61 protein-coding genes, 1 pseudogene and 1 riboswitch (1 of these 63 cut by a window edge) are annotated in these 56,868 nt (G+C 54.0%); of the genes and pseudogenes, 25 read left to right on the top strand and 37 right to left on the bottom strand.

What is annotated here, in order from left to right; genetic code table 11:
- Positions 1-15 precede the first annotated feature (15 nt).
- Complete coding sequence (locus tag KNP83_RS00680) at positions 16-198, bottom strand: hypothetical protein (protein ID WP_021065984.1); 183 nt, start codon at positions 196-198, stop codon at positions 16-18.
- An 88-nt stretch (positions 199-286) separates the two neighbouring features.
- Here KNP83_RS00680 and KNP83_RS00675 point away from each other — a divergent pair, with 88 nt between their 5' ends.
- The 3 genes from KNP83_RS00675 to KNP83_RS00665 all read left to right on the top strand — a co-directional run bounded on the left by KNP83_RS00675 (position 287) and on the right by KNP83_RS00665 (position 2,455).
- Positions 287-622, top strand: a complete 336-nt coding sequence (locus KNP83_RS00675; protein ID WP_214761701.1) for a hypothetical protein — start codon at positions 287-289, stop codon at positions 620-622.
- A gap of 90 nt (positions 623-712) precedes the next feature.
- Complete coding sequence (locus KNP83_RS00670; protein ID WP_214759210.1) at positions 713-1,783, top strand: GGDEF domain-containing protein; 1,071 nt, start codon at positions 713-715, stop codon at positions 1,781-1,783.
- Positions 1,784-1,930: 147 nt separating this feature from the next.
- A complete protein-coding gene (locus KNP83_RS00665; protein ID WP_021065981.1) occupies positions 1,931-2,455 on the top strand; it encodes a hypothetical protein in 525 nt (174 codons plus the stop codon).
- 245 nt (positions 2,456-2,700) lie between these two features.
- On the opposite strand, the gene cydC is transcribed toward KNP83_RS00665, so the two are convergent.
- The 8 genes and pseudogenes from cydC to arcA all read right to left on the bottom strand — a co-directional run bounded on the left by cydC (position 2,701) and on the right by arcA (position 14,368).
- Positions 2,701-4,416, bottom strand: a complete 1,716-nt coding sequence (gene cydC / locus KNP83_RS00660; RefSeq protein ID WP_214759203.1) for a thiol reductant ABC exporter subunit CydC — start codon at positions 4,414-4,416, stop codon at positions 2,701-2,703.
- Positions 4,413-6,137: a thiol reductant ABC exporter subunit CydD gene (gene cydD, locus KNP83_RS00655; protein WP_214759194.1), complete on the bottom strand. Its 1,725-nt coding sequence runs from the start codon at positions 6,135-6,137 to the stop codon at positions 4,413-4,415. The genes cydC and cydD overlap by 4 nt, the downstream gene beginning before the upstream one ends.
- Before the next feature lie 127 nt (positions 6,138-6,264).
- Positions 6,265-6,948 (bottom strand): Crp/Fnr family transcriptional regulator, encoded by a 684-nt coding sequence (locus KNP83_RS00650; RefSeq protein WP_214759179.1) that lies wholly within the window; start codon positions 6,946-6,948, stop codon positions 6,265-6,267.
- 117 nt (positions 6,949-7,065) lie between these two features.
- Entirely contained in the window at positions 7,066-9,408 is a 2,343-nt protein-coding gene (locus KNP83_RS00645; protein WP_214759171.1) for a glycoside hydrolase family 31 protein, read from the bottom strand.
- 178 nt (positions 9,409-9,586) lie between these two features.
- The gene (arcC, locus tag KNP83_RS00640; protein WP_214759164.1) at positions 9,587-10,549 is read right to left on the bottom strand and encodes a carbamate kinase; all 963 of its coding nucleotides are present in this window, start codon (positions 10,547-10,549) and stop codon (positions 9,587-9,589) included.
- Between the two features lie 15 nt (positions 10,550-10,564).
- Positions 10,565-11,933 (bottom strand): annotated as a pseudogene (arcD, locus tag KNP83_RS00635) (arginine-ornithine antiporter).
- A gap of 160 nt (positions 11,934-12,093) precedes the next feature.
- Positions 12,094-13,122 (bottom strand): ornithine carbamoyltransferase, encoded by a 1,029-nt coding sequence (gene argF / locus KNP83_RS00630; protein WP_214759155.1) that lies wholly within the window; start codon positions 13,120-13,122, stop codon positions 12,094-12,096.
- Between the two features lie 16 nt (positions 13,123-13,138).
- The gene (arcA, locus tag KNP83_RS00625; protein WP_214761584.1) at positions 13,139-14,368 is read right to left on the bottom strand and encodes an arginine deiminase; all 1,230 of its coding nucleotides are present in this window, start codon (positions 14,366-14,368) and stop codon (positions 13,139-13,141) included.
- A 341-nt stretch (positions 14,369-14,709) separates the two neighbouring features.
- Here arcA and mgtE point away from each other — a divergent pair, with 341 nt between their 5' ends.
- From mgtE to KNP83_RS00595, 6 genes are all read left to right on the top strand, one after another.
- On the top strand, positions 14,710-16,068 hold the full coding sequence (gene mgtE / locus KNP83_RS00620; protein WP_214759153.1) for a magnesium transporter: 1,359 nt from the start codon (positions 14,710-14,712) through the stop codon (positions 16,066-16,068).
- A gap of 144 nt (positions 16,069-16,212) precedes the next feature.
- A complete protein-coding gene (locus tag KNP83_RS00615; RefSeq protein ID WP_214759151.1) occupies positions 16,213-17,994 on the top strand; it encodes a solute:sodium symporter family transporter in 1,782 nt (593 codons plus the stop codon).
- Between the two features lie 108 nt (positions 17,995-18,102).
- On the top strand, positions 18,103-19,131 hold the full coding sequence (locus KNP83_RS00610) for a serine hydrolase domain-containing protein (protein ID WP_214759150.1): 1,029 nt from the start codon (positions 18,103-18,105) through the stop codon (positions 19,129-19,131).
- Positions 19,128-19,517: a GNAT family N-acetyltransferase gene (locus KNP83_RS00605; RefSeq protein ID WP_214759143.1), complete on the top strand. Its 390-nt coding sequence runs from the start codon at positions 19,128-19,130 to the stop codon at positions 19,515-19,517. Before KNP83_RS00610 ends, KNP83_RS00605 begins: the two co-directional genes overlap by 4 nt.
- A gap of 11 nt (positions 19,518-19,528) precedes the next feature.
- Positions 19,529-20,233, top strand: a complete 705-nt coding sequence (locus KNP83_RS00600; protein ID WP_214759141.1) for an SDR family NAD(P)-dependent oxidoreductase — start codon at positions 19,529-19,531, stop codon at positions 20,231-20,233.
- Between the two features lie 88 nt (positions 20,234-20,321).
- Positions 20,322-20,528 (top strand): hypothetical protein, encoded by a 207-nt coding sequence (locus KNP83_RS00595; RefSeq protein WP_214759133.1) that lies wholly within the window; start codon positions 20,322-20,324, stop codon positions 20,526-20,528.
- 19 nt (positions 20,529-20,547) lie between these two features.
- On the opposite strand, the gene KNP83_RS00590 is transcribed toward KNP83_RS00595, so the two are convergent.
- On the bottom strand, positions 20,548-20,979 hold the full coding sequence (locus KNP83_RS00590; RefSeq protein ID WP_214759131.1) for a hypothetical protein: 432 nt from the start codon (positions 20,977-20,979) through the stop codon (positions 20,548-20,550).
- A gap of 146 nt (positions 20,980-21,125) precedes the next feature.
- Between KNP83_RS00590 and KNP83_RS00585 the strand changes: the two genes are divergently transcribed.
- Complete coding sequence (locus tag KNP83_RS00585) at positions 21,126-22,121, top strand: MDR family oxidoreductase (protein ID WP_214759129.1); 996 nt, start codon at positions 21,126-21,128, stop codon at positions 22,119-22,121.
- Positions 22,122-22,181: 60 nt separating this feature from the next.
- Here the strand turns inward: KNP83_RS00585 and KNP83_RS00580 are convergent, their stop codons facing one another.
- The 4 genes from KNP83_RS00580 to KNP83_RS00565 all read right to left on the bottom strand — a co-directional run bounded on the left by KNP83_RS00580 (position 22,182) and on the right by KNP83_RS00565 (position 24,669).
- Entirely contained in the window at positions 22,182-22,526 is a 345-nt protein-coding gene (locus KNP83_RS00580) for a YflT domain-containing protein (RefSeq protein ID WP_021065964.1), read from the bottom strand.
- A gap of 96 nt (positions 22,527-22,622) precedes the next feature.
- Positions 22,623-24,083 carry a UDP-N-acetylmuramoyl-L-alanyl-D-glutamate--2,6-diaminopimelate ligase gene (locus tag KNP83_RS00575; protein WP_214759127.1) on the bottom strand — a complete coding sequence of 487 codons (1,461 nt, stop codon included), beginning with the start codon at positions 24,081-24,083 and terminating at the stop codon, positions 22,623-22,625.
- Positions 24,084-24,238: 155 nt separating this feature from the next.
- The gene (locus KNP83_RS00570) at positions 24,239-24,439 is read right to left on the bottom strand and encodes a helix-hairpin-helix domain-containing protein (protein ID WP_214759120.1); all 201 of its coding nucleotides are present in this window, start codon (positions 24,437-24,439) and stop codon (positions 24,239-24,241) included.
- Positions 24,436-24,669: a WYL domain-containing protein gene (locus KNP83_RS00565; protein WP_214759118.1), complete on the bottom strand. Its 234-nt coding sequence runs from the start codon at positions 24,667-24,669 to the stop codon at positions 24,436-24,438. Before KNP83_RS00565 ends, KNP83_RS00570 begins: the two co-directional genes overlap by 4 nt.
- Before the next feature lie 129 nt (positions 24,670-24,798).
- On the opposite strand from KNP83_RS00565, the gene KNP83_RS00560 reads away from it, so the two are divergent.
- Positions 24,799-25,014 carry a hypothetical protein gene (locus KNP83_RS00560; RefSeq protein ID WP_214754404.1) on the top strand — a complete coding sequence of 72 codons (216 nt, stop codon included), beginning with the start codon at positions 24,799-24,801 and terminating at the stop codon, positions 25,012-25,014.
- A 166-nt stretch (positions 25,015-25,180) separates the two neighbouring features.
- Positions 25,181-25,453 carry a sigma factor gene (locus KNP83_RS00555; protein WP_214759116.1) on the top strand — a complete coding sequence of 91 codons (273 nt, stop codon included), beginning with the start codon at positions 25,181-25,183 and terminating at the stop codon, positions 25,451-25,453.
- Between the two features lies 1 nt (position 25,454).
- Here KNP83_RS00555 and KNP83_RS00550 read toward each other — a convergent pair whose 3' ends face one another.
- Positions 25,455-26,246, bottom strand: coding sequence for an HAD-IIB family hydrolase (locus KNP83_RS00550; RefSeq protein ID WP_214759110.1), 792 nt, complete (start codon positions 26,244-26,246; stop codon positions 25,455-25,457).
- 64 nt (positions 26,247-26,310) lie between these two features.
- Here KNP83_RS00550 and KNP83_RS00545 point away from each other — a divergent pair, with 64 nt between their 5' ends.
- The 5 genes from KNP83_RS00545 to KNP83_RS00525 all read left to right on the top strand — a co-directional run bounded on the left by KNP83_RS00545 (position 26,311) and on the right by KNP83_RS00525 (position 29,142).
- The gene (locus KNP83_RS00545) at positions 26,311-26,568 is read left to right on the top strand and encodes a hypothetical protein (protein ID WP_214759104.1); all 258 of its coding nucleotides are present in this window, start codon (positions 26,311-26,313) and stop codon (positions 26,566-26,568) included.
- 107 nt (positions 26,569-26,675) lie between these two features.
- The gene (locus KNP83_RS00540) at positions 26,676-27,236 is read left to right on the top strand and encodes an RNA polymerase sigma factor (protein WP_214759102.1); all 561 of its coding nucleotides are present in this window, start codon (positions 26,676-26,678) and stop codon (positions 27,234-27,236) included.
- Entirely contained in the window at positions 27,233-27,946 is a 714-nt protein-coding gene (locus KNP83_RS00535) for an anti-sigma factor (RefSeq protein WP_214759100.1), read from the top strand. The genes KNP83_RS00540 and KNP83_RS00535 overlap by 4 nt, the downstream gene beginning before the upstream one ends.
- 84 nt (positions 27,947-28,030) lie before the next feature.
- Entirely contained in the window at positions 28,031-28,942 is a 912-nt protein-coding gene (locus KNP83_RS00530) for a Gfo/Idh/MocA family protein (protein ID WP_214759098.1), read from the top strand.
- Between the two features lie 14 nt (positions 28,943-28,956).
- Positions 28,957-29,142: a hypothetical protein gene (locus KNP83_RS00525; protein WP_214759096.1), complete on the top strand. Its 186-nt coding sequence runs from the start codon at positions 28,957-28,959 to the stop codon at positions 29,140-29,142.
- Positions 29,143-29,179: 37 nt separating this feature from the next.
- Here the strand turns inward: KNP83_RS00525 and KNP83_RS00520 are convergent, their stop codons facing one another.
- Positions 29,180-30,097 (bottom strand): DMT family transporter, encoded by a 918-nt coding sequence (locus KNP83_RS00520; protein WP_214759094.1) that lies wholly within the window; start codon positions 30,095-30,097, stop codon positions 29,180-29,182.
- Positions 30,098-30,423: 326 nt separating this feature from the next.
- Between KNP83_RS00520 and abc-f the strand changes: the two genes are divergently transcribed.
- The gene (gene abc-f, locus KNP83_RS00515) at positions 30,424-32,271 is read left to right on the top strand and encodes a ribosomal protection-like ABC-F family protein (RefSeq protein ID WP_214759092.1); all 1,848 of its coding nucleotides are present in this window, start codon (positions 30,424-30,426) and stop codon (positions 32,269-32,271) included.
- A 17-nt stretch (positions 32,272-32,288) separates the two neighbouring features.
- Here the strand turns inward: abc-f and KNP83_RS00510 are convergent, their stop codons facing one another.
- The gene (locus tag KNP83_RS00510) at positions 32,289-32,450 is read right to left on the bottom strand and encodes a hypothetical protein (protein WP_214719069.1); all 162 of its coding nucleotides are present in this window, start codon (positions 32,448-32,450) and stop codon (positions 32,289-32,291) included.
- Between the two features lie 707 nt (positions 32,451-33,157).
- A complete protein-coding gene (locus KNP83_RS00505) occupies positions 33,158-34,012 on the bottom strand; it encodes an HAD family hydrolase (protein ID WP_214759090.1) in 855 nt (284 codons plus the stop codon).
- Positions 34,013-34,204: 192 nt separating this feature from the next.
- On the opposite strand from KNP83_RS00505, the gene kynU reads away from it, so the two are divergent.
- The 3 genes from kynU to kynB are packed head-to-tail and all read left to right on the top strand — an operon-like array spanning position 34,205 to position 36,971.
- Complete coding sequence (gene kynU / locus KNP83_RS00500) at positions 34,205-35,482, top strand: kynureninase (protein WP_214759088.1); 1,278 nt, start codon at positions 34,205-34,207, stop codon at positions 35,480-35,482.
- An 11-nt stretch (positions 35,483-35,493) separates the two neighbouring features.
- Positions 35,494-36,333, top strand: a complete 840-nt coding sequence (gene kynA / locus KNP83_RS00495; protein WP_214759086.1) for a tryptophan 2,3-dioxygenase — start codon at positions 35,494-35,496, stop codon at positions 36,331-36,333.
- A 14-nt stretch (positions 36,334-36,347) separates the two neighbouring features.
- Positions 36,348-36,971 (top strand): arylformamidase, encoded by a 624-nt coding sequence (gene kynB, locus KNP83_RS00490; protein WP_214759061.1) that lies wholly within the window; start codon positions 36,348-36,350, stop codon positions 36,969-36,971.
- Between the two features lie 31 nt (positions 36,972-37,002).
- Here the strand turns inward: kynB and KNP83_RS00485 are convergent, their stop codons facing one another.
- Entirely contained in the window at positions 37,003-37,872 is an 870-nt protein-coding gene (locus KNP83_RS00485) for a MurR/RpiR family transcriptional regulator (protein WP_214759052.1), read from the bottom strand.
- A gap of 204 nt (positions 37,873-38,076) precedes the next feature.
- On the opposite strand from KNP83_RS00485, the gene KNP83_RS00480 reads away from it, so the two are divergent.
- Positions 38,077-39,474, top strand: a complete 1,398-nt coding sequence (locus KNP83_RS00480) for a 6-phospho-beta-glucosidase (protein ID WP_214759050.1) — start codon at positions 38,077-38,079, stop codon at positions 39,472-39,474.
- Between the two features lie 41 nt (positions 39,475-39,515).
- On the opposite strand, the gene KNP83_RS00475 is transcribed toward KNP83_RS00480, so the two are convergent.
- Positions 39,516-40,064 carry a GNAT family N-acetyltransferase gene (locus KNP83_RS00475; protein WP_214759048.1) on the bottom strand — a complete coding sequence of 183 codons (549 nt, stop codon included), beginning with the start codon at positions 40,062-40,064 and terminating at the stop codon, positions 39,516-39,518.
- A gap of 67 nt (positions 40,065-40,131) precedes the next feature.
- Between KNP83_RS00475 and KNP83_RS00470 the strand changes: the two genes are divergently transcribed.
- Positions 40,132-40,578 (top strand): DUF4385 domain-containing protein, encoded by a 447-nt coding sequence (locus KNP83_RS00470; protein ID WP_214759046.1) that lies wholly within the window; start codon positions 40,132-40,134, stop codon positions 40,576-40,578.
- Here the strand turns inward: KNP83_RS00470 and KNP83_RS00465 are convergent, their stop codons facing one another.
- From KNP83_RS00465 to KNP83_RS00400, 14 genes are all read right to left on the bottom strand, one after another.
- Positions 40,579-41,019: a GNAT family N-acetyltransferase gene (locus KNP83_RS00465; RefSeq protein WP_214759044.1), complete on the bottom strand. Its 441-nt coding sequence runs from the start codon at positions 41,017-41,019 to the stop codon at positions 40,579-40,581.
- A gap of 90 nt (positions 41,020-41,109) precedes the next feature.
- On the bottom strand, positions 41,110-41,559 hold the full coding sequence (locus KNP83_RS00460; protein WP_214759042.1) for an OsmC family protein: 450 nt from the start codon (positions 41,557-41,559) through the stop codon (positions 41,110-41,112).
- A complete protein-coding gene (locus KNP83_RS00455) occupies positions 41,552-42,610 on the bottom strand; it encodes a PAS domain-containing protein (RefSeq protein WP_251139140.1) in 1,059 nt (352 codons plus the stop codon). The genes KNP83_RS00460 and KNP83_RS00455 overlap by 8 nt, the downstream gene beginning before the upstream one ends.
- A 134-nt stretch (positions 42,611-42,744) precedes the next feature.
- Positions 42,745-43,380, bottom strand: a complete 636-nt coding sequence (locus KNP83_RS00450) for an SDR family oxidoreductase (protein ID WP_214759040.1) — start codon at positions 43,378-43,380, stop codon at positions 42,745-42,747.
- 23 nt (positions 43,381-43,403) lie between these two features.
- Positions 43,404-44,042 carry a thiamine phosphate synthase gene (gene thiE / locus KNP83_RS00445; protein WP_214759038.1) on the bottom strand — a complete coding sequence of 213 codons (639 nt, stop codon included), beginning with the start codon at positions 44,040-44,042 and terminating at the stop codon, positions 43,404-43,406.
- The gene (gene thiD, locus KNP83_RS00440) at positions 44,014-44,853 is read right to left on the bottom strand and encodes a bifunctional hydroxymethylpyrimidine kinase/phosphomethylpyrimidine kinase (protein WP_214759036.1); all 840 of its coding nucleotides are present in this window, start codon (positions 44,851-44,853) and stop codon (positions 44,014-44,016) included. The genes thiE and thiD overlap by 29 nt, the downstream gene beginning before the upstream one ends.
- Complete coding sequence (gene thiM, locus KNP83_RS00435; protein WP_214761582.1) at positions 44,850-45,638, bottom strand: hydroxyethylthiazole kinase; 789 nt, start codon at positions 45,636-45,638, stop codon at positions 44,850-44,852. Before thiM ends, thiD begins: the two co-directional genes overlap by 4 nt.
- A complete protein-coding gene (gene tenA, locus KNP83_RS00430) occupies positions 45,635-46,309 on the bottom strand; it encodes a thiaminase II (RefSeq protein ID WP_214759034.1) in 675 nt (224 codons plus the stop codon). Before tenA ends, thiM begins: the two co-directional genes overlap by 4 nt.
- Before the next feature lie 81 nt (positions 46,310-46,390).
- Positions 46,391-46,495, bottom strand: a riboswitch (TPP riboswitch).
- Positions 46,496-46,557: 62 nt separating this feature from the next.
- Positions 46,558-48,006, bottom strand: a complete 1,449-nt coding sequence (gene pelG / locus KNP83_RS00425; RefSeq protein ID WP_214759026.1) for an exopolysaccharide Pel transporter PelG — start codon at positions 48,004-48,006, stop codon at positions 46,558-46,560.
- Positions 47,987-49,405, bottom strand: coding sequence for a GT4 family glycosyltransferase PelF (pelF, locus tag KNP83_RS00420; protein WP_214759024.1), 1,419 nt, complete (start codon positions 49,403-49,405; stop codon positions 47,987-47,989). Before pelF ends, pelG begins: the two co-directional genes overlap by 20 nt.
- Positions 49,402-51,249, bottom strand: a complete 1,848-nt coding sequence (locus KNP83_RS00415) for a DUF2194 domain-containing protein (protein WP_214759022.1) — start codon at positions 51,247-51,249, stop codon at positions 49,402-49,404. The genes pelF and KNP83_RS00415 overlap by 4 nt, the downstream gene beginning before the upstream one ends.
- Positions 51,231-52,169, bottom strand: a complete 939-nt coding sequence (locus KNP83_RS00410) for a tetratricopeptide repeat protein (RefSeq protein WP_214759020.1) — start codon at positions 52,167-52,169, stop codon at positions 51,231-51,233. The genes KNP83_RS00415 and KNP83_RS00410 overlap by 19 nt, the downstream gene beginning before the upstream one ends.
- Positions 52,170-52,173: 4 nt before the next feature.
- Positions 52,174-53,343: a GAF domain-containing protein gene (locus KNP83_RS00405; protein WP_214759018.1), complete on the bottom strand. Its 1,170-nt coding sequence runs from the start codon at positions 53,341-53,343 to the stop codon at positions 52,174-52,176.
- A gap of 161 nt (positions 53,344-53,504) precedes the next feature.
- A complete protein-coding gene (locus KNP83_RS00400) occupies positions 53,505-54,332 on the bottom strand; it encodes a glycoside hydrolase family 191 protein (RefSeq protein WP_353048498.1) in 828 nt (275 codons plus the stop codon).
- 104 nt (positions 54,333-54,436) lie between these two features.
- Here KNP83_RS00400 and KNP83_RS00395 point away from each other — a divergent pair, with 104 nt between their 5' ends.
- Entirely contained in the window at positions 54,437-54,838 is a 402-nt protein-coding gene (locus tag KNP83_RS00395; protein ID WP_251139139.1) for an ion channel, read from the top strand.
- A 13-nt stretch (positions 54,839-54,851) separates the two neighbouring features.
- Here the strand turns inward: KNP83_RS00395 and KNP83_RS00390 are convergent, their stop codons facing one another.
- The 3 genes from KNP83_RS00390 to KNP83_RS00380 are packed head-to-tail and all read right to left on the bottom strand — an operon-like array spanning position 54,852 to position 56,491.
- A complete protein-coding gene (locus tag KNP83_RS00390; protein ID WP_214754335.1) occupies positions 54,852-55,004 on the bottom strand; it encodes a hypothetical protein in 153 nt (50 codons plus the stop codon).
- Between the two features lie 48 nt (positions 55,005-55,052).
- Positions 55,053-55,892 carry an aminoglycoside 6-adenylyltransferase gene (locus KNP83_RS00385; RefSeq protein WP_214759014.1) on the bottom strand — a complete coding sequence of 280 codons (840 nt, stop codon included), beginning with the start codon at positions 55,890-55,892 and terminating at the stop codon, positions 55,053-55,055.
- On the bottom strand, positions 55,889-56,491 hold the full coding sequence (locus tag KNP83_RS00380) for a pentapeptide repeat-containing protein (protein WP_214759012.1): 603 nt from the start codon (positions 56,489-56,491) through the stop codon (positions 55,889-55,891). Before KNP83_RS00380 ends, KNP83_RS00385 begins: the two co-directional genes overlap by 4 nt.
- A 53-nt stretch (positions 56,492-56,544) precedes the next feature.
- Between KNP83_RS00380 and KNP83_RS00375 the strand changes: the two genes are divergently transcribed.
- Positions 56,545-56,868 carry the 5' portion of an NUDIX hydrolase gene (locus tag KNP83_RS00375; RefSeq protein WP_214759003.1) on the top strand. 123 nt of this gene lie beyond the right edge of the window, so only the first 324 of its 447 coding nucleotides appear in the window; the start codon lies at positions 56,545-56,547; its stop codon lies off the right edge, out of view.

Genomic DNA, 56,868 nt, shown 5'->3' with positions numbered 1-56,868 from the left:
CCGAACGTGTTCTCGTTAATCTTCTTCGACCCGATTCATGTGGCGCATCACTAAAAATAAGATGACGCCGACGATGGCCGCCCCGAGAACAGTCAACGCCAGGTTGCCTCGAGCCGATAATGTATAAAAGATGGCTAACCCGATCAAGATGAGCGCGATCGGAATGAAGGCTCGTTTGAAATGATCCCAATACCGCACGGACAGTCCCCCTTTTTCTCTATCATACCAAACTTATTTGCTAAGATAGAGTGGAAGATAATGTTCCATTTTGAAGGAGGTAGCTAGTATGGAAGTTGAACGATTATGGGCCAATCGCCCGACACTGGTGTGGGAAGACCGGATGAACGAGGGCGATGACGTCTATACCGTCGAGCTGATCTTTGCCGTCGATGCCGCACTCCGACGGTACGTGACAGACCTGACACGGGCAGACGGGACGGAAGCAACCGTGTTAGCGGCCGTCCGCGACGTCGTGTTGCGCCTGAACGAGATTGACGAAGAGCACGACCATTTCATCGAGACGGTCGAGCGTGAAGAATTGTACGACTTCATTCAAGCCGGCGCCGTTTTAGCCGGTTATGAGACGACCGAAGACGTGACCGAAGAATGGCGCGAATGGTGAACACATTCCCCTTATTCATCCGGCGTCAATCTGGTTTGAATGTGCTAAACTAAAACTAATTATTTCCATTTCATGTTAGGGGATACGTTCATGCTCACCATTATCAATGCGTTCTTTTTGAATCTATGTATTCTGTTCACATTATTCACCATCTCGTTCCTCCCTTTCCGAAACCGTCCACGGCTCACTCCGAAATCGCCGTTGAAAGGCCGAATCCTACTCGGCGTACAGACTGGGATTGTCGCCTTGATTTTACTGGTGAACGCATTGCCGCTTGAAGGGATTCTCATCGATTTGCGCTCCATTCCCATCTCACTTGCCGTTTTGTTCGGTGGATGGGTCAGCGGAACGGTCGCAGCCGTCATCTTTTTGACCGCCCGATTTTTGATGGTCACCGATGGCGCATATATCGGCTTTTATTTGGCCGTCTTGACGATGATTGGCCTTGCCCTTCCAATCAGCCTGTTGCGGCTCAAGCTCGATAACACGCGCAATACGTTGCTCGTCTTCACGACAATCAGTGTCGCTGTTTTCGGTGCCGCCATCTATTACGCGTTGCCGCTTCAGTTGTTCTATCCCGTCATTCTCGTCTACGTTGTGATGGCTTACGGTGGTGCCTGTGCGGCTTACCGATTGCTTCAAGAGTTGCGTCGTCACTTTGAGAACGTCCAGCATCAGCAACAACTTGCCCGGACGGACGCATTGACCGGCATCGCCAACCGGCGCTTGTTGAACGAGGCGATGGCCAACTTGAACGTCGAGGCGAAAGAATACGCCTTGATTCTCGTCGATATCGATCACTTCAAACGCGTCAACGACACGTACGGCCATGACGTCGGCGACGACGTGTTACGTGAGCTCGGCATGTTGCTCGTCAACGAGAGCGAAGAGCGTCATCTCGTCGGACGCTTCGGTGGCGAAGAATTTTTAATCATCATGCCGAACGCCAAGAAAGAAGAAGTGAGCCACTTGGCCGAATCTATACGAGAAAAGGTCTCGACGTTCCCGTTCGAGACGAGCGCCGGGACGTTACATATCACCGTCTCGCTCGGTGCCTGCCATTCGAACGACATCGAAGTCGACAGCGTGTTGAAACATGCTGATGAAGCGTTATACCACGCTAAGGAATCTGGTCGCAATCGGTTCATCTTGGCTTCGTAATCGGCGTAACGTTCGCAAAAGGTTGTGGTTTTCCGCAGTTTTCCCGCTTTACTTTCAACTAGTGAATCGGTACACTAGGCTAGACTTTGATTCGATGATTCTTACAGTTGATCATAGATTTGGACAGAAAAAGGGGAAACACATTTCATGACAGTATTGTTATCACTATTCGGTTTGATGTTTGTGGGATCGTTCATCCTCGACTATCAACGTGGCAAGACGTTCCGCCAGTCGCTCTTCGGGGGAGTCGACACGATGAAACGGAACTTGTTTATCTTTTTACGCACGTCACTCTCGATGATGATTTTCATCGGCCCGCTCTTGCTCATCTCCATGTTCGCATTCTCAGAGCTCGTCTCGTTCGAGACGGTCGCCGCGTTCATGATTTCCGTACTGAGCATTGGGTTCGCGGAACGCATCATAGGGATGATTGTCGCACCGCTCGTCCGGACGTTCTGGCATCAGCGCGGCAAATTGATGCCGCTTTATCTCGACGCCGGCCTCTACATCTTCTTGCTGTCGATTCTCATCCTCGAGTTCTTGATGAACATTCCAGGTGTTGAACTCGGCGCATCCGCCATCGCTGTATTTTATGCGTTCGCGCTGTTCTATATCCGCTATTTGTTCAGCCTGATTCGCTTCACGTTCCGTAAAGGCGTGACGTCAAGCTGACACCGACCGCAACCTGAATTGGTTGCGGTTTTTTGTATCATTTTCTAATTGACAATGAGAATCGTTATCACTTATACTCTAGATGTAGCTCCCAAAAGCTTGACGTAACCGTTCCCCAAACCATTACGTCACGTGGATTCCCCTCCACGACACTCTTTTTGAAAGCAATGCGACAACCCCCATTTGTTGCACCCAAATTTGCCAATAAGAAAACGAGCGGCTCTCCGACGGAGCCGCTCGTTTTTTCATGCGAAAATATCTTGCTCGATTTGTTTCAATCCATAGAAGACGCCACGGGACCGCATCAATTCATCATACGTTCCGGTCTCCACGACGCGGCCGCCTTCCATGACGATGATGTGATCGAAGCGTTCGAGCCCGTTCAGGCGATGGCTGACCATGACGAGCGTCGCCTCATCGGCTTGACGGAAGATTTCAGCGAACACGTCCGCTTCAGTCCGAGCGTCGAGGGCCGATGTCGCTTCATCGAGAATCCAGAGCACCCCATTCTTCAGGAGCGCCCGGGCGATGGCGAGCCGTTGCCGTTCCCCGCCCGACAAGTTCGCCCCTTTCTCGAGGACCGGTTCATCGAGCGAGAAGCCGAGCCGGACGCTCGCGAGCGCAACTTCCATGTCAGCATCGGTGAACTCTCCGGCGAGCGCCAAGTTCTCCCGCACCGTCCCGAAGAAGAAGTGATTCTCCTGCAAGACGACGCTGGCTTCCCGCCAAACCGATGCTTGGGTCACATCGTCCAACCGCTGTCCATCCAATCGGATTTCACCGGCATCGGGTCTGACGAAAGCGAGCAACAGTTGCAGAAGCGTCGATTTCCCAGAACCGCTCGGCCCGACGATGACCGTCTTCGTCCCGCTTCGTAACGTCACATCCACGTCGCTCAAAACGTCGCGGTACGTATCCGGGTAGCGATAGGTCACACGCTCGAACACGACGTCCGGCGCTGACGCGAGCGCTATGTCCGTGCGCGCGGTCTCGGCCGCGACGATTGCTTCACTCGGCTCGACGACTTCGAGCAGTCGGCCTGCCGCTTGTTTGCTGTCGGCAAAGTGGCCCGGGAAGACCGCCATCGGTGTCGCGTTCTCAAACGCGGTGAGCGACATCATGATGAGCATCGCCAAAAATAGACCGTTCAATTCGCCGTCGACGACGAGATACGCTCCGATGGCGAGAACGCCCCACGAGACGAGCAGCGACGCCGCCACAACAAGTGACGAGTTGAAAAATTGATTCGTCACATCCCGCTTCTGGGCTTCGGCGTAAAGGTCGCTCTGTTCGAGCAACTCATCGCGCGTCCGTCCGAGCTGATGATGGAGCAATAGATCGCGATAGCCGTACATCATCTCTGTCATTCCGCTCGACAAGTCACCCCGTAAAGCACGCAACTCGCGGTCGTGTTTGGCACGGATTCGGGCGAAGAACGCCGGAATCAAGAAGCCGGTCACGAACACACCGAACAATATCCAGAGGCTGACCCACATCGAGAAGTACGTGACGAAGAAAATCGTGCTCAAGAAGACGAGCACCAAGATAATCGGCGGATAGAATACCCGTAAAAAGTAGTTTTGCAGGCTCTCGACGTCACCGACGACACGAGCGAGCAAATCCCCACTGCGATACTTGGCAAAGATGCTCGGCACGAGCGGTTCGAGCTGGCGATAAAACCGCACTCGCAACTCGCTCAAAATCGTGAACGTCGCCCGGTGCGAGGCAAGGCGCTCTTGATAACGCGCACTCGCCCGAATCACACCGAACAATTTAATCAAGACGACAGGCACCATGAGCGCGTAGAGCGGCGGCACGAGACCGGCCCGTGAGACGAGATAGCCGCTCGCCGCGAACAAGGCGACGGCCGCGATCCCAGCCACGTACCCAAAGAAGATCGAGAGGATGATATCTTTCTTCTCGCGCATCATCCATTTCGTGATCGTCCAAAGTGAGTTCATCCTCTCACCCCTTTCTGTAGCGTGAACAAGTCAGCGTATTGCGGAACGTCGAGCAGTTCGTCATGCGTGCCTTGGGCGAGGAGTTTTCCATCATCCATGAACCAAATCGCATCCGCCTGCTTGATTGTATGCAACCGATGCGCGACCGTGACGAGCGTCGCCTCGCGCGACAACTCCTCAATCGAGCGTCGAACGATTTGCTCCGTTACTAAATCGAGACCTGTCGTCGGTTCATCGAACAAGATGATGCCCGGGCGTTTGAAGAAGGCACGGGCCAAGGCGAGCCGTTGTCGTTCGCCCCCGGACAATCCATAACCGCCTTCACCGAGCTCGGTATGAACGCCGTTCGGCAATTGCGCGATGACATCGTTCAGTCCGGCCGCGTTCGCGGCTTTGAGGATGTTTGCCTCGTCGGCCGCTTCCCCGAGGGCGATATTATCGGCAACGGTACCGGCGAACAGATACGGATTTTGTGAGATGTACCCGATTGTGTCATACCATGACGAATCCGTGTACGTCGCGAGTGGCTCCCCGTCGACGAGGACACGTCCACTGTCCGGTTTGACGAGTCCGGACAACACGTTCAAAACGGTCGTCTTTCCAGACCCGCTCGCCCCGACGAGCGCCACATGGGCACCAGCGGAAATCACGCCACTCAAGGGATGCAACGTGAAACGTCCGCCTTCATAGGCGAACGAGACGGCGTCGAGCTCGAGGTCAGGGGTCTGGCTCGTCAATGGCCGGTCGCCCCATGTCAAACGTTCATCCGGTGCGTCGAGCGCCTCAAAGATGCGATCGGCTGCTCCCATGCTGCCGCGTCCGGTGTGGAACGCACCACCGAGGTCTTTAATCGCCAAATAGTATTCCGGGGCCAAGACGAGAATCAAAAAGCCAGAGAAGAACGTCAAGTTCTCCCAGACGACCATTTGGAGCGCCACTTCGAGGGCGACGACGCCCGTACTGAGCATCGAGATGAATTCGAGCATGAGACCCGATAAGAACGCCGTCTTCAAGACGACCATCGTCGCGTCACGGAAATCGAGACTGCTCTTTTCGATCGCTTGTGCCTCGCGCTCGGTCCGACCGTATAGTTTGAGTGTTGTCAGTCCTTGCAACACATCCAAAAACTTGCCGGAGAACTGATTCATTTTCTCCATCTGTTGTTCCGACTTCTTCTGGGTCGCAATCCCGATGATGATGAAAAAGATTGGGATGAACGGAGCCGTCACCATCATGATGACGCCCGAGATCCAATGTTGGCTGAAGACGACGACGAGAATGAGGAGCGGAATAACCGATGTTTGAATGACTTGCGGCCAATATTGGCTGAAGTAGGCATCGACCTCGTCGACTGCGTCCATGAACACGCTCACCTTTTTCCCGGATTGTCCGGATAGTGACGTCTCAATCGGGTTCGACGTATAGCGGTCGAGCAATTGCAGTCGGAGTGACCGTTTCGCTTTCTCTGACAGGCTCGCTCCAATCCTCCCCGACATGTAGCCGAAACCCGCTCGTGTAATGAGCGCGAGGATGAGCCAACCGAGCGTCGGAACGATGCTTTCAAACGATGCATTTTTTAAGAAAACTTGATCGACAATGTCGACAATTAAATAAGCTTGCGCCAAAATCGATAACCCGATCATCACTGCCGCGACGACGAGTCCGATGATATGACGTTTTTCTGCTAAAGCAAGAGCTTGCAGTCGTTTCACTGCGTTCATCCTTTCTATCAGTAAGGAAACTTTTCTTTGTGAGGATTCTCACTAATTATACCTGATGCACCCTTCCAAGGCGAACGCTTCGCTTAGCTAAACATGCAAAAGACGCCACGTCCAGCACATGGCGTCATCAAAGCGACTGTTCGAAATATTCAGGATGCCCGATGATCAATTGTCGCGCATCGAATTGGAGCACATCTTTTCGCAATCGCGATAAGATGTGCGATACCGTCTCTCTCGACGTGCCCGACAAGCGCGAAATCTCCACCGTCGTGAACGGACAACGGACACGGACGCCCATCGCTTCCGGTTCCCCGAGGTCTTCAATCAAATAATGAATCGTGTTGAGTACGCAATCGGTCGCACTCGGTGTGATGATGTCTTGGACACGGCGCTCGTGCAAGTCGAGGATCCGGTTCATCTGCCCGACGATATGGAGCAACATCGAGGCGTTCCGCGAGACGAGTTGTTCAAAATGGTCGGTCGGCATGTAAATGACTTCGATATCGGTCAACGCCTCGGCCGAATGTTGATAGTACGGTTCCGTCAGCAAGCCGCGATACGGGAACAGTTGCTTCGGTTTCAAATAGTCCGCATATTGATGGGTCGCCGTCTCGTTGCAGCGTTCGAGTTTCACGTAACCGCTAATCAAGAAATAGACCCGTTCCCGGGGATCTCCCTCCATGAACAAGAGCTGACCTTTCCGATACGTCCGGCAATACACGTGCGGCAACAGCGCCTCGAACTCTCGTGTGGCACATTTGGCGAACACATCAAGCTGTCTCAAATCGTCTATCGTCCATTTTGGTTTCATGTTGAACCCTCCAATCCAACTTGCCTCTCTATTCATTGTAAAGTGCCTATTTATGAAAACGTTTGCAAAATCCGACGATTTTCTGACAGAAAAAAGAGAGGGTCTCCCCCCTCTTGTTCAATCTAACATCAACTCCATCATCGCATCTTGCAGGTCGCGGTCGAGTTCGAGCGCGTGCAAATCGAACAGCCATGCCTCAAGCCTTGTCTTCGCGGCGGCTGATCGGTACAACCGGTCTTTCAAATCGTATGAGATTTCGGCGCGGTCCAAGAACCGATACAACCGGTCGAGACGATGGTCGTTCGCCGTCACGTCGACAGGGAGCTCCACCGTCAGCTCCTCGTCAATCGTACCGAGTTCAAGACGCAACGTCTGTGTCTCCCGCTTATATTCGCCGGATCCCGTCACTCCTCGAAGGAGCAGTGTGACGTTCCGTTCATCCGGCAACACAGAACGGTCACCTGTCACTTGGATATGGAGCTTACGCTCTGTCCAATCGAGCGTGAACGTCGTCTCAGCGTAGGCACCTGTCTCATAGTCGCGGTCCGTCCCATTGTCTTCATAGAGCGTGAACGTGTTCGAGGCACCCGGGAAGACGAGCACTTCCAAATCGGCCGGGTTGTCGGTGTCGTTTCGACCGGAATGATGTGGTGCCATCGGGATGATGGCGCCGGCTTTGGCGAACACCGCCTGATCCTCGAGCCCACGGAACACCCGAACCGATTTGTCCCCGCTGTAGCGATGACCGGTAAAGAAGTCGAACCAGTCACCTTTCGGTAGCCAGACGTTCGTCGCCGCCACGTGGAGCTGTCGATTCATCGGTTCGACAATTGGAGAGACGATGAGTTCACTGCCGAAGTAATACTCGTTCGGTACCTCGTACGCCACGTCTTCATCCGGATGCTCATAGTACATCGGTAAGACGAGTGGCAAGGCGCCCGCATGGTTCCTCCAGTTCATGGTGTAGATGTAAGGAATCAACTGATGACGCAACCGAAGGAACGACTTCATCGACCGCTCGGCCTCGAGTCCGAAGCGCCACGGCTCTTTGCCGTTGAATGTACTTAACGTCGAGTGCAACCGCATGATCGGACTGAAGACGCCGAAGGCGACCCAGCGTGCGGCCAGCTCGTCATCTTTCGAACCGCGATAATGACCGCCGATGTCATGGCTCCACCAGCCATAACCGATATTGGTCGCCGTCGCTGTAAAGTACGGTTGGAACGCCAGCGACGCCCACGAAATCAACGTGTCCCCCGAAAAACCGACCGGATAGCGATGACTGCCCGGCCCGGCGTAACGAGAGAAGATGAGTGGACGATTGCCATCCCGGGCGATGTCGGCCGCGTGATAGTGGTTCAACATCCAGAGCGGATCGAGCCCCTCCATTTTCGACGTCGAGCCTTGTTGCCAATCAATCCACCAAAAATCGACACCGTCTGTTTCATGCGGATGATGCATCTGCTCAAAGTAGGCTTGAATGAAACGTTTATCAGAAAAGTCGAACGGGATGCGGTCGCCGTGAGATGGGTCGAGTCCCATCGCTTCTGCCATCGCTGCGTATTGATCTTCGAACGCCCGTACGCCGTCAGCCGGATGCAAGTTCAACGTGACGAGCAGTCCCTCTTGCTTGAGCCACGTCAAGAAGCTTTTCGGGTCCGGAAAGAGATTCTTATTCCATGAATAACCGGTCCATCCGCTCCCGTACTCTTCCGGGATATCGGTAACGTGCCAGTCCATGTCGATGACACTGACCGAGAACGGGATGTCTTCTGACTTGAAACGGCGCATGAGCTCTTTATATTCCGTCTCATCGTAACGCCAATAGCGGCTCCACCAGTTGCCGAGTGCTTTTCGCGGCAAGAGCGGCGTTGGTCCCGTCAATTGGTAGAAGTCCCGAAGCGCCCGTTTATACTCGTGGCCGTAACCGAAGTAATACAAGTCATGAATGCCTTTGCGTCGCGGTTCGACGAAACGGTCTTCCGTCATGATAAATGAGTTCGAATCATCGATGACGGCGTAGCCTTGCTTCGAGGCGATGCCTTCCTCGAGCTCGGTCGCCCCGTCGACATGGTCGAGCGTCCGGGCTGTCCCTTTCAACGTCCGTTCCGGGCCGTTGAACGTATAGCGGCTATAATACGTACTGAAATTCCCTTTTACGTCGACATAGAGCGTGTTTGGCGCGAACGGTCCTTTTGTGTAATACAAGTGGACGTGTTCCGTGATGATTTGCAGCTCCGTCTCATCTTCGATGACGCGATAGTCCGGTACGTCGAACGACCGGTTAAACACGACTTGGGTCGGCCGGTCCTCGAATACCCCGTCCTCTGCATATTCCATCCGAATCAGTTGGCTCGTCAATACCGTGAAGCGGTAACAGCTCCCTTGAACGATCGCCCGATTCTCTGCCTGCGGTTTCATTTGTTGCGTATAGACGTTCTCCTCTTCAAATAGACGCATAATCTCAAGCGTTCCCGCTCTTCGTCACTTCCCTTCTAGATAGTGCAAACGTTTACACTAACGATGATAACAATGTCTAAATCGACATACAACTTCCCTTCCCCATGTCGGGCCATAAAAAACGACGAGATACCATTTCAGGAAAAAACCGCAGACGCGGACATCTGCGGTTTCGTACTTATTGTTGGAGCGTCGCGGCGAGGCGGACGCGCGTCCCGACTTCGCCTCGGACCGCCGCCAGCGCTTGCTCAAGCGACGTGATGACGGCGACCCGGTCCTGGCCTGATTCGGCGAATTGGATGGCGGCCCGAACTTTCGGCAACATGCTGCCCGGTGCGAACTGGCCTTCGGCGATATACGTCTCGAGTTGTTCTTTCGTCGTCTCCTCGAGCGCCCGTGCCGACGGTGTGCCGAAATCGACGAACACGTGCTCGACAGCCGTCAAAATGAGAAGCATGTCGGCATCGACGAGATCGGAGAGTTTCGCAGCGGCGAAATCTTTATCGATTACCGCCTCGACACCGACGTAGCCTTCTGGTGTATCGATGACGGGAATCCCGCCACCGCCAGAGGCGACGACGATGTGCTCATGGGCGACGAGGTCACGGATGACCGCATGCTCAAGAATCGCGACTGGAAACGGGCTTGGGACGACGCGACGATAACCGCGGCCCGCATCTTCTTTAAAGACGTAACCCGTCGTCCGTTCGATTTGTTGCGCTTCCACCTCGTCATAGAAAGGACCGATTGGTTTCGTTGGGTGACTAAAGGCACTATCGTTCGGGTCGACGACCGACCGTGTGACGATTGGTGCGACCGAACGTTCTAGACCACGTGCTCTCAGTGCTTTCGTGAGGGCGTTCTCAAACCAATAGCCGATCATCCCTTGCGTCATCGCCCCGCAGACGTCGAGTGGCAAAGCCGGTGTCGCCGGACTGTCTGATGCGGCCTGTTGCAACATCAAATTTCCGACTTGCGGCCCGTTCCCATGGGTGATGATGACCTCAATGCCTTCGGCGACAAGCGCGGCCAGTGATTCAGCCGTCGCCTCGACGGCTCGAATTTGAGCCTCGGCCGTCGCATCTTTTCCTTGTTGAATCGCATTTCCACCTAGTGCGATGACTACTCGTTTATTCCGCATATTGGTTTCCCCCGATCAAAAGACTGAGATGTTTCCTGAGACGATGCGCACGACGGCCAAGATGGCGAGTGCGGTCAAGACACCGGCCACAATCCACTCCGTCTTCATCAACGTCTTGATGCCGTTCTCACGCTGCGCCTTGATATAGAGCAACGTCCCTGATGCATACAGTAAGGTCGTCAAGAGCAGATAGTCGATTCCGGCCGCGTAGATGAGCCAAATCCCGTAAATCGAGGCGACGGCTCCGATGATGAGGTCACGCGTCCGGCGTTCGCCGGCATTGTAGCCGATTCCGTTCTTCGCGACTTTGACTTGATAGAAGGCTGAGAAGACGTATGGGATCAAGATGGCGCTCGAGGCGAGCGAGAAGGCGAAATTATACGCCGCATCCGAGAACAGGAACGTGAAGAGGAACAATTGAATCAACCCGTTCGTAAGCCAGAGCGCATTGGCCGGCGCACTGTTCTTATTCTCTTTCGTGAACCATTTTGGGAACACGCCGTCTTTTCCGGCGACGAATGGAATCTCGGCGGCCAGTAACGTCCAGCCGAGCCATGCCCCGAGGACAGAGATGACGAGGCCACCGTTGATGAGCATCGCGCCCCACGGTCCGACCGCTGACTCGAGCAAGTACGCCATCGCCGGTTGCGAGGCGTTCGCCACGTTCTCTGGATTCATGAGGCCGAGCGACATGACCGAGATGAGCAGATAGATGACGAGTGTTCCGAGCAACCCGATCACCGTCGCTTTCCCGACGTCCGAGCGCTTGCGGGCCCGTCCGGGCAAGACGACCGCCCCTTCGACCCCGATGAACACCCATAGTGTGACGAGCATCGTCGAGACGACCCGGTCTCTCACACTACCCCAGGAGAAACCGCCCTGGCCCCAGAAATCGAACATGAAATTGTCGAGGTTGAAGAAGAATAAGGTGATGGTGATGAAAGCAAAAAATTGGCACGAGTTTCGCAATCGTTGTGATGATGTTGATCATGGGTGCTTCATGGATGCCTCGTAAAATGAGCGAATGGACGAGCCACAGCATAATCGAAGCGCCGATGATGGAGGCGATGTTTTGACCGCCTTCGAAGATCGGGAAGAAATAACCGATTGAACTGAACAGGAGTGTCGCATAGGCGACGTTACCGAGCCATGCGGACAACCAGTAGCCCCACGCCGAGTTGAACCCCATGAACTGACCGAAGCCGGCCCGGGCGTAACTGTACACCCCGCCATCGAGGTCTGGACGACGCATCGTCAAATTTTGAAAACTGAGACCGAGTGCGATAATCCCAATCCCGGTGATGACCCACCCGATCAAAATCGCCCCTGCGTTCGCGCCTTGGGCCAAATCGGCCGCCAAGTTGAAGGCGCCACCGCCAATCATCGAACCGACGACGAGTGCCGTCAACGCCCCGAGCCCTAATCGTCGATCCTATTTCTCCGGTTGTACGCCAGCCGTTCCACTTGAGTCATGCGCTATTTTCGTAGACATTGACTCATCCTTTTCGTTTAGTACGAACCGGAGAGGAGACCCCTCCCGTCCGTCAGCGTTCAAGCCATTCGTTCGTATCGGTGAGCGTCGCCGCCATCACGGCTTTAATCGTGTGCATCCGATTCTCTGCCTGATCAAAGACGAAGGAATGACGACTCCGGAACACCTCGTCCGTGACTTCCATCTCGGTCAGACCATATTCGGCATAGATGGCTCGACCGACCTCGGTCTCCAAGTCATGGAAGGCCGGCAGACAATGTAGGAAGATGACGTCCGGATTATTCGTCTTCATGAGCATGTCCATGTTCACTTGGTACGGGTGGAGCAGCTTGATGCGTTCAGCGAACTCGGCCTCTTCGCCCATCGACACCCACACATCGGTGTAAATCACATCGGCATCGGCGACCGCTTCCTCGATACTCTCGGTCAACGTGATCTTCGCCCCTGTCTCGGCCGCGACCGAACGGGCAAAATCGACGACCTCTTCTGACGGCCAGAGCGATTTCGGCGCGCAAATGCGCATATCCATCCCGACTTTGGTCCCACCGATTAAGAGTGTGTTGCCCATATTGTTGCGTCCATCGCCGACATAGACGAAGCGAATGCCAGACAGTTCACCTTTCTGTTCTTTGACGGTCAAGAAGTCGGCCAAGATTTGAGTCGGATGATATAAGTCCGTCAACCCGTTCCATACCGGCACACCGGAATCTTTGGCCAATCCTTCGACCGTCTCATGGGCGAAGCCACGGAACTGAATCCCGTCGAACATGCGGCCGAGTACGATGGCCGTGTCGCGCACCGATTCTTTTTTGCCGAACTGGATATCCGATTTCCCGAGGTATTCCGGATGCATGCCGAGATCGATGGCCGCCACGGTGAACGCACAGCGCGTCCGGGTCGAGGGTTTTTCAAACAACAGCGCCACGTTCTTCCCTTCACAGATTCGATGCGGGACGCCTTGTTGCTTTTGACGCTTGAAGGCGGCCGATAGATCAATCAAATAGTTCAACTCGTCTCCTGAAAAATCGTTCAATGATAGAAAATGACGACCTTTCAAATCAAAGTTGTACGTTGTGGACATGCTCGTTTCCTCCTCGTTAAATGTCTTCGCGGATGATCGGACAGCTCATACAGCGTGGGCCCCCACGGCCGCGCGATAGTTCACTCGACATGATTTCGATGACTTCGACGCCCTCGGAGCGGAGCAACTCGTTCGAGACGTAGTTGCGGTCATATGTGACGACGACCCCTGGGGCGATGGCGAGCGTGTTCGACCCATCGTTCCATTGCTCGCGGGCCGCCGCAATCGGGTCCCCGCCCCCACATGGGATTAAAACGATTTCATCGAGACCGAGTGCGGCTTTCAACACGTTCAACAAATCCGTATGTTGTGTGATGTGAAGTTCGCCTTCAGCGTTCAACGTCAGTTCAAAAATGTTCATCTTGCCTCCTGGCCCTTGGATGAACGGATGAATCGTGAACTTGTCATGGTCGACCATCGTGAAGACCGTATCGAGATGCATGAACGCACGTGACTTCGGAATCTCGATGGCGATGACTTTCTTGAACGTGCCGCCGTTTTTCAACAAGTTGAGCGCGACCCGCTCAATCCCTTGGGCCGTCGTCCGTTCAGAAATCCCGATGGCGACGACTTCTTTCGACAAGACGAGCTCGTCCCCACCCTCCATTGCGAAGCGGTAGTCACGATCCGACCAAATCGGGATGTCGTGTTTCGCGAATCGTGGATGGTAACGCATAATGTATTGCGTGAACAATGATTCACGCCGGCGCGCCGGTTCTTTCATCCGGTTGATCGATAGTCCGTTGCCGATGGCTGCGGCCGGGTCACGCGTGAAGTATAAGTTCGGCATCGGGTCGAGATAGAACGGATACGTGTCCTCAATCATCTCGTGCAAATGACGCCGTTTCTCGGGCTTAATCTCGGATTTTCGAATCCCGGCCATGACGGTTTCAATCAACTTTTCATTGTCATAGGCAAGTAAATATTCTTTCAGCGTTTCGTACGAACCGTTAATATTCGACTTCGACTCTGACAAGATATCGGCGACGAAACGTTCGCGCACCCCTGGCAAGGACAGCGTCTCGGCCATCAAATTTTCTAAATAGAGCACTTCGACGCCGCGATTTTGGAGCACGCTCGCAAAGTAATCATGCTCTTTTTGAATGACCGGAAGATGTGGAATGTCGTCGAAAAGGAGTCGTTCCAAATATTCTGGTGTCAGGTTCTCTAATTCGCGTCCTGGACGTTTCAAGAGGACGGTCTTGAGTTCCCCAATTTCTGAATACACGTGGATCGGATGTTTCAGCGTCGTGTCCCGTGCGGTTTGTTGATCCGTCATCGATATCATCTCGCTTCCTCCTTGTGATTCGGGTGTGTTGCTACCCTTACATTATCAACTTACCCAAATCCGAGAAGGGCAAGTCCGACGGTTGGACTGTGGTGAATTCCACAAAAAGTGCATAGACCATGACATGACATGAATGAACAATCACTTGAGAAACGGTGTGGGCCCTCGAATCGAGGGGATACATTGTATACATGATGTATAGATTGTGAAAAAAATTCATAACGTTTTTTTAATTTTGTTTGAGCCCCCTTGAAGTCGTGACATAATATAGACAAATGATGTGAAAAGGAAGTGAGTCGATGGCAATCGAACGTACAGAACGCGCCCGTCACGAAGCTCAAGTGACAGCGCTCATTCAAAAAGGAGACCCGGTCGATTTCCGCGACGTGTTCCTCACCCTCCACCCTGGTGAACAGGCCGACTTGTTCATCGAACTCGAACGTCCGGCCCGTGAGTTCGTCTACGAGGCGCTATCCCCGGAAGCGTTCACCGACTTGTTTGAAAAGCTTGAGCTCGATGAACAGGAACAGTTCATTCAAGAGATGCCGCGCCCGTTCGCCGTGCGTGTGTTGAACGACATGTTCTCGGATAACGCCGCCGACTTGATGACCGAACTCCCCGACGACTTCATGAACGAACTGTTCGAGTTGATGGACGAGACCGAAGCGACCGAGGTCAAAGACTTGATGCGCTATCCGGACGATACGGCCGGTGCCATCATGACAACCGAGTTCATCGTGTTGAAGGCGGATAAGACCGTCGGCGCGACGCTTGAAGACTTGCGTGAGCTTGGACCGGAAGCCGAGACGATTTACTACTTGTACGTCATCGATGCGAATCGACGGCTCGTCGGTGTCGTCTCACTCCGGGACTTGATCGTCTCTCCGCTCGATGTGCAAATCGCGGATATCATGGGCCGGCGCGTCGTATCGGCCCACGTTCTCGCCGACCAAGAAGATTTGGCCCGGACCGTTCAGAAATATGACTTACTGGCCTTGCCTGTCATCGACAGCGAGGACCATCTGCTCGGGATTATCACGGTTGATGATGTCATGGACGTCATCGAACGCGAGACGACCGAGGATTTTGAAGAACTGTCGGCGACGAAGGGATCGTCCGACATCAACATGGGACCGGTCGAGGCGGCGATGAAGCGAGCGCCGTGGATTATCAGCCTCATGTTTCTCGGGATGATCACCGCGTCGACAATCGGCGGCTTCGAGGACACGCTCGAGACGATCGTTTTGCTCGCCGTCTTCATGCCGCTCGTCATGGGTTCAGCCGGTAACGCTGCGACCCAATCTCTCGTCGTCGCCGTCCGTTCAATCGCGCTCGGGACAATCAATCGGAAGAACGTGTTGAAGATGATTCGCCGTGAGTTCGGGACGGGGCTGTTGCTCGGTCTCGCCTGTATGGCCGTCATCTTCGGCGTCATCACCGTCCTCTATGACAGTGCGTTGATCGGTATGATCGTCGGTCTGTCGATCTTCGCGTCGCTCAGCGTGGCGACCATCGTCGGGACGCTCGTTCCGCTACTCATCAATCGATTGAAACTCGACCCGGCCGTCGCGTCGGGTCCGTTCATCACGACGGTCGTCGACAATCTTGGCTTACTCATTTATTTCACGGTTGCGACTTCGCTGCTCCGCTTTTTTTGACACCTGACTTCTTGGGTGTCTTTTTTTGTTGTGAGGTTTGTTACAGTTCTTTTACAAAAGAGAAAACGGGAAATAATCATACTTCGTGAAGGGTATTTATCAAAAGTACTTATAAATAAGAAGAAGTTGAAGGAGGGATTGTCGTTGACCATTCAACAAGTTATTTACATATTAATTACGGGGGCTCTATTCATGGGGCTTGTCGCTTACGTGTCTTATCGCATGACGAAAGGGAAAGTCGAGAGTGCCGACGACTACTTCTTGGCCGGACGAGGGCTGACCGGCATCTTTATCGCCGGGTCGCTCTTATTGACGAACTTGTCAGCTGAGCAGTTGATCGGCTTGAACGGGCAATCGTTCGCCGGCAACATGTCGGCCATGGCGTGGGAAGTCACTGCCGGAATCGCCGCCATCATCATGGCGCTCTTTTTACTCCCGCGCTTTCTCGGAATCGGGATTTCCACGATCCCTGAATTTTTGAGCCAACGGTATGATGAGGACGTCCGCCGCTTGACCGTCCTGTTATTCTTGTTCGGCTATATGTGCGTCACGATTCCATCGATGCTCTATTCCGGTGGATTGGCCGTCCTGCAACTGTTTGACGTACCGGAGTTGCTCGGAATCAGCTTCGAGCAGTCACTATGGCTCGTCATTTGGTTCATCGGAATCATCGGTGCCGTGTACGCCATTTTCGGCGGACTCCGCGCCGTCGCCGTCTCCGATACGTTGAACGGGATCGGCTTAATCATCATCGGTTTCCTCGTCCCGACGCTCGGCTTCCTCGCGCTCGGTGACGGCAATCTCGTCGACGGGATGAAGACGATTGCGACCGAGAATCCGGAAAAACTGAACGCGATCGGTTCCGAGAACGACTCCGTCCCGTTCTTGTCCATCTTCACAGGGATGATTTTCGCGAACTTGTTTTATTGGGCGCTCAATCAATACGTCATCCAGCGGGCGCTCGGCGCGCGTGACCTTGCCGAAGGACAAAAAGGGGTGCTCTTCACTGGTTATTTGAAGTTGCTCGTCCCGATTTTCATGTTGCTCCCTGGGATTATCGCGTTCCATTTGTACGGCACGAACGTCGATAAGGCGGACCTCGCCTATCCGAGCTTGATTGCCGACTTGTTACCGATGTGGCTCATGGGCTTCTTCCTCGCCGTCTTGCTCGGCGCCGTGTTCAGTTCGTTCAACTCGTTGCTGAACAGTATCGCCACACTGTTCGTGCTCGATATTTATAAACCGAAGTTCAAGCCGGACGCGTCGGACAAAGACTTGATTCGCGTCAGCAAATGGTTCGGGACGTTCGTCGCACTCGTCTCGTTCTTCGTCGCTCCGAACTTGATGTATGCACCGGACGGCCTTTGGGACTTGATTCGTCGGTTCACCGGCTTCTTCAACATCCCGATTCTCGTCATCGTCTTAATCGGGATGCTTGTGAAGCGCGTACCGCCGATTGCCGCGAAACTCGTCATCGGTTTCCACGTCGTCACCTACTACTTCCTCGTCTGGGGAACGAAACAATGGTTCGGTTTCGACCTCGGCATCAATTTCATTCACATTTACGGCATCTTGTTCGTCCTCGAGACGGCCATCATGCTCGTGTTCGCAAAAGTGCGACCGATGCAGCGCATCAAGCCGATTCGCATCGACCTCGGCCGCGTCAAACCATGGCGTCATGCGATTTCAACGTCGATTCTTCTTGTCGCGTCGATGATTTTCGTCTACTTCGTCTTCTCGCCAATCGGCCTCGCCTATGCGGACGGAATCGTCTCGAGCTGGTTCTGGCCGGCGACCATCGCCTTATTCGTTGTGACGGGTGGTCTCGTTTGGGCGTCCTATCGCTATTGGCTTCCGAAATACGAGGCTTACTTGACGAATCTTGGTACGACAGAAGAACAGGATCGACCTGCGATTGGTGAATAAACCGCGTCTCCTCCGTTGATGACGGAGGAGACATTTTTTTTGCGTGGTTAGGGATCGATGGGCCATGTGCTATGCTTGACACACTAGACAATCCTTCGGAGGTGCCCGATGAACAAGCTTTTGGACGACCACTTTGCTGACCTTCCTATCAAACCTGATTTCTCCGGATCGGCACTCGTCATGCGACAAGACGATATCCTATTCGAACGTCAACAAGGCTATGCGAATCGCGCGGAACAAATCGAACATCAAACGTCGACCCGCTTCGGCATCGCCTCGGGTTGCAAGCTGTTCACGGCAATCGCTATCTGCCAGCTCGTCGAACAGGGCAAGGTGGCATTCACATCGACGCTCAGCGAATGCCTCCCCATCGATTTTCCGACGTTCGATCCGTCCGTCACGGTCGAACAGCTACTCACTCATACGTCCGGCATCCCCGACTATTTCGACGAGTCGGTCATGGACGATTTCGAGGACTTGTGGCGGACGCGCCCGATGTATCACATCAGGCAGCTACGTGACTTCCTCCCGATGTTCCAACACGAACCGATGCGACAAGAAAGCGGCGTGTTCCAATACAATAATGCCGGCTATATCCTGCTCGGCCTTATCGTCGAACAAGCGAGCGGATTGACCTTCTCGGACTATATCGAACGATTCGTGTTCAAACCGGCCGGCATGACCGCTTCCGGATATTTCTCCCTCGACGCCCTGCCGGCAAACACGGCGCTCGGGTATATCGACAACGCGGACGGCTCATGGCGGACGAACCACTATTCGATTCCCGTCAAAGGCGGTGCGGATGGCGGCGCGTTCGTGACGGCACGAGATATGGCCAACCTGTGGAGCGCGTTGCTCGGCCACCGTCTCCTTGGTGAAGAGATGACATCACGGCTCTTCACACCTCATATAAAGGTGAACGACAAAGGAACACATTATGGCTACGGTCTGTGGATTCAACTGGAATCGAATCGACACGTATTCAAATATCATGTCATGGGCTACGATCCCGGCGTCAGCTTCCATTCCGCTTATTATCCGGCCACCGAAACCATCTCGGTCGTCTGTTCCAACGAATCGGACGGCGCGTTCGATATGATGAAAGCCATTGAAATGAAAGCAGGTGTGTCTTCATGAACATCCGCCCATACGAAGAACGTGACTTCGAACAGATTCAAGCGTTGAATGAAGCGGAGGGATGGCATCAACTCATCCGCCAAGACGAACTGACACGGAAAGCGTGGCGGCAATCGAATGTCGCCTATGTCGTCGAGTCAGACACGGGACAGGTCGTCGCCTACGTGCGTGGGCTGACCGACACGACCGTGAGCCTGTATGTGTGCGAACTGCTCATTGCGGCCTCACACCGTCGCCTCGGAATTGGCGAACGGTTGCTGTCGCACGTCCATGCGCTCTACCCTGAGACACGGCTCGAAATGCTCGCGAGCGCTTCCTCGCACACGTATTACGAGAAATTGAATTTCCGCCCGTTTTACGGGTTCCGCAAGACGATTCACGAATAGGAGGAATCTTGATGAAACTAGCCATCGTGACCGGTGCGTCACGCGGTCTCGGCCGTGCCATCGCCGAAGAACTATTGAACCGGAATTATGAGGTCGTCAACTTCTCACGGACGCAGGCGACCGATGCCACGTTCCGCCACGTCGAGGTCGACTTATCGGATCCGACAAGTACGCTCCACGCGCTCGAGCACGTGAAGCCGCTCCTCGAGACGGCGACATCCTTGCTCGTCGTCCAAAATGCAGCCTTGATTGAACCGATTCACCGGGCCGGCCAACTGGATGCCGCGCAACTCATCGCCCACGTCCAAGCCAACCTGCTCGCTCCGATGCTCTTGACGAACGCAGTGCTCGCGTACGACCTGCCCGTCTCGCTCATCCATGTGACCTCCGGGGCCGCCAAACGCCCCATCTCGGGCTGGAGTGCCTATTGCGCGACGAAAGCCGGGCTCGACCATTTCACGGAGACGGTCGCCCTAGAATTGACCGGTACGAATGACAAGGTCGCCTTGTTCAATCCGGGCGTGATGGATACCGCGATGCAGGCAAGCATCCGGGCCTCGTCAGAAGACGCGTTCCGCGACGTGGAACAGTTTCGTTCCTACGTGACAGAAGGGCGGTTGCGCACCCCGGAGACGGTCGCCCGCATCTTCGCGGAACACTTGTTAGACACGCCATTTGAGAATGGCAAGACGTATTCCGTATATGACCTCGCTTGATTTTTGACCTGGTATAAAATTCAGTCACCCTTTTCTCGTTGGACCGCCTACACTAAAGGCAGACGAAATAAGAAAGGGTGACTTGGTCATGAAGACGATTGCAGGAGGATTATTATTTTTTGGATTGTTCAGCCTGGCGCTGTCGTTCACGATGATTGGAGATACCGCCATCGTCGGTGCGTTAGTGAGTGGTGTCGCCGTCCTGTGCGGGGTCGGGCTTTGGTTCGGGGCGACGGAACTGACACGCATCCGCGCCTCATTCCTCGACCACAAAAAAACGTCTTTCCCTGAATGAGGGAAAGACGTTTTTGGATTCATTGATTGTCTTCGTCTTCGTAATCATCGTCCTCGTATTCTTCGAAATCATACTCTTCGAAGTCTGCTTCGTCGATGAAGATGTCGCGGTCATTGACGACGTGAATCGGACCGTTGGCCACGTCGATTCGAATCGTCCATGCCCATGGAATGCGCAATCGGCTATACACGCCTGTCCAGAATTCCATCGATTCTTGCTCAAATAGTTCGAACTCTGCCAGCAACTCTTTAAAAGTGATCCCTGACAACTGGAAGTTTGAGTCTTGGATTCGCTCAAGCGCATTATGCGTCGCCTCAAGCTCCGCCGCACGGACCATCTCTTCAGCCGTAGCCATCTCAAGAATGGTGCCATCCGGTGGCAGAATGTCGTATACGTTGAACAATTCGCCTTCTTCTACTTCTTCATCAAACTCATAGTCGTCGTGCCGCATGCTTCATTCCTCCTCACTCTAGTTGAATCTCTTTCATTGTACCATTTCACTCCCTGTTAGAACGAAACATTCGTGTATATATTTTGGCAGGTGGGGAATGATAACAAAGGAATAGAATACGTATCCGCGAAAGGGGCCAATTGACTATGAACGACTCATTTCAAGCACTCGTCCTCGACAAGACAGACGACCGTCTCCATTCCACGGTGACCGACGTCAAACTCGACGCCCTGCCGAGAGAAGAAGATGGCAACGTCCTCGTCGAGGTCCATTATTCGGCGCTCAACTACAAAGATGCCCTCGGGCTGACGGGGTCCGGCAAAATCGTCAGTCACTATCCGTTCATCCCCGGTTGCGAGTTCGTCGGGAAGGTCGTTGAATCCGACCATCTCGATTTCAAAGCCGGCGACGAGGTCATCGCGACCGGTTTCGGCATCGGCGAACGACATTTCGGTGGCTTCAGCCGTTACGCCCAAGTCCCGGGCAACTGGCTTATCAAATTACCGAAAGGCATGGCGATGCGCGATGCGATGACGATCGGCACGCCGGGACTTACCGCCATGTTCGCTGTCGAGGCGCTCGAACACGAAGGTGTGCATCCCGGTCAAGAAGTGCTCGTGACCGGTGCCTCCGGCGGGGTCGGCAGTTTTGCCATCGCCTTGCTCCACAAGCTTGGCTATCATGTGATCGCCTCGACCGGTAAACAAGACCCGGCGTATTTGCGCGATCTCGGTGTCGAGAACGTGATGGCCCGAAGTGAACTCGAAGGACCGGCCCGACCGCTGGATGAACAGCGGTTCGATGCCGCCATCGACTCGGTCGGAGGCGAGACGCTCGGTAATATCCTCAGCCGAACACGCTATGAAGGGACGGTCGTCGCATGCGGACTCGCCGGTGGCCATGAACTCCATACGACGGTCTATCCGTTCATCCTACGAGGCGTCCGGCTCATCGGTATCGATTCGGTCATGCAGCCGATCGCCCGTCGCGCGAAAGCGTGGGAGCGGCTCCACGAGCTCGTCGATACCCGCGTACTGAACCATATGGTCCATGAGATTCCGCTCCATGACGTCCCTCGCCACGCCGAGGCGATGATGCGCAGTGAACTGAGCGGCCGGACCGTCGTCCGCATCCACGACTAATACAAACAGGGCTGAATCCTTCGATTCAGCCCTGTCTCTGTATTCTCCATGGTGGTGGACTTATAACGTGAAGCCGGCTGGTGCGTCTTTGACGACGACAATCACCTTGCCTTGGTCTAATTTCTTCTCAAGTTGATCCGCTTCGGTCGATGAGAAACCGAGCTGTTCGAACTGCGCTCGGAGCTCGTCTCCTTTTTTACGGAACAAGTTTTTCGCGGCCGTCCCCAGGCCGACGTCTGATGCCGTTACCGTATTCGCGTCGGCGTTATCGGCCACACGGTCGGTCCGGTCATCATCGTGGGTGATGACATAAATGTGCTTGTCCTCAATCCCTTTCGCTTTCATCGATTGAATGGCGGTCACGACTTCTTCATCATTTGTAAACTCTTTGTACAAAACTGACATGACTGTTCTCCTCCTTCGATAGCGTTACATTAAGAGTTATTACCTTCTTCTTCAAATTTTACACATTAAAAAACGATGACAACTGTCATCGTTTCGTTAAACGGCCGGTTCTTGGCCCTTCAATTTTTTTAATTCATCGAGCAAGATGTCCGATTCGTTGAACGGAATCGACTCTCGACCGACGCGTTCGACGTGGTCATGCCCTTTTCCGACGACGACGATCCGTTTGCCGACGAGCGCTTGTTGGGCTGCGTGGCGCAAGGCGTCCCGTCGTTCCTCGAACGTCACATAGTGCGTGTCTGCGTCGATCCCTTCAAGTAGCCCGTCGATGATTTGTTTCGGGTCTTCCGTGCGCACGTCGTGGACCGTCACGATCAAATCGTTCGAATAACGACTCGCGATGCGACCCATCTCGGCCCGTTTGGTCGGGTCACGGTCGCCCGCCGCACTCAAGACGACAACGAGTTCGCGCTCCCCTTGCTGAAGCGTCGACAGACACTTCTCGAGACCATCCGGCGTATGGGCATAATCGAGATAAATCTCGGCGTCTTCCGTATTAAGTCGTTCGAGCCGCCCTTTCGGAAGCGTAAGTCCCGGCACGTTGGCGATGATGGAACGCAGCATCAGTTCCGATGTCGAGACGAGACCGATGGCCGCCGCCAAGTTGGCGGCATTGAAGGCGCCCATGAAGCGGACCGGGGCCTCAATCGTCAAGGCATTCATTTTGATGACTACTGTCTGATCATGCCAGATGACTTGAATATCAGCCGGCACGTCCGCATGCGTGCTGTACATGATGCGCCGACGCGTCGGGGCGAACGCGGCCATCGTCTTGCTGGCCGGGTCTTCGGCGTTCAACACGATGGCGTCACCGTCCGTCGTCTCGACTTGTTCGAACAATCGAGCTTTGGCCCGGGCATACTCATCCATCGAGCGATGGTAATCCAAATGGTCGTGCGTCAAGTTCGTGAACGCCGCCGCGTGAAAACGGACTCCCTCGACGCGTCCTTCCATCATCGCGTGCGAGGAGACCTCGACGACACAATCGGTCACGCCGGCATCGGCCATCTCGGCCAGCAAGCGATGCAAGACGACGGCTTCAGGCGTCGTATTGGGTGTGCTCAATGTTTGATCTTTATAACGTGCTCCAATCGTGCTGACAATTCCGACCGGTCGGCCGGACAGACGAAATAAATCATATGTCAATGTCGCGGTCGTCGTCTTCCCGTTCGTACCGGTGACACCGTAAATGCGCATCCGATGTGAGGGATGGTCATAAAAGGCACTGGCCACCACGCCGGCTGTCCGCTTCGTATCCGCGACGACAAGGTTCGGCACCTCAAGGTCAAGCGGGTATTCCGAGATGACAGCAACCGCTCCTTTGGAGACGGCGTCCTCAGCGAATTCATGTCCGTCCACCGTATAGCCGCGGATGCAGATAAATAAATTCCCTGGACTGACCTTTCTGGAATCTGTCTCAATTCCGGTCACCCATGGATCGCGTTCGATGTCATCCATCTCATTTCCTAGAATGGCGGATAAACGTTTCGTCCTCATGCTGTGTACTTCCTTTCTCATGGGTGTCGCTAGGTTCGCAAACCTTATCGTCATGGTACTAGATATTAGGCTGTAATGGAGATGACAAATATATTACTTCCCTTTTTACGTGCAATACAATCGCCCAACCAAAAAATTCCTAGTCCGGGACGGGACTAGGAATGTATTTCGCTGTCGGTGAACCGAAGTCCTTGCTCGTGAAGCGCGGTTTCCAAGATTCGTAGCACACTCGGTCCGACTCCATGCAAGGCCGCAATCTCTCGTTTCGTATAGGTGGCCAACTGTTCGAGCGTATCGATATAGGCGGCCTGCAGCGCCCGCTCGGCCGGGGCCGAACATTTCGGAAGTGGCGTCATCCGATTCCCTCCTCTCGTCTTTTAGCTCGTTCAATCGTCGGGAGACAGGCGAGGACACGATCCATACAAAATGTCCGACGGGCCTGTTTATTCATATCCCAGGCGACGAGTCGATCGCCTTGCAGCTTCATCAGCTTGACCCGCCGTTTCGAGATGACCCCGTTCCGATCGATATACATCATTTCCACGACTCGCCCATTCCGCATCCAACGCATGACTTCTTGTCTCATCCAATCTCCCTCCTTTGTTACTTTTAGTATACAGAACATTTGTTCGTAATTCCACTTTAGAGGTGTGTGTTTCAACGATTTCACGTATGCTAGAAGAAACGAATGTTTCGAGAAAGGGAGATACCCGATATGACCTATTTGCTATTGGCCGTCCTGGCCATCGTCTTATTCTTTTCCATGATTTATGCCGCCAAAGCCTTGCCGAATTTAAGAAATGTGTTATTCAACCGCGGCAGCTTGTTCGGCCAAGACACCGAGACCGTCACATGCCCGAACTGTAAGAAAACGTTCAAACGGTCCGGTGGCAATACCCAGACATGTCCGCACTGTTATACGTCGTTTTGACTCCAAAAAAGCCAACGTTCTGCCTATCCGCGGAACGTTGGCTTTTTTTGAATGTGCTCGAATCAACAAGTAACCGTTTACGTTTGCCCCATAAGTGAAATAAAAAGGTTACGTCATTTGCCCCTAACTCAACCACGAGATCGTCTCATTTCAAAAGGAGTCCACCATGTCATTCGTATCCGATCATGATTTATACGCACGCATGTTAAACCGCGACACTTCCGCGCTCGAACTGCTTTACGACCGTTATGAGCGCATCCTATATTCGCTCGCCCTCCGCTTGACGACACGAGCCGACTTGGCCGAGGCCGTCCTATCCGAGGTGTTCACCGAGCTTTGGAAGCACCGTCTACCGCTCGATTTAACGACCCATCGTCTGAAAACACATTTGTTCGAACGTGTGGAGACGGCAGCGCTACGTCTAGTCTCGAGTGCTTAAGTCACGCCCTCATCGCTTGATATAACACTTCTAGAATCCCATCTGCATACATGCCCTCGGTGACACGACCATGTTCTCGTTTGGCTTCTTCCGTTCCGTTGCCAAGTACATAGCCGTTGCCAACATACCTCAACATCCCTAAATCGTTCCCGCTGTCCCCGAACGCATAGGCGTGCTCGACCTGAAACGTATATCGATTGCACACGTAGTCGACTGCAGCGATTTTCCCTGCCCCTTGTGGGATAAAATCGATGTCATAGGCGTCTGCCGGGTCACCGGCGAGCGGATTGCATCGACTGATATTGACGGCAATCCTGAAGTCATGGGCACTCGAACGAATACGCTCGAGTTCGTCCGCGCTTGTGCCAAAGTAATAATAATTGTGCATCCAGTCGCTCGTGCCGAGATTCTTCTGCGGCTCTATCGTGAGTGTTCGACTTAAATAATCGACGACTTGCGTGACGCGGTCAGAAAAATTATGTGGGAACCGTGACGCATAACCGTCATCGAGCTCCAATTGCCCGGACGCTGTCACTTGGTACAGCTCCGTTCCAAGACTCGCCGCAATCCGATGCGGAAAGTACCGCATCTCGGCCCGCTCCATTTTTTCTCGAATCGTCTCGAGCGAGCTCCCCGTCACCCACATCGTCGACAACAGGTGCGAGTGCATATCGAGAAAGTCTTCGAGGTGTCGCAATCGTTCCAACTGCTCCACGGTACAAGCGTGCGGGAAATACGTCTCATCAAAATCAAAACAGACGAGCGTTCGCCCCTCGTCGGTAAATCGTTTCATAGTCATCCTCCTTGTGTCGTCATACCCCATCTCGTATAGTTAAAGAGAGAAAGGACGTGGCAACATGAAAAATCGATTAAACCGTTACTACTGTCAGTATAGCGGAATCGTGATCGGGTTCGGGCTCGTCTTCACCTTTTTGTTTGGGGTCCGCTCTTATTCGTTCTGGCAACTATGGTTCCCTAGCGGTTTGGCACTTCTCGTCACTCTCATTACGGCAATGCTGTTCAGTTACGTGACGTACCGCCTGCTCAGTGCCTTAAATCTACATCTATTCCGCCGTATCGGAGGAGTGACGTCCAGTTGTTCTCGTCAGACGTGAGAAATTCTTGACTGTTCACAAAATAGTCACGTCAAATAGGCATCCATTTCACGGTTTCATCCGTTAGATCAATACAAGGGATTCCCTTATGTGTAAAGGAGCAAGCCATGACTGATATTGAATTGTACGAGCGTGTCAGGAATAAGGACAAACAAGCGCTCGAGACACTTTATGACCGCTATGAACGAATCCTCTATGCGTTCGTCATGCAGTTGACGAAAGACCGCGACCTCGCCGAAGAAGCCATGCAGGAAGTATTCATTAAACTATGGCGCGGTGGCGGCGTATACGACGAATCTAAAGGAAAATTCAAATCGTGGCTTTTCACGATGAGCCGTCACGTCACGATTGACTTGATTCGAAAACGAAAACCTGACCTGCAACTCGATGAATCTTACGCGGAGGCGATCCCGTCACCGGCCCCGTCTGTCGAGACCGAGGTCGAATGGCAAGAAGAACGGACACAGATTGAGACGGCAATGGCCGAACTGCCGGTCGAGCAACAGCAAGTCGTCCGACTCATGTATTTCCAGGGACTCAGCCAACAAAAGATCGCCGATGCGTGCGGCATCCCGCTCGGTACCGTAAAAGGAAGGATTCGATTAGCGTTGAAACAGCTACGAAGGCATTTATCCAATGATTTAAATGATAAGGAGGTGGAACGATGAACGCTTGTGACCAATTGATCGACTATTTTAACCAGCATTTGACGGAAGACGAACGCATCCGGTTTGAAGCGCATCTCGCGACATGTCAAACGTGTCAAGAAGAGCTCGAACAACTCGAGGCCCTCGTCGGCGGCGTCGCGTTCCTCTCTGAACCGGCCGAACCGCCAAGCGGGATGAAGGCACGCATCCTCGACAACGTGTTCGCAGAAGACAAGACGGAGACGGAGTCGAAGCCAGACGAACCGACCCCGATCACCCCGTTCACATCGACGAAGAAGAAACAGAAGACGCCATGGGGAGCGCTCGCTCTTGCGGCCGCACTCATGCTCTCCTTGATTGGGAACGGCTATCTGCTCTTGAATCAAGAGGAGCCGAGCGGCATCGCCTTGACCGAGACAGTACCGCTTGAAGGCGAATCGGAAGGCGTGGCGTACCTCGCCGAACAGGACGGGCAGCGTCAACTCATCGTCCAAACGAACGGACTGGACGCGCTCGAAGCGAACGAGGTGTATCAAGTTTGGCTCTTAAAAGACGGCTCGCCGATTCCGACCGGGGCGTTCGTCACAGACGACAAAGGCAACGGGACCGTCATCTATACGCTCGATTCGACCGAATCTGAGACCGACTGGGATACCGTCGCTGTCACGAAAGAACCTGAACGGGGTAATACGGCACCTGAAGGCGACATCGTGCTCAGTGCCAGCCTATAAGCAAGGACCGAATGACCTGACGTACCGCGCGTACGTGTCATTCGGTTCTTTTTTCGTTATGATAATAGAAAAGGAGTGGTACATATGCGTCAGCCTAAAATTGGTGTCGTCGGTCTCGGCGGCATCGCTCAGAAAGCGTACTTACCGATTTTAACGAACAGTACGTCGTTCGAACTCGTCGGTGCCTATTCCCCGTCCGTCGCCAAACGCGAGGCGATTTGCCGGGCCCATCGGATGGAATCGTTCACAGGACTTTCCGAGCTCGCCTCTTCCGTCGACGCGGCGTTCGTCCACAGTTCGACCGAGACGCATTTCGAGATCGTCTCATATCTGCTCGCCAACGGCGTCGATGTGTACGTCGATAAACCACTCGCCGCGACAATCGAACAGGCGGAACGTCTCGTTGAGCTGGCCGAGCAATCGAACCGGAAACTCATGGTCGGCTTCAATCGTCGATTCGCCCCGATGTATCAGCATGTGAAAGACGCAGCCCCGTTCCACACGCTCGACTTCGTCAAGCATCGCGGGGACGGGTTACGCGGCCACGACTATCAGTTCACGTTGCTCGATGACTATTTGCACGTCGTCGACACGCTCCGGTATTTCACCGGAAGCGAGTTGCGCCTGGTGACGGGACACGTCGCGACGACCGAAGCGAACGGACTTCATTTCGCGCGCCACGTCTGGCAAGATGAGCACGGATTGCACACGACGTCGATGCATCGGAAAGCCGGGACGAATCATGAAGGGCTGATCGCTATCCGTGACGGTCTTCGCCTGACCGTCGACGAGATGGTGACGCTCAACCGTTTCGAACACGGCACCCATTCGACGAAGACGTTCGGGTCATGGGACACGCTCCTCACCCAACGCGGATTCCAAGGGGCGATTGACCACTTTATCTCGGCGTTGACCGACGATACCCCGATTTTGACGAATGGACGTGAGGCGCTCATCACGCAACAGATGGTGACGGATTTGTTCAACTCACGCTAAGAGGAGGAAAGCACATGGATTTCTTTTTCTATATTATGGTCATCGTCGTCGTGTCCATCGCCGCGGACACGTTCAACAAGACGCAAAAGAGACGTGTCGAGGAGCTGCGGCTCAAAGTCGAACAAGAAAAACTTGCGATTCAGCGGCTCGAGCTCGAGATGAAACGCGATGAAGACAAACTCGATCATCGTGGATTTTAAAAAGACGTTCGGCCCGTGTCGGGTCGACCGTCTTCGTTTATAAAATATGACGCTCCTCAATTTGACGTGTCTCACGCAAGCGCTTGTGGCGTCGTTCGACCATCGTCGACCAGGTGACGGCCGTGACGATACAGGCGGCACCGATGAAGAAATTGCGGTCGAGCTGTTCATCGAGGACGAGCCATCCGAGATAGCCCCCGACGAGCGGTTGGAAGAAGAAAAATAATGATCCGACGCTCGCATCCATGAGTTCGAGCCCTTTGTTCCAAAAGAAGAACGCACCGGCTGTCGAGATGATGCCAACGTACAATACGCTCAGCCACAGTACCGTGTTCATCTCCGGTAGGCCTGATGCAGCCACTTCCATGCCCATAAGTGGCGTCATCAATACGAAGGCGATGCCGATGGCGAACGTCGTAATCGTCAACGACGACATCGTCTCGGAGGCGATTTTCACATAGATGGACATGAGCGCCCAGGTGATGGCCGCTCCGACCAAGACGAGGCTACCGATGAAATACGTGCCTTCGACGTGCCAGCCGACGACGATGATGACCCCGAGCGTTGCCAGCAAGAGTGACCCGATTTTTACAGGCGTGAGCCGTTCTTTCAAAATCACTCGGGCGAAAATCACCATGAACGCCGGTGTGGCCGCAGTGACGAGCGATCCGGTATGGGCGTCAGACAGTTTCGTGCCGATGAATTGAAACGAAATCGAGGCGACGTACCCGATCACACCGACGAGCGCAATCCATTTCCAATCGCGACGAGCGATTCGCTCGCGCCCGAACGCCCCCCACATCGCGAACAGGACGATAAACGCGACGGCGTAGCGCATCCAGATGAGTGTGAACGGCTCGATATAGCCGAGCGCATATTTACTGACGACGTACATCCCGCCCCAAATGCTGGCGGCGAGCGTTAAACTGATGGCACCGAGCCATTCCTTGCGCATGGCGTCCCTCCTCCCTAATGCCTAAACAATACGACACCGGTCTCGTATATTCCTGTCTCCCTAGTTGTCGAACGAACCGAAATCGCTTACAATGAGCGTAATGATGATTGAAAGGGGGGAGAAAGGTGAACTTTGTCGGACGTACGCATTGGTCAACAGAACATTTGTACATTTTGCGTGCGATTTTTCACGATGTCGCATAATCACAGGACCCGTCTGTCCTTTTTTAGACATTGCTGAATACCGACAAAGCGCCTCTCTCTCTTGCCGAGCGCTTCTTTGCGCTCGGCTTTTTTGATAGGCCTCTATCCTAGGAGGAACCACTCATGTTAATCGAGTTACAACATATCCAAAAACAATTTGGCGGCCACGCCGTCCTGACCGATGCCAATCTTCATGTGAACGCCGGCGAACGCATTGGGCTCGTCGGACGGAACGGGAGCGGCAAGACGACGCTTTTGCGTCTCATCGTCGACGCCGATTCGCCCGACGAAGGGACGATCTATCGCAAGCAACGATTACACATCGGCTATTTGGCCCAAATCCCGGCCCACCCTGGCAAGTCGGGTCGAGACGTACTTTATACCGCGTTCGCTGAGTTGACGCGTCTCGGCGACGAGATGCGACAGCTCGAGGCACGGATGGTCTCTAGTGACGACATCGAAGCGTTGCTCGAGACGTACGGCGCCCTGCAGACACGCTATGAGAATGGCGGCGGGTACGTCATCGATTCGAAAGTGAACGCGATGATTGACGGGTTGCGCCTGACCCGCTTCGTCGACCGACCGTTCGACTCGCTCAGCGGCGGCGAACGGACCAAGGTCGGCCTCGCCTTGGCATTGCTCCAAGAACCGGAACTGCTCATCCTGGACGAACCGACGAACCACCTCGATTTGGAGGCGATGGCGTGGCTCGAGGCGTTCCTGCGTGACAGTCCATCCACGCTACTCCTCGTCTCGCACGACCGGGTATTCCTCGATGCGGTCGCCACGCGCATCGTCGAGTGTGAGGACGGGGAATTGACGAGTTTTGACGGCAACTATAGCGCGTTCGTCGCGCAAAAAGAAAAACGGTTGCTCGATCAGTTCCACGCCTACACGGAGCAGCAAAAGAAAATCAAGAAGATGAAAGAGACGATTCGCCAGCTTCGACAATGGGCGAACGAAGGCAATCCGCCGAACGAGAAGTTTTACCGTCGCGCCAAATCGATGGAGAAGGCGCTCGCCCGCATCGAGACGATTAAACGGCCTCGCCTCGAAGCCGTGCAACCCGATATCCAGTTCACAGCGAGCGGACGGACCGGCCGTGATGTGTTCGAGGCGATTGATGTGACGGTCCGATACGACCGGCCCGTCTTCGAGCATGTGTCGTTCTACACCGGTCACGGGGAGCGTGTCGCCATCGTCGGTCCGAACGGGAGCGGTAAATCGACATTGTTGAAAGTGTTGCTCGGCCAACTCGAACCGACCTCAGGCACTGTCGGACGAGCGGAGCGAGCCCGCATCGGCTATCTGTCCCAACACATCCAGTTTGATGATTCCCATCGGCTCATCGAGGCGTTCCGCGACCGGATCGCCGTCGACGAAGGGAAGGCCCGTCAACTGCTGGCTCAATTCCTCTTCTATGGGGCGAGCGTCTTCAAACCGGTTAAAGATTTGAGCGGCGGCGAGAAGATGCGGCTCATGCTCGCCATCCTCATGCATGAGGATGTGAACGTGCTCGTCTTGGACGAACCGACGAACCACCTCGACATCGAAGCCCGCGAAGCGCTTGAAGAAGCGCTCGACCGTTTCACCGGGACGCTCGTCGCCGTTTCGCATGACCGCTACTTCTTGAACAAATTGTTCCCGATCACCTATTGGCTCGATGGGACAGCGACACGCTTCCCGGGAAATATCACGTATGCGCTTGAAAAACGTCAACACGAACCGGAAGCCATCGTGGCGGCACCAAAGAAAACGAAATCAACTGAAGTGACCGTGACACCGGTCCCTGTTCGAGACACGGCGGCGGATGAGGCTCGTCTGAATAAGCTCGAGGAAACGCATCAGGCACTCCTTCGTCAGATGAACGAGACGAACGATCTCACCGAGCTGATGACGTTGCAACACCAGGCCGATGTCCTCCAAGCAGACATCGACACGTTGCTCAACCATTTACTTGAATCCATGTAATGAAAAACGACGCCGGCTTAACGGCGTCGTTTTTGTTCGAACCAAGATTGAACGAGAAAGCCGGTCACGCCGAGCGCCATCAAAAAATAGGGTACGATTCGCGGGACTCCGCCCGCTTCCCCCATCGTCGTCAGGATCACTCCGCTCACGAACGTCCCGAGCCAATACAGTTTCGGCATATGATCACTCCTCTACCACGTTCCTTTACATCCGCCGCTCGACCGAAATCAAGGAAAGCGAACGCGCCTTGCAGCCACAGCTTGCGACTCATTATACCACTTCACCCGACACGTATTTGATTGACGGTCCGCACCATAACATTCGCCTATAAGAAAAGCGCCACGAACGTGGCGCTTACCGGTGAGCGTTTCTAGCAAAGCGGACTTTCAACCGACCGGAACCTTCCCGGACGACCGTCCCATGCGGTACATGAATCTAGACTAGAAAACGGACGTGGTTCAGAACGTGATTTCGCGGCGTACGTTCGTCTGAACAGCAATCAAGTCTTGGACAGAGATTGCGTCTCCACAATGACCTTGACTGCGTTTTGACGGATGTGGTTGAAATCAATCATGAACCTCATCGGCCCACCTGTTTGAAACACCAATTTGGCTAAACGTCTCGTCTCCTACCACTTCTCTTTTGTCTGCCCCTCACCCCTTAAGCGAGGTCAGGTGGACGACAGCTTGAACGAGGAGAACCGCCTAGTCAGCCGATGTTTCATCCAATACGTCTCTCATTTCACCGAGCCGGCCTCAGTCAAACAACGATGGAATCTTTGGTTCATCCGTTGCCTTCTTTCAGCTCAACACGTTGAATGAGGACTACACAGATACATTAACCGTTTTATCGATCGACGAATCCTTGTTCACCATTTCTCCAACATTTAGTTGTCGATATAGTGGTCGAGCGCATAGGCGACGCCGTCGGCTTCGACGTCTTTCGTGATGTGGGTGCTGATGTCTTTCAACGGGTCGACGGCGTTTCCCATCGCGATCCGTGTTTCTGCCACTTCAAACATCGAGATATCATTCAAATTATCACCGATGGCCACGATATCTGATGGCGGGATGTCATGATGCTCCGCCAACTGCGTCAACGCCATTCCTTTACTTGCCTTCGGATGTCCAATTTCAATCTTTGTCCAGCCCGCCGTCGTGATTAAGATATCAGTCCGCGGTTCATACAGTTTCCGCAGCTCATGCAACTTGCGCCGGTCGAACGAATAGACGAATACTTTATACACTTCATCGGTCTCGAAGTCGATGTCCTCGATTGCATCGACATAAGTCAGTCCGAACTGCTCGTTTTGAATCTCAATCTCTCGCTCGCCCCACTCTCGTGTGAACGATTGGTCATGCGGCAACACCCCATCGAGCTCACCTTTCAGCAAATCGGTGCCCGATCGCAGCACTTTCACCCCCGCGTTTGTATAGAATTCAACGTACGCCCCGTGCTCATGGGCCACGTCCCACAATTCTTGTACGACATCTTTCGGGAGCGCATGGTAATAAATCCGCTCATTCTCATAGAAAGCAATCGCGCCGTTCCCCGACAAAATCGGGCAAGACAAATCACTCCGCTTCAACAGCTCCTCGATGTCATGAATCGAACGTCCAGAAGAAATCGACACCAAATCTCCTTTGGCCTGGCGCCGACGAATCGCCTCCTGGTTCGCTTCTGTGATGACACCCGTCCGCGATAACAACGTCCCGTCTAAATCGATGGCAATCAGTTTCATCTCCTCTTCTCCTTTCACGCGGGTCAGATCACCCAATTCTTTCAGATTGACTCTCTCCATTTCATCATCACATATCCAGCCGTGAGAAGCACGTGCGAACCATGTCCGAACTGCGGTCATTCGTGTTGACACGCCCTGCCCTGATTGCTACGCTTTTGTCAGCATCGCACGCAAGTCAAAGGGGGAAATGATATGGCTCAGGATTTCACACGGGCGTACGCGGAAACACGCGACGCCAGCGACTCGCTCGCATCATACCGGGGAGAATTTTATTTGCCGCAAGACGGGATTTACATGGATGGGAACTCGCTCGGCCTGTTATCGAAACGGGCCGAGCAGACGCTCCTCGAATCGCTTCAGGATTGGAAGGAGCTCGGGATTGACGGGTGGATGTCGGGACGACACCCATGGTTCAACTTATCAGAACAGTTGGCCGCCCTCAACGCACCGCTCGTCGGAGCGAGAGCCGAAGAAGTGATGGTGACAGGTTCGACGACGGTCAACTTGCATCAGCTCGCCGCCTCATTCTTTAAGCCGAAAGGCAAGCGAACAAAAATTTTGGCCGACGCGCTCACGTTCCCATCTGATATCTACGCACTGAAAAGCCAACTCGAGCTCCGGGGACTCGACCCGGCCGAACATTTGGTCCAAGTGTCGAGCCCAGATGGCCGCTATTTAAAAGAAGAAGACATCATCGCAGCGATGACAGACGATATCGCCTTAATCGTCTTACCGACCGTCCTCTATCGCAGCGGACAGATTCTCGACATGGCCCGTCTCGCCAAGGCGGCGAACGAACGGGATATCTTGATCGGCTTTGACGCCTGCCACTCGGTCGGCGCGATTCCGCACGCGTTCCATGATTGGGGCGTCGACTTTGCCTACTGGTGCAACTATAAGCATCTGAACGGCGGACCGGGCAGCGTCGGCGGTCTATTCGTCCATGAACGCCATTTCGGGACGACGCCGGGCCTTGCCGGTTGGTTCGGTTCCCGCAAAGACAAACAGTTCGATATGGATCACACGATGACACCGGCTGACGACGCCGGCGCGTTCCAAATCGGGACACCGCACGTCTTGAGCCTCGCCCCGCAACTTGGCGCCCTCGAGATGTTCAATGAGATCGGCATGGACGCCATCCGTGAGAAATCGCTCGCGTTGACGTCGTATATGACCGAACTGATTGACGAAGTGCTCGCGCCATACGGTTTCGTCATCGGCAGCCCGCGCAACGAGACGCAACGCGGTGCCCATTTGAGCCTCGAGCATCCAGAGGCGGCCCGCATCTGTAAAGCGCTCAAACAACATCGCGTCATCCCGGACTTCCGGGCCCCGAACATCATCCGTTTGGCTCCGGTCGCCTTGTATAACACGTTCACCGACGTCTATGACGTCGTGATGACGCTACAGACGATCATGGAAAACAAAGAATACGAGGCGTTCGAGAACGTCCGCGAAGTCGTGGCCTAAGGAGAATTCATATGAGTGAACGGATTGAACATAACGTCGAGCAATCGATTCAGACCGATTTTTCAAAAGACATGTCATACGGTGACTATTTGCAGCTCGACCCGATTTTATCGAGCCAGCATCGTCTGTCGGACCATCACGATGAGATGCTGTTCATCATCATCCATCAGACGAGCGAGCTGTGGATGAAACTGATTTTACATGAACTGACGGCGGCGACGACCGCCATCGAGACCGGAGAGCTCGAGCGCTCGTTCAAGATGCTCGCCCGCGTCTCGAAGATTCAACAACAGCTCATCCAGTCGTGGAGCGTACTGGCGACGTTGACCCCGGCTGAATATTTGGAGTTCCGGGACAAGCTCGGTTCGTCGTCTGGGTTCCAATCGTATCAGAACCGCCAAATCGAGTTCGCGCTCGGCTTCAAGAACGCGCGCACGCTCAGCGTGTACGCCCATGACGAGAAGCTGTACCCGCTCCTCGAGTCGTCTCTGCAAGCACCGAGCATCTATGACATGACCGTCCGCGAGATGCATCACCGCGGCCTCGCCATCGATGAGGCCGTGCTCAACCGCGACGTCACGAAAGACTGGGAGTGGAACGAGAGCGTCGAAGCCGCTTGGGTCGAAGTGTACCGTGACGTCACCAAGTATTGGGACTTGTACGAGCTCGGCGAGAAACTGCTCGATATCGGCAGCCAGCAACAGATGTGGCGCTTCAACCATATGAGCACGGTCGAACGGATTATCGGACAGAAGATGGGGACCGGCGGCTCGTCCGGCGTCAATTACTTGCGCCGTGTCCTCGATCACCGCTTCTTCCCGGAACTTTGGACCGTCCGGACAAAACTGTGAGGAGGACGAACACGATGACATGGATTGATGTTTCGCAACCGCTTGAAGACAGCACGACGACATGGCCGGGCGACACCGCCTTCCGTTACGAGATCGCCTGGCCGATGGCCGACAGCGGATCGGTCAACGTCGGCAAAGTGACGATGAGCCTCCATTCCGGCACGCACATCGACGCCCCGTTCCATTTCGACGACGCCGGACAGCGCGTCATCGATCTCGATCCGGGACTTTATATCGGACCGGCCCGGGTCATCCATCTTCCTGGCCGCGAACAGATCGAGGCGGCCGATTTGGACGGTTTTGACTTGACCGGCGTCGAACGGCTGATTCTCAAGACGGACGGCTGGCCGGACAAGCGTACGTTCCCGGACCGCATCCCGGAACTGACGCCTTCACTCGCCGACCGCCTCGGTGACCTCGGGATTTATTTAATCGGTCTCGATTTGCCATCGGTCGATGCGATTGACAGTAAAGAGATGGCGGCGCATCACGCGCTCGCCCGTAACGGGGTTCATATTCTCGAAGGACTCGTCCTCGATCACATCGTCCCGGGTGACTACGAATTGAACGCCGTTCCGCTTCCGATTGTCAAAGGAGACGGCAGTCCGGTGCGCGCGCTGTTGCGTTCGCTCGACTAACACGAACACCCCTTCAGCCGAGGGGGTGTTTTCAGTCCTCTTGCATGATTTCATTGGAACTTTTACGATGATCGAACCGTTTGGAGATGTGAACCTTATACGCCATGTTCGTCTCGTAGTCTGTCGAGAACACGCCCGCGTACAACAGGTCGAGCAGGCAATGAATCGAATCGTTCGATGTGAAGCTCCCGATTTTTGAATACAGACGTTCCCGCGTCGTCAAACGGAGCGTACAATCGGTCTGGCTGGAGATTGCATTCTCGCCGAGACTCGTCAGTGCGAGCATCGGGACGCTTCGCTGCTTCAAATAAGGGATGAGTCCAAGCGTGTAATCGCTCTCCCCCGTATATGAGATGAGGAGCGCACACGTCGTCTCGTCTGAGTTGGCGGCCTCGAACTCGGCGTCGAATTCGCAAAGACTGACCTGCTTGCCGATGCGATTCATTTTTGATTTGAAGTCGTGACAGAGCAACAAGTTATGAATGACGGAGAAGATTTTGATGTGCTTCGCCTCACTCAACATCGTCACGGCCCGCTCGTAGGCCTCATGGTCGAGCAGAGACAGCGTGTCCTCAATCGTCATCTGCTTTAGCGCCGCCACCTTGTTCGCGACAGCCATCAGGTTGTCCCCGGCCGTGAACGGATAGTTGGCGTCAATGTCGGAAAAGTGACGATTCAAATACTCGATTTCCGCCAAAAAAGCATCCTTCAACTCGACCCAGCCCGGATAATCAAGTTTGTGCGCGATCCGACTCAACATTGAGGGATGAGTGTATGTAGCCGCCGCAATCTGTTTCATCGTCTTGTCTTGAATATGCTCGCGCTCGATAAACAAATACTCGACGACGGCTCGTTCCGACTTCGAGAACACGTCTTGCTTCATTTTCTCGGTCAATAACATATGGTTGCTCCTCTCGTGAATCAAATTCACAAAAACAGTATGGAATCCGTATTATTTTGTAAACGCTTTCGGAGTTGTCCTTGAATCTATTGTCTTCATATTTCTCTATTCTATACTGAAATGGAACGAGGCACATCCCTTACAAGAACGATTTCATTTACACATGTTCTAATTTTTTGTGAACAAAACAAGGAGGAGATTCATATGACAACCGGAATTAAGCTCGTCACCATCGGGGGCGGCAGTAGCTATACACCAGAATTGATGGAAGGGTTCATCAAACGGTATGAAGAATTACCAATTCGCGAGATTTGGCTCGTCGACATCGAGGCCGGGAAAGACAAGCTCGACATCGTCGGGCAGATGGCTCAACGGATGTGGGATGCCTCACCGTACGACGTCAAAGTCCATCTGACGCTCGACCGGGAGGAAGCGTTGCAAGACGCTGACTTCGTCACGACCCAATTCCGGGTCGGTTTGCTCGACGCCCGCATTAAAGATGAGCGCATTCCCCTCTCGTACGGCATGGTCGGTCAAGAGACGAACGGGGCCGGCGGGATTTTGAAGGCGTTCCGGACAATCCCGGTCATCCTCGACATCGTCGAAGACATGAAGCGCCTCTGCCCGGACGCCTGGCTCGTCAACTTTACGAATCCGAGCGGCATGGTGACCGACGCGGTCATCCGCTATGGACAATGGGACAAAGTGATTGGTCTATGCAACGTGCCGGTCAACGCGATGATGGCTGAACCAGAACTGATCGGCAAGAAGCCGGAAGAGTTGATTTATTCGTTCGCTGGCTTGAACCACTTCCACTGGCACCGGGTCCATGACGTGAACGGGACTGACGTCACGCGCGACATCATCGACAAGATGTACGACGGCGACTCCGGGATTCCAGCCAACATCCACGATATGCCGTTCTTCCAAGAACAGCTGCAACAGATGAACCTGATTCCATGCGGCTATCACCGCTATTACTACCGTACCGAGGAAATGCTTGCCCATATGCTTGAAGAATATCGCGACCCGGCCGTCGGGACACGGGCCGAGCAAGTGAAGCAGACGGAAGCGGAGCTGTTCGAGCTGTACAAAGACCCGAACCTCGACCATAAGCCGGAGCAGTTGTCGAAACGCGGCGGCGCCCACTACTCGGACGCGGCGTGTGAGACGATCGCCTCGATTTATGCGAACAAGAACACGCATATCGTCGTCTCGACGAAAAACAACGGGGCCGTCCCGGACCTCCATCCGGACGACGTCGTCGAAGTGTCGGCCTATATCGGGGCGACTGGCGCGAAACCGATCGCGTTCGGTGCGCTCGCACCGGCTGAGAAAGGATGGCTCCAAGTCATGAAGAACATGGAGCTGTGCGTGGAGGAAGCGGCTGTTACCGGTGACTACGGGCTCGCCCTTCAAGCATTCATCATCAATCCGCTCATCCCGAGCGGCGAGACAGCGAAACGAGTGCTCGATGAACTGCTCATCGCCCACAAAGCGTATTTGCCGCAGTTCGCCGAGAAGATTGCTGAGCTCGAAGCAAGCGGCGTCACGATTAAAGACGAGGTCGTTCAAACGCTCCGTCCAATCGAACACGCATAAAAAACAGCCAGCGCGTCGCAAATCGACACGCTGGCTTTTCTTCACGCTTTAACACGTTCGTACTGCTCTTTCGTCACGACGTAAATGAGGCTCTGCACCGTACGGCCATCTAAACGTGTCAACTGTTGAGACGTCGTGAACACGTACGTAAAGCCCGTCTTCTCGACGACGCGGCGCGATTGGTCGTTGAAGTCGAAATGACCGCACCAGATGCGCTCGAGGTCGAGATCATCAAACCCATATCGCATCACTTCGTGAACGGCCTCCGGGATGTACCCTTTCCCCCAATAGTCCGGGCTGAGAACATAGCCGATCTCGCGTTGCCGATCATGCTGAATCTCAGGATCCGGACGCCGGTCGTGCAACCCGAGGCTGCCGATGACTTCACCTGTCTCTTTTAACGTGATTGCCCAGACGTCTTGGTCTTGTTGGAACAATCGGATGACGTCACGCGTCTCCTCGACCGATTGGTGCGGGGCCCATCCTGCTTTTGGTCCGACCCGCTCGTCTTGCGCGTAGCGAAACATCTGTTCCGCGTCCTCGAGTTGAAACGCTCGCAGCTGGAGCCGGTCTGTATCAAGTTGAATCATCTACTTCTTCCTTTCTGTCGTTTCCCTCGGATTCGTTCCGGGAATGAATCCATGAGGAGGGATGACGATGCCGTTTGATTATGATTTAGATTTTGAGACGATTGATTTCCGCAAACACCCGGAGCTGTATCGGGTCGGACGAGGCGAACAAGGGGTCCTGCTCGTCGAACCGTATAAAAGCGAGATTCTGCCCCATTGGCGTTTCAAGACACCCGCCATCGCCAAACAGTCCGCCGATGAGATTATGGAGCTGTTCGAGGCGTATCGGGCCAACGATGACTTTGTCGGGATGGATATGGCCCGTAAATTCATCCAGATGGGTTATACCCGGGCCAGACGCTACGCCAACTATAAGGGAGGACGCAAATACAAGGAAAACGGTGACATCCACGACCGTCAAATCGATGACGAAAAAGCGGAGTCGGCCCGCATCTTCAAAGAGCGATGGGATCAGCTTCGGGCAGATGAAGACTATTTGAAACGAAAGAAAGCCCATCAGAAACAGTACGGATGACTATCGCGTCATGACGAGAAAACAGGTCGTCCCTTTTTCAAACGACGCGACCGGTTGAAACCCTAGCTGCTCATAGAGATGAATGGCCCGCTCGTTGAACGCGGCCACCGTCAGCCGGAGCGGCTTACCTTCACGTACCGCTTCTTGCATCACCAACCGGACGAACGAACGCCCGTGTCCTCGCCCGGTGCGGTCGGGGTGCATCCCGAGGCCGAGATCGAGATGGGCGTCATCGTACGCGTAAGTCGAGTTCGGGACTTGCGCGTACGGACCAAGGCAATAGAAGCCGAACAGCCCCGCGTCGTCATGAACCGTGTGATACGTCATCAACTCGTCCACCCCTTCCACCGAAGGGATTTGATTATAAAAGTCATAAGGCGATTCATACGCCCACGCTTGGATGGCATGGGCGTTTTGTCGTGTCATCGGTCGAATGTGCATAACCTACTCCTTTCTCGCATCTGTTGTTGTTCGTCCCTCAGTTGGTGTTTCCCTGTCTCGGTTCAAAAAAAAGAATGGGTCGCCCCATTCTCATTTCCGCGTCCATGTCGCTGAAAGCTCGACATCCGCCGCGTGCATTAAATTATGAATCGGACAACGCGCCTCGACGCCTTTTCGTAACGCCTCAATCCGTTCATCAGACTCAATCGTGTCGAGGACCACTTTGATGTGCACATTCTCAAAATACGTTCGAACTCCTTCGACTCCTTGGAAGCCGCGCGGGTCGAGCGTTCCCTCGGTGACGAACGTCACGCCGTCATAGTTGAAGTCTTGATCTTGGGCGACGTAGGCGATCATAATCGTCGTACAAGATGAGTAGGCACCGAGCAAGTATTCAAGCGGATTCGGCCCGGCATCCGTCCCTCCTAGTCGTTCCGGCTCATCGACGATAAACGGTTCCAAGTCACGCACATGCACGGTCGTCTTCACACTTGTCGCTTCCCCTTCAGCACGCATCGTCACCAATGGTTTTTCAGTCATCGCGTCTCCTCCTCCAAAATGATGTCATCCTACTCTTCGTTCCCGTTATTTCGGACCGTGTAACACCTCGTCGTAAATCGCCATCGATGACGACGTACCGTTCTTGCCCCGATTTCGTCTGAATCTTCGTCTCGAACTCGAGGAACTTCTTTTGGGCGTTGAAGTGTTGGGCGTAGTGCTCACACCACTCGTCTCGCTTCTTTTCCGGCAACAAGTCGACGAAACGTTCATTGACGACCCGTACCGTATGGAACAGTGTCCGCGCGGCCGGGTTGGCACTCTCGATGCGACCGGTGTCGTCAACGAGCAGGATGGCAGACGGATTCAAGTTATAGAGCGTGCCGTATCGTTTCGCGTAAGAGGCAAGGAAGTCGAGCCGGTTCATCGCTACGACGAGCGCGACCGTCCAGACCAAGCCTCCGTACATATAGGCGTACGGCGGCATGACGCCGCGGAATTGGAAATATCCAAAAATGACGTCCCAGACGAGGACGACGACCGCCGTCCAAATGAGCATCCGGAGCACCCGTTGATGTTCGTGGCGATCCGCACGCTTCAAGGCATACATCAGCAACACGATAATCAAGAAATGGAACACGTTCCCGACCGTCATCGTCGTCAAATAGGACACGTTGAACTCCGGGTAAATCCAAGGACCGACTTGGTCGAAGCGCTGACTGTTCAAGATGTTCTCTTGACGGATGAACGTCAACGCGACCGGGATGAGCGGCAAATAGATGACATATGGGTACAGCCATTTCGGCAGTTTCGCCCCGACTCCCGTCACTTTGACGATAAAGTGGACGGAACAGACGAAAATCAAAATGCCGGCATTGCCGAACCAGTACGTGACGAAGGCCGGGCTCGCGTCAATCGGCGACAGATGGCGGCCGAACTCGACCAAGAAGAGCATCGCGTAGCCAAATACGAACAGACTGAGCAATCGATGTTCGACTTGGCGCGGATTGCGCAGCAAGACATCGAGGGCCAGGTGGCTCAATAAGAATGCCGGTAATAAATACACGGCCATATAGAGAAATAATGTGGTCATGGATAGACCCCTTTCTTCTAACGAATCCATCTCTTACTTTCTCTGTCGGTCGTAGCGAATCCTTTCTCGAGTGCGCGGCCACATCCATACAAAAAGCGAGCGGAACCAAAGTCCGCTCGCTGTCTTCATCTCGTTTATAGCGTGTCTTCGATTGCCGTGTCGCCTTTGACGAGGTCAATCGTTTGATTATGGGCCGCGTCATGCCCGATGACGTGTGCCAAGAAGGCCGCTACGTCTGCACGTGGGATTTCTCCTGTCTTGACGTCGCTCGTTTTCACTTTGCCCGTGCCGGCATCATCTGTCAGCGCACCTGGGCGAACGATCGTGTATGTGAGTCCGCTCGCTTCAAGCAGACGGTCCGCATGGTGTTTCGCGACGTAGTACGGTTTCATCTCTTCCGGCCATGCCGAACGATCTTCAGCCTTCAAGGCGCTGACCATGACGAACTGTTTCACATTTCCGTTCGCCTGAGCCGCCTCGATACTTTTCGCTGCGCCGTCCAAATCAATTAACAACGTCTTGTCGGCTCCGGTGCTACCACCTGAACCGGCCGCGAAGACGATCACGTCCATGCCGGACATCGCCTGTTCCAGTGACGAGACGTCACCTTCGAGGTCGCCTAACACCGCTTGATAGCCTTTCGATGTAAAGTCGTCGAGTTGCTCTTGTTTCCGCACCATCGCCGTGACTTGATGCTTCCCTTCCTCGTGCAATCGTTCGACGAGCTGTTTCCCAATCTGTCCATTTGCTCCAATTACAAATACGTTCATCTGTCTTCCTCCTCAAGTTGAATTCAGAGACAAGCGAAACGCCGTGTGGCCAATGCCACATCCGGTGCAGAAGCGATGGCCGAGATGACGGCGACGCCGTCCGCCCCGTCGTTCCGAATCATCGGGACGTGTTCCGGTAAGATGCCGCCAATCCCCACGATTGGCAGCTCTCGATACATGGCTCGGACTTGGCGGATGAGCACCGTCCCGTTGACTGCCCCGGCGTCTGCTTTCGAGTTCGTCGGGTGGACCGGACCGATGCCGACATAATCTGCATAGTCAATCGCCGCCGCTGCTTCTTCGAGCGTGTGTACCGAGACACCGAGCCATTTGTCCGGGCCGATTCGTTCACGAACGCGTGCGGCCTCGGCGTCGTCTTGCCCGATATGCACGCCGTCCGCATCGATGCGCGCTGCTAATGCGACGTCATCATTTATGATGAACGGAACATCGTATGAGCGGCAAAGTGTTTGCAACGCTCGCGCCATCGCTTCTTTTTTATCCCCATACAGTGCATGTTTACCTTTTTCGCGAAATTGAAAACATGTCACGCCACATCGGAGCGCCGTTTCCACCGTCTGGATCATGTCTTCCGTGTTCGCGGTTCCGCAAATGAAGTATAGCCGTAACTGCTCAGCGATGGTTCGCCGTGATGGATTCAATCGTCACACCTGCCTCTCCATGTACCGCATAGGCCCAATGGTTCGTCGGTCCATGTCCGGCACCGATATCGAGACCGTAGGTGATGGCACTTTGAATGAACCGCTTGGCCGTCAACGCCGCATCGATGATGGATCGGCCTTTGGCCAGTTCTGCCGTGAGCGCCGCCGAGAACGTACAACCGGTCCCATGCGTGTCACTCGTCTGGATTCGAGGAGCCGACAGCAGGAACGTCTCGGACGCCGTCATGACTACATCGTCCGCAGATTCGCCGTCAAGGTGCCCGCCTTTTAAAATGACGGCATGGACACCGTACGCCAACATCCGTTCCGCTGCCTGGATGCGGTCTTCAAACGTCCGAATCGTCATCCCCGTCAACACTTCCGCTTCCGGCACGTTCGGTGTGACGACGGTCGCAAGTGGCAAGAGGGACGTTTGAAGTGCCTTGACCGCCGAATCCTGTAACAGCGAGGCCCCACCTTTCGCGACCATGACCGGATCGACAACGAGTCGTCTGAACGCGTGACGACGCACCCCGGCAGCGACGACCTCGATTCGCGCCGCATCGAACAACATCCCGGTCTTGCATGCGGCAATCGAAAAGTCGGACCCGACCGCATCGAGTTGTTGCGTCACAAGTTCCGGGGATACCGCCTCGACCCCGTGCACGCCACGCGTATTTTGGGCCGTCACGGCCGTCAAGACGCTCGTCCCGAACACTCCCAGCTCTTGAAACGTCTTTAAATCTGCTTGAATTCCGGCACCGCCACCCGAATCCGAACCGGCAATCGTCAACACTTGTGGCCGCGTCATGACACCACCTCAATCCGGTCACTCGGTAGCTCGACGGCCGTCATCTTGCCGAGCTCGTTCAAGAAATGAATCGGGAAGTCTCCCGGTCCGTCGGCCAAAGCAGTCGCGAGTTCCCCGCAACGGGCATAACCGGCGAGCGCTGTCGCCGTGGCCGCGACCGCGTCACGTTCGACCGCGAGAAACGCACCGACGACCGCACTGAGTAAGCAACCGGTCCCTGTCGTCCTGGTCATCGCCTCGGTTCCACCTTTAATTTCAATCGTCACGTCCCCGTCGCTGACGACGTCCGTCTCGCCGGTCACGGCAACGACACAGTCGTAACGCTGAGCCGCCGCACGCGCGATTTGCTTCAAATCATCTCGTGTTTCGCCTGCGTCCACGCCGCGTGCTGCCGTGTCGAGACCGACTAACGTCGCGATTTCACCAGCGTTGCCCCGAATGACCGTCACGTGGACATGTTCTAGAATCGCCTTGGCGACGTCGCGCCGAAACGCGGTCGCCCCGACCCCGACCGGATCGAAGACGACCGGGCGACCCGCTTGATTCGCCGCCTGCCCGGCTTGAATCATCGTCCGTTCCGTCATCGCATCGAGCGTGCCGATATTGAGCACGAGCGCATCGCTCATAGACGCCATCTCGGCCACCTCTTCAATCGCGGAAGCCATGACCGGGGCCGCACCGATGGCGAGTAAGCCGTTCGCCGAAAAGTTGGCGACGACGATATTCGTGATGTTGTGGATGAGTGGCCTTTGGGCTCTAACTTTGTCCCACAAGTCGCGCTTCATCGTCTCACCCCCGTCGGCAACGTCCATGACTCGAGCGTCCACGCCATCTCCCAAAACGCGTGCTCATAATAGCAGCTCTTTAAGAACAGTTGCTGATACCGGAATCGTTCTTCCGCGGTCGCCTGCCCGGCGAGCACGTCGAGCCGCTCAATCTGTTCCTCGACGAGGTCGCGGAACCATTCCGACCCGTACGTCGCAATCCACGTCGCATAAATCGGATGATCCGGGGTCGCATCTTTCAATCGCTCCCCAATCTCGTAATACACCCAGTAGCATGGCAAGATTGACGCCAGTACATCACCGAGCGTCGGACCGGCCTGTTGCATGTGCATCGCATAGGCATAAGCCGTCGGGGCCGGTTCGAACGTCGCCCACTCCGCCTCCGTCACGTCGAGCAACGTGAAGAACTCACGATGCAATGCATGCTCCGCTTCAATCGTGTGCAGGGCGTGCGTCAAAAAACGGCTCGCCACTTCCATGTTCGGGGCGAGGGTCGCGCCTTTCGCCTGTACTTTCGAGAATTGGTTCAGATAGTACGAGTCTTGCATGACGTAATGTCGAAATTTGGCCTCGTCGAGTTCCCCCGTTCCAAGCTCACGGACGAACGGATGGTCAAAACTAGCTTGAAACAAGGCTTCGGCCTCTTGTCGTAAATGTGCGGTGAATGTCATCGTTTCTCCTCCTTTGTGATTAAAAAAGACGCCGCCTCCCATAACGGAAGCGGCGTCGGATTTACACAAAGTGTACGAGAACAATCGGTTCGCCCACTTCCCTACGCTAGCGTGAACTAGATCAGGTTCAAAGGGTCTGGACCTCGTCCATCTCAGCCGCGTCACGCGACTCCCCTAGTGGTAAACATTATGAAATTCGGTCGTCTACGACCACATCATATCAGTCTTTCTTCGTACTGAAAACCCTTTTATCGAGAGAATCGACGGTTCAACGACGTTCCCATTTGCGAGAATCGCTCCGTGCCGAGCTTGCGTCGGTTCGAGGCGGCGAACACATAATAATCGACTTTGCCCATGTAATAAATCAAGCGTAATCCGGCCAAAAAGAACGTGATGGTCGTGCTGACGGCAAAGCCGACACCGTACCAATCGATGCCGCGGGGCAAGAGCAACAACGTGAACAACGCGTTCAGTGTGAAGAAGGACAGATTGATGAACAACGCGCCGCGCCGGTCCTCGAAATAGAGCAGCAACAGCGTCAAGATGAGAATCATCGCATTCGCGAACGCCGCGAGCGTCGTCATCCGGAAGATTTGACCAATCTCGTCCGGGACGCCAATCCAACCGACGAACACGCCCGCCATCAGGATGGCGAACAACGTCACGACGCCTTGACTCCGAGCGAGCCGAATCAACTCGTTTTTCAATACGGACGTCATCGTCTGTTTCGCCTTCTCGATTTGATGGAGTGCCCCGCCGTAGTTAATCAATCCATAAAACGTGCGGTAGCGCTCATAAAACCGCGTCTCGACGGCGACGACGAACAACAGTTGTGTCGGGATAATCGTCAAATACGACCAGAAGATGGCCGTGTCATAATACGGGTTGAACAGGAACGAGTCCGCGATGATGACACGTCCCTCGCCGAACCAGATGATGAAGTTCGTCACCCAAATCCCGAGCACGTACAACACGCCGATGGCGAACAAGTCCGGATAGCGATCGAAGTACTTGAAGTACGAAAACTCTTTCACCGCATAGCGGAGCGGGAACGTCCGGAGCATCGCGAAGAACAGCCCGAACAACGTCACAATCGTCCCGACCGTGAACCCTAGCAACAACTCGAGGCTCGACGGGTCGGTCATGAGACGACTGATCGCATACACGCTTCCGACCGAGATGAGGCCGCCGAGCAGGAAGCTATAGGCCACCGCTTGATAATACTTGGCGGCACTTAAAAACAAGAACATGACCCAAATGACGTTAATCGTCATGAATAGGACGAACAACGTCAGTTTGTACAGAAAATCGAGCGGCGACAGCAGCCAAAAAATACTGTACAGCAAGGCTGCGGCGAGAATCGTCACTTTGAGCATCCCGGTGAACACCGGAAAAATCTCATGCGCTTTCTTCTCGTAAAACAAGTCCGCCACGTATCGGGTGACGACGAGCTGTTGAAAGCTGAACAAGATTTGCGAGAAGATGAACGCGTACGAGACCGAGATCATGAACAGCGTCCGTTCGGCGAGCGACAACGTCGGCATTTGGAACGCCAACCATTGAATCGTACCGACGACCAAGATGACGATCAACCACGGTCCGGACGTGACGAGGCCCGAGAACGTGTACGCCTTCAGTCGGGACGAATAGTAATCTTCTTGGAACAACTTCTGTAACTTAAACCCGATGCCCGCCATACTGTTCCCTCCTCGCTTCATAGATGGCCTTATAGCGGTCCACGACTTGTTGGAGACGATAATATTGGCGGACCCGCTCCCGTCCGTTCTTGCCGAACCGCATCCGTTCCTGCGGATAATCCATCATCCATTCGACCTTGTCCGCGACCGCTTCCGGATGAACCGGTGGCACGATGAAACCGGCCGGGCCGAACGGGTCATCCGCCCGTCCATATAAGAGTTCGGAACAAGCGCCGACATCGGTGGCGACCCACGGAATTCCGGCGGCCATCCCTTCGAGAATCGCGAGCGGCTGGCCTTCCGAGATGCTCGTCAGGAGCAGCAAATCAAAGGTGGGCAAATACGTTTGGACGTCCACTTTCCCGACCAGTTCGACATAATCGCTCAATCCGCTCTGTTCGATCAGCAGCTGGCACTCTTCCGCATATTCTTCATCCTCATCGAGCGGACCCATGATCGTCAGTTTGAACAGACGATGCCGCTCCTGCAAAATCTTGGCGGCGTAAATCATCGTCTTCAAGTCTTTGATTGGGACGAGGCGGACAATCGCGCCGATTTGAAACAGGTCGTGCTCCGGCCGATCGACCGCCGCTTGGATTTGCCGGTCGGCAATCCCGTTGGCGATGATTTTCGTCTTCTCGCTCGGGGCCCCAATCCATTCCTGATACTCGCGATTCCGCTCAAACAACGTGATAATCTCATCGGCCGCATTATACGCCTCGCGTGACAAATGGTGGAAGAAGCGGACCCATCTCGGCTTATACGGTGCCGGAATCCAATACGACTGTAAAATCTCTTCTTCGCGCTCGCGGGAATAGATGCCATGCTCGGTCAAGATGAACGGGATTCCTTGTGTCTCTTTCATGTAAGACGCGACCACCCCGGCATAACCTGTCGATACGGAATGGACGAGGTCGACTTTCGGGAGCGGCTGATGGAGCACCCGTAAAATCGGGGTGTACATGCTTTGCCACATCCAGAAATAGTCGATGAACGAGCCCCCGTTCATCTCTTCGGCGTAGGCGGCCTTCACGTTACGCCAAAAGAACTCACTCGCGAAGAACGCCTCGCTCGAAGGTACTTCTTTTCCGAGCAAGCGCAGCGCCTGTCGGTTAGGACTCCTCAACATGAGCCAGTCCGACACGTTCTGCTCGTCGTCGGCGTCCCACTTCAATCGCCCCCTCGCTCGTTCGCCCACATCGTTCAAATACAGATGGGTGATGCCGGAGACGTTCGGAGGGAACACATATTTCATGTCTTCCGGTCGTTTCTCGGTCGGTTGAATCGAGATGATTTCAAACGACACTTCAGGCATCGCTTCGATTAACGTCTGCGTCCAGCTCGAGACACCGCCGCTCACGTACGGATAACTGCCCTCTAAGACGAGTCCGATTTTCATTGCGCTTCCCCCTTGATGGCGATTTCAGCGTTCGCCGACGTCAATGTGACGAGATAGAGCGGGCGATCGGCTTCCCATTGTTCAATCGTCCCGAACTCGAACTCTCCTGTCTCGAGTGACTGGCCCGGTTTCAGGCGAATCGTGAAATGAGATGGGTTGACGAGCCCTTCCCCCGCCAAATAAACGGTCGACTCATCGAACGTGACGTTCAAATCGGCTTGTTGGTACGTGATCAGTTTTTCGGTCGCGTAATGTTGCGTATACGCCTCAAGATGCGGATATTCGTCTTTTACGTCATGGACGATTTTACGGAGGCTGGTGAACATCGTATCCCAGTCTCGACCGAAGGCGCGGTCGGGATCGATGACATCATCCGGGTGAATGAAGTGTGAGAACACGCCGAAGTTGGCAATCGCATCGACCATCTGGAAAATTGAGCCGCGCTCTTCCCCGTAATCGCTCGTCACGCGCGGGAAATGGTAGAGGTTCGGGTGCGTCGCATCAAACTCGAACTCTTGCACGAAGTCCCCGTTTTCCGGTTCGCCGGTGTAGAGCGAGGCGATTGTGCGAAGTTCAGGCAACGCCTCGGCAATCGCATCGACCCCGGTCCGGTTGAGCGCGTTCGAAGGCGGGACGTACGACTTGAGCGTCTCGGCCGGGAAATAGTTAGCGAACACGGATTCGGCCTGCAATAACGACCGTTTCATCTCCTCTTTGTCTTTCCACGGGATATAGCCATACGTCGGGTCGATCGGTTCGTCGGCCGTCACGAGCGACTGGTGATTGTAGCCGTGCAGCCCGATCTCGCCGCCGTGCGCGATCAATTTGCGCCCGAAATACAGCATCGGAAACTCGCCGCGCTTAATCAACTGCTCATCGACGAGTTCCATCTCTTCCTCATACGTCCCAATCATGGCCCCCGTATAAATCACGTCATCATCTTTCGCTAAATCGACCATGTCTTCCCACCAATCCTCGGCGAAAAAGTCTTTGACCGACTTATCGAGCGGCGTGGCGGAGACGTCCTTCATCTTCCCGTCCATGACCGGCGCCGGGAAATCATCGATATACATGAGTTTGATGGCCGCTTGTGCCGTGACGAACGCCGGCGGCATCGTGCCGAGCGTCTGGACGAACAAGCCGCGAATCATCTTTTGGTTCGTGATGGTCGTGTTCCAGAACAGCACGTTCCCTTCGCCGACCTCATATTCCCAAAGGATCGGGAAACCCTCGGCGGACAACATGACGTTGGCCTCATCCACGAGGGCAAAGTCGACGACACTATGGACGAACAGATCGTCCGGCGGATTCAAGTCGACATAACCCGGGAAAATCGTCTCCTCGAAGTTCAAGCCGTATACGTCCGGCACATATTCTCCGATTTCTTCAACCCCGGTCAACGCGTTCCAGGCGGGGTCTTTGAACCGGTTCGCGAACACGAGGTTGCCGCCTTGTTCGACGTAACGTTTCATCGCGACGAACGGCCATCTCGATGAATCCTCTCCGGTAAAGATGATAATCGTGTACGGAGACGGCGCAATCGACCCGACGGCACCAGGACTGACTTCTCGCACGTCGAGCTTCGCGTATTGTAAGCCGCGCAACAGATTGTCGGCCGTCCCGACCGCCAAATCCCCTTCATCCCGGACGAGATAAATTTGAAGTTGGTGCTCGCCCGCTTTCGCTGACGCATCACTTTTCAATTGATCGATATTCATCTGCTGCTCGGCGACGTTTGGTAACAACGTGTGCAGCGAATGAATCCGTAAGTATTGAATCGCACCGACGATGACTAGAAATAAGACGATGAAGAGCGAGAATGAGATTACAGTTCGTTTTTCCATGATGTCGTGTCACTCCATTCTTCAAACAACAGTCGGTACTCATACGGCACATCCTCAAGCGAGAACTGGGTCTGCATCATAAACATGACCGCTTTCACTTCGTTCCAACGCTCGCGCTCATAATAGAAATTGATGAGCATGAGATGGGCCTCGATTCGTTCCGGGAAATGGTGGACGTACTCCTTCAAGATATGCAATTGCTCTTTCGGACGTTGTAACGTGAGATAAATCCCGTTCAAGTCTTCATAAATCCACGGAGTCGGTGGATACAGCGTCTTCGCCTTCAATAATTCTTCGAGCCACGCCGTCTGTTTGTCCTTCAACATGACCTCGGTGATGAGCTCGCTGTGAATCATCCGTTTATAGATCGTCGCGAGCCGTTGAATCGTATCGGGATTCCCCAAGTCATAGTCACGTTTCGCCAGCTTCAGTTCTTGTTCATACTGGTCGATCAAGATGTTCATCGTTGCCGCCGCATAGTGGACGGTCTCACTGTCCGTGCTCTCGAGCCCCATCTGCAAATACTTCCCTTGTTGGTCGATTGACTGGTTGACGTGTGTCAAAATCGAATGCTTTCGGATGGCCGGATCTTTGGAATTTATGGCATCGGTGAGCGGCAACAAATGCGTGCTGCTGTTCGCTTCATGTCGAATCTGTTCATAGTTGACGACTTTGAAGTCGATATAGTCGTCATAGTCTTCAATCAGACCGCTCCGGCCGAAACGCTCGGCCAAGCGATATACCGCATAGACGGCAAGTTCGGCCGCGAACGGGAGGAACAATCCGAAACTGAGGGCCGCCACCACGACCCCATAGTCCGCTGCTTTCATCTTTCGTTTCAATGCGATTAACAAGACGAGGGCAAGCACGGTGTGAACGACATAAATCCCAATCAAACTGAGACGAACGGTCGACTCCATACCGTCACACTCCCTTCTGGATCAAAATCCCTTCGATCCGATCATAAATTCGTTGACGGTGTTCTTCACTCGTCCCAGGGAGCAAGAGCAACAGCTTGTTGTCTTCGGGATCGTAGCCGACGACATCGATTTCCCGTAAATACGAGTGGACGATGGCTTCGATACTCTCGAGTGAGACCGGTTCATAGCCGAGCGCATAATCGAGCACGATATACGGTTGCCCGTGGTGAAGTTTCTTTTGTTCTTGAATGGCGACAAGTTCCGTGAACGCTTCTTTTTTATAGAACGAGGTACCTTTATGCATCTTCTCGTGTTGCTCTTTGCGAATCAGGTTCTCGGCGTTTTGGACGCGTGTCCCAATCCACGAGAACAAGATATTCAAGACGTGCAAGTCATCGGTCGTCAATTTGCGGAGCGGCAAGCGCTTGATGACGACGACTTCACGCGTCTGTCCGTCCACAACGATCGGCGCGAGCAACATCGGGTCCGTGTCTTCATCATCGAGCTGACGGAGTGTCGTCTCTTGGACTTGGAAGAACCGTTTGAACATACTCGACGCCTCATCAAGGAAAATAGTTTGCGGAAACTCTTTCTTCTCGGTTTGGCGAATCAAGAGACGCATCGATTTTTGTGAGCGGTCGACGTGGTAAATTGCGACATCGCTCGCCAAAAACGTCTTTTTCAACAAGCGAATTGTTTCGCTCCGAATCAGTTCCGGGTGCGGCAAGTCGAGCGAGACGGCAAGTTCATACAATTGGTTCAAGCTGTATTCGGATTGAAGTAGTTTTTGACGAAGTGTGGTTTGCGAAGTGTTGAGTAAATCGACGGTCTCTTTCAAATACGTGTTCTCATCTTTCAGTTCCTCATTCCGGAACTGACTGATTTCATAACGCTCTCGAAATGAGGTACTGAACAACCCGACGATGACGGTGATGGCGAAGTAGTAAAACAGTGTAAGAAGTGAGTTTGTATCGTAGAACAAGAGGAAAATGTCCCCTCCCATTAAACCGGTGTATAACACTTTATAGAGGAGCAAGATGCCAAAACTGATTAAGCCGAAGATCGTGCCGTATCGTAAGGCGAATAAGATAGCGGCCGCATAAAACAAGTTTAAGTCATTTTGAATCGTGCCCAAATTAAAGAACAGGTCGATTCCAATCAATAGCACGAACACGACAAGAATCTCAACCCATTTGAGCCATGGACGGTCTTGAGCGTATAAAATGGTAATCCCCTCCTCGCGATTGGTTCATCTGTACTGGTGTGACAACTAGCCAGTCGAACGTAAGTAGTGGATGACGACATCTTCTATTTTTTCAATACCCTAATCGACACCTAAAAATCCCACGTATTGTAATACGTTGGCTCGTGATAATGAATAAAGCCGTTCGCTTCGGCCAGATCCCGACTCGTCGCCTCCTCCTGATCGGACACGGTAAGGACGGCAATCCCATACTCGTCTTGAATCGCGTTCATCCGGTCGAGCATCTCCATCGACCACGAATCCGATGTGATTTCGGTGTAGTTAAAACCTTCCCACATGAAGCCTTCCACATACGGGGCACTCGTCCGTTCGAGCGTCTCGATGCCCCAATTTTGCACGACCGGGACGCCGGGATACGTACGCTCAATCGCCTGCAAGAAGTCCTCGAGCCCCGCCAACTGTTCCGCTAAGTCTTCGGGATAATCCAAATGGACGTCATCGATGTCCCCGACCGTATCAAGGAAAATGCCGTCCAAATGCTTATTGATGACTTGTTTTTGAATTTCACGGATTAAAATCTTGCGAAAGTCGGCCGAACTGATATCGGTCAGATACGAGTCCCATTTCGGAAAATAAATCCGTTCCCCGTCCCGATAGAAGTAGTCATCCTTGTCCATTTGGCCGATCAGCGCTCGATTCCACGAATCCGCCTCCATCACATTGATATACCCGAGCACTTTCGTCCCGTTCGATCGAATCGTCTCAATCTGTTCCGGTGTATACCAAATCGGTTCGATGATGACGAGATCGTAGCGCGCCATATCCTCGATAATCGCCTCGGTCGGCATGTTGTAGAAAATCTTATAGGAGTGAATCTCATCAAAATCAAACGGCTCTCGCGTCGTACATCCTCCTAAAAAGAAGATGAGCAATAAGCCGGTAAGCCACAATCGTCGCACTCGGACACCTCCTTGGTGAGCAACTCTGTCTTGGTGTGAATCGGTCCGTTTGACGGTGAACAATCAGGGAAACAACATAATACAGTTTGTCACAGAAGGGAGAAATGAATGTGAACTCCATATTATTGACGATTGCCCTGTTATTCGTCGGCTTGAACGTGTTTACCTTCTTTCGGCGCCAAACGTATAAGCAGACCGAATTCGATACGCGTTTGTTCAGCCATTTGTTCGTCAGCCTGCTTGGCGTGATGATTGGGTTCGCCTTAATTTACTACGCGCTCTCACGAGACAGTGTCATCTTGGTGACTTCACTCGAGACGATGACCGCAGTCGAACCGAGTTGGCGCAACCTGCTCTACTTTAGCGGGGTCACGTTGCTTTCCATCGGATTCGGCGACTTGCTACCGATTGGCCCGGCCCGACTGTTCGCCTTGCTCGAAGCGGCCATCGGGATTTTATTGCCGACGGCGTTTTTTGTAAAATCGATATACAAAAAAGAAGACTGATGAAACCAGTCTTCTAGCGTCCAGTAATGAGCAAAAATAAGTTGAAGGCCACGAGTCCAAGCGGAAATAAGGCCACGACAACAATCGGCCATTTCTTCGTCCGGATGCCGACAAATAACAGTAAACTCCCTACTAGGAGCGCGATGAACGTCGTATACGGATTCAAGCGTCATTCCCCCTTCTATAGAGGGGCTTTTCCCGACTCGACCAAAACTTAATCGTTTGAACACCAAAGCGTCGAAAAGGCGTCACGAATTCGGCACGCTTCCTCTGCGTGAAACGGATACCCTGCCCGCACGGCGACCTGCCTGCTCGTGCGTTCGAACTGTTCGACCAACGCTGCATGCGCCGCCTCGAGCAATGCCGTCTCGATCGTCGGAAATGTATGAACATAGTTGTCCCAGTCTGTCGTCCCCATGTACGGGGCCAGACCGTCCCCCGACTTCCCGGCGTTGACGGTGAAGTCCGTCTTATATCCGACTTCCCACGACAACATCTTTCGGAGCATCGCCCGCATAATCGTCACATGGTCGTAGGCGTATAACAACTGTCCCCGCTTGATGCCTTTGACGACGTATAGCGACACCCACCAAAACTCGTTCCAACACTGTTCATAGTCGAAGCGACTCGGGGGCTTGATGCGATATGTGTCATCAGACGGGACCGGTCGCCCGGCGACTCCGTCTTTGTCAATGAGGACGAGACTAAGTGAATCCGCTTGAATCGTCTCCTGGACGTCACGGAGCGGACGAACGGTCAAATCGACTCGGTGTCCGGCAGCAAATTGGACGAGGAACGCGAATCGGCCGTAGTCTTCTTTGCCCGGAACCTCATCCGGCATCTGCATGATCAACACGTCCCCGAGCGGCACCATCCAAGAACGATCTTCGATGAACACAGTCACGTCTTCGACGAAACACGTGACATCGACGTCTTGAAACCGGTCCGTCGCGACGTTCGGATTGACGAGCGACCCGTTCAAGACGAGGACGCGGACGTTTTCCCGCTGCTTGGCCATGGACGTCAAGTGCTCGAGCACTTGCTCGTTGGTCATATGACGTTCGCCCCGAGCGAGCGGGCGATTTGGACGGCCTGCATCACGTCAATCGTCGCTTGTTTCAGCGTGACGTCCGAGAAATCGACCCCGTCCATCTCGGCCCCGACAAAATCGGCACCGGTGCAATCAGCATGCTGCAAGACGGCACGCGACAAGACGGCGTTCGTCCAACGGGACTCTGTCAAATCGGCACCGTACAAATCGGCCTCGGTCAACCGGACCCCGGACCAATCCATCTTCCGGAGCGGTGCGTGACGCAGATTGACGAACGACCAATCGCCCTCGCGTACGACGACCCCTTCAAATGTGCATGACTCAAACGAGGAACCCGTCATCTTGCATTGGTCGAACTCGCTCAAAAACAGATTCGCCCCGTTGAACTGGCAGTTCAAGAACGAGCTGCCACTGTGACGCGAGGCGTTCCACTTCGAATCGGTGAAGTCACAGTTGATGAAGCGGCACTGTTCGGTCTCGAACTCGGTCGCATCGATATAGGTGAAGCGACAGTTCTCGAACGTCGTCTGCGTGAGTTGAACGTCACGCAGCGTCTCATCCCGAAAATCTTCTTCTTCATAGACTGCATGTGATTGAAACATGACCTTCCTCCTTGGCGTATACTAGGTGTAGCTTATGGAATGGAGTGATACACATGGATATCGTATTTCCGACCGAACATGGCACGTTCAATTACCGTGTCGCCGGCATCTGGGTCCAAGACGGTCATCTGCTCGTTCATCGGAACGTGAACGATGACTTTTGGGCGTTGCCGGGCGGCCGCGTCGGCATCGGCGAAGAGGCCGAAATCGCCTTGACGCGTGAGCTACAAGAAGAACTCGACGCAACACTGACGGGAACGACGTTCGCCTTCGTCTCCGAAAATTTCTTCACGTACTTAGAGCGCACCGTCCACGAGATCGGCATGTACTTCTATGTATCGGGTGACCTCCCGCTCCGGAATGGAGACTTCCACGGA

Source organism: Exiguobacterium sp. s146, assembly GCF_018618415.1.
Classification (GTDB): Bacteria; Bacillota; Bacilli; order Exiguobacteriales; family Exiguobacteriaceae; genus Exiguobacterium.
Note: the sequence above shows the minus strand (reverse complement) of the source record. Positions and strands in the feature narration are given on the sequence as shown.

Coding starts and splice junctions, on each gene's coding strand:
- KNP83_RS00385 (WP_214759014.1), bottom strand. CDS start 55,892: ATGACCAACGAGCAAGTGCTCGAGCACTTGACGTCCATGGCCAAGCAG.
- KNP83_RS00605 (WP_214759143.1), top strand. CDS start 19,128: ATGAACATCCGCCCATACGAAGAACGTGACTTCGAACAGATTCAAGCG.
- thiM (WP_214761582.1), bottom strand. CDS start 45,638: ATGAAGCGCGACTTGTGGGACAAAGTTAGAGCCCAAAGGCCACTCATC.
- tenA (WP_214759034.1), bottom strand. CDS start 46,309: ATGACATTCACCGCACATTTACGACAAGAGGCCGAAGCCTTGTTTCAA.
- KNP83_RS00535 (WP_214759100.1), top strand. CDS start 27,233: ATGAACGCTTGTGACCAATTGATCGACTATTTTAACCAGCATTTGACG.
- KNP83_RS00455 (WP_251139140.1), bottom strand. CDS start 42,610: ATGACCACATTATTTCTCTATATGGCCGTGTATTTATTACCGGCATTC.
- KNP83_RS00540 (WP_214759102.1), top strand. CDS start 26,676: ATGACTGATATTGAATTGTACGAGCGTGTCAGGAATAAGGACAAACAA.
- pelG (WP_214759026.1), bottom strand. CDS start 48,006: ATGGCGGGCATCGGGTTTAAGTTACAGAAGTTGTTCCAAGAAGATTAC.
- KNP83_RS00545 (WP_214759104.1), top strand. CDS start 26,311: ATGAAAAATCGATTAAACCGTTACTACTGTCAGTATAGCGGAATCGTG.
- KNP83_RS00505 (WP_214759090.1), bottom strand. CDS start 34,012: ATGAAACTGATTGCCATCGATTTAGACGGGACGTTGTTATCGCGGACG.
- KNP83_RS00600 (WP_214759141.1), top strand. CDS start 19,529: ATGAAACTAGCCATCGTGACCGGTGCGTCACGCGGTCTCGGCCGTGCC.
- KNP83_RS00550 (WP_214759110.1), bottom strand. CDS start 26,246: ATGAAACGATTTACCGACGAGGGGCGAACGCTCGTCTGTTTTGATTTT.
- KNP83_RS00585 (WP_214759129.1), top strand. CDS start 21,126: ATGAACGACTCATTTCAAGCACTCGTCCTCGACAAGACAGACGACCGT.
- cydC (WP_214759203.1), bottom strand. CDS start 4,416: ATGAACTCACTTTGGACGATCACGAAATGGATGATGCGCGAGAAGAAA.
- KNP83_RS00565 (WP_214759118.1), bottom strand. CDS start 24,669: ATGAGACAAGAAGTCATGCGTTGGATGCGGAATGGGCGAGTCGTGGAA.
- kynU (WP_214759088.1), top strand. CDS start 34,205: ATGGCTCAGGATTTCACACGGGCGTACGCGGAAACACGCGACGCCAGC.
- KNP83_RS00450 (WP_214759040.1), bottom strand. CDS start 43,380: ATGAACGTATTTGTAATTGGAGCAAATGGACAGATTGGGAAACAGCTC.
- KNP83_RS00610 (WP_214759150.1), top strand. CDS start 18,103: ATGAACAAGCTTTTGGACGACCACTTTGCTGACCTTCCTATCAAACCT.
- arcC (WP_214759164.1), bottom strand. CDS start 10,549: ATGCGGAATAAACGAGTAGTCATCGCACTAGGTGGAAATGCGATTCAA.
- KNP83_RS00650 (WP_214759179.1), bottom strand. CDS start 6,948: ATGAAACCAAAATGGACGATAGACGATTTGAGACAGCTTGATGTGTTC.
- abc-f (WP_214759092.1), top strand. CDS start 30,424: ATGTTAATCGAGTTACAACATATCCAAAAACAATTTGGCGGCCACGCC.
- KNP83_RS00645 (WP_214759171.1), bottom strand. CDS start 9,408: ATGCGTCTATTTGAAGAGGAGAACGTCTATACGCAACAAATGAAACCG.
- KNP83_RS00665 (WP_021065981.1), top strand. CDS start 1,931: ATGACAGTATTGTTATCACTATTCGGTTTGATGTTTGTGGGATCGTTC.
- KNP83_RS00555 (WP_214759116.1), top strand. CDS start 25,181: ATGTCATTCGTATCCGATCATGATTTATACGCACGCATGTTAAACCGC.
- KNP83_RS00520 (WP_214759094.1), bottom strand. CDS start 30,097: ATGCGCAAGGAATGGCTCGGTGCCATCAGTTTAACGCTCGCCGCCAGC.
- KNP83_RS00530 (WP_214759098.1), top strand. CDS start 28,031: ATGCGTCAGCCTAAAATTGGTGTCGTCGGTCTCGGCGGCATCGCTCAG.
- mgtE (WP_214759153.1), top strand. CDS start 14,710: ATGGCAATCGAACGTACAGAACGCGCCCGTCACGAAGCTCAAGTGACA.
- KNP83_RS00395 (WP_251139139.1), top strand. CDS start 54,437: ATGAATGTGAACTCCATATTATTGACGATTGCCCTGTTATTCGTCGGC.
- KNP83_RS00475 (WP_214759048.1), bottom strand. CDS start 40,064: ATGATTCAACTTGATACAGACCGGCTCCAGCTGCGAGCGTTTCAACTC.
- argF (WP_214759155.1), bottom strand. CDS start 13,122: ATGTCCACAACGTACAACTTTGATTTGAAAGGTCGTCATTTTCTATCA.
- cydD (WP_214759194.1), bottom strand. CDS start 6,137: ATGAACGCAGTGAAACGACTGCAAGCTCTTGCTTTAGCAGAAAAACGT.
- KNP83_RS00415 (WP_214759022.1), bottom strand. CDS start 51,249: ATGGAAAAACGAACTGTAATCTCATTCTCGCTCTTCATCGTCTTATTT.
- KNP83_RS00590 (WP_214759131.1), bottom strand. CDS start 20,979: ATGCGGCACGACGACTATGAGTTTGATGAAGAAGTAGAAGAAGGCGAA.
- KNP83_RS00575 (WP_214759127.1), bottom strand. CDS start 24,083: ATGAGGACGAAACGTTTATCCGCCATTCTAGGAAATGAGATGGATGAC.
- KNP83_RS00460 (WP_214759042.1), bottom strand. CDS start 41,559: ATGACTGAAAAACCATTGGTGACGATGCGTGCTGAAGGGGAAGCGACA.
- KNP83_RS00510 (WP_214719069.1), bottom strand. CDS start 32,450: ATGCCGAAACTGTATTGGCTCGGGACGTTCGTGAGCGGAGTGATCCTG.
- KNP83_RS00580 (WP_021065964.1), bottom strand. CDS start 22,526: ATGTCAGTTTTGTACAAAGAGTTTACAAATGATGAAGAAGTCGTGACC.
- KNP83_RS00470 (WP_214759046.1), top strand. CDS start 40,132: ATGCCGTTTGATTATGATTTAGATTTTGAGACGATTGATTTCCGCAAA.
- KNP83_RS00410 (WP_214759020.1), bottom strand. CDS start 52,169: ATGGAGTCGACCGTTCGTCTCAGTTTGATTGGGATTTATGTCGTTCAC.
- KNP83_RS00465 (WP_214759044.1), bottom strand. CDS start 41,019: ATGCACATTCGACCGATGACACGACAAAACGCCCATGCCATCCAAGCG.
- KNP83_RS00380 (WP_214759012.1), bottom strand. CDS start 56,491: ATGTTTCAATCACATGCAGTCTATGAAGAAGAAGATTTTCGGGATGAG.
- KNP83_RS00525 (WP_214759096.1), top strand. CDS start 28,957: ATGGATTTCTTTTTCTATATTATGGTCATCGTCGTCGTGTCCATCGCC.
- KNP83_RS00670 (WP_214759210.1), top strand. CDS start 713: ATGCTCACCATTATCAATGCGTTCTTTTTGAATCTATGTATTCTGTTC.
- KNP83_RS00595 (WP_214759133.1), top strand. CDS start 20,322: ATGAAGACGATTGCAGGAGGATTATTATTTTTTGGATTGTTCAGCCTG.
- KNP83_RS00480 (WP_214759050.1), top strand. CDS start 38,077: ATGACAACCGGAATTAAGCTCGTCACCATCGGGGGCGGCAGTAGCTAT.
- kynB (WP_214759061.1), top strand. CDS start 36,348: ATGACATGGATTGATGTTTCGCAACCGCTTGAAGACAGCACGACGACA.
- KNP83_RS00570 (WP_214759120.1), bottom strand. CDS start 24,439: ATGACGCCACTTCCGAAATGTTCGGCCCCGGCCGAGCGGGCGCTGCAG.
- kynA (WP_214759086.1), top strand. CDS start 35,494: ATGAGTGAACGGATTGAACATAACGTCGAGCAATCGATTCAGACCGAT.
- KNP83_RS00560 (WP_214754404.1), top strand. CDS start 24,799: ATGACCTATTTGCTATTGGCCGTCCTGGCCATCGTCTTATTCTTTTCC.
- KNP83_RS00675 (WP_214761701.1), top strand. CDS start 287: ATGGAAGTTGAACGATTATGGGCCAATCGCCCGACACTGGTGTGGGAA.
- pelF (WP_214759024.1), bottom strand. CDS start 49,405: ATGAAAATCGGACTCGTCTTAGAGGGCAGTTATCCGTACGTGAGCGGC.
- thiD (WP_214759036.1), bottom strand. CDS start 44,853: ATGACGCGGCCACAAGTGTTGACGATTGCCGGTTCGGATTCGGGTGGC.
- KNP83_RS00485 (WP_214759052.1), bottom strand. CDS start 37,872: ATGTTATTGACCGAGAAAATGAAGCAAGACGTGTTCTCGAAGTCGGAA.